Genomic DNA, 55,866 nt, shown 5'->3' with positions numbered 1-55,866 from the left:
ATACTCCATTGCGTACATGACCCTTTTCTGGTGCTGCTGGCTTTTCTGGTCGCCTGCGCCGGCTGTTTTGCCACGCTTGATATGGCCGAACGGATCAGCCATGCGCAAAAACCAGCTTCCCAACGTCTATGGCGCTGGATCGGCGCCGGATGCCTGGCCGGCGGAATCTGGGCCATGCACTTCATTGGCATGCTGGCGTTCCAGGCGCCGATCGACGTGCATTACCATTTGCCCATCACACTGTTGTCCCTGTTGATCGCCCTCTGTGCGTCGTGGCTGGCGATGCACACCCTGAGCCTGCCTACCCTGAATTTCCGGCAATGCTGCAAGGCGTCGATCATCATTGGCCTGGGCATCGCCACCATGCACTACGTGGGCATGGCCGCCATGCGTTCGCAAGCGACGGCCTACTACCAACCTGCACTGTTCATCCTTTCCATCATGATCGCCATCGGCGCCAGTCTGGCGGCACTACTGCTGGCGAGCTATCTGCGCAATGGCGCGGGTATTTTTCACCAACTGCTCAAATGCGGCGCCAGCCTGGTGCTGGGAGCAGGCATCTACAGCCTGCATTTCACCGGCATGGCCGCCTTCAACCTGGTACTGCCAACCGGCACCCTGTTGACCCAGCCCGGTGAAAACAACCATCTGCAACTGGGCCTGACGGTAGCCGTCATGACACTACTCATCATGGGCAGTTGCATCAGCGCGGCGCTGGCGGACAAGAAGCTGCAACGCAAGGACCGTGACCTGCTGCGTGTCAACTCGCTGCTCAGCCAACTGGACCAGGCGCGCATGTCTCTGCAGCAGGTGGCGCACTATGACGCCCTGACCAACCTGGTCAACCGTCGCTGGTTCAACCAGCTGTTCGCCGAGAAGCTCCTGGAGCGCACTCAAGCAAGCGGCATGCTTGCTGTCCTGTTCCTTGATATCGACCATTTCAAGCGCATCAATGACAGCCTCGGCCACGATGCCGGCGATGAACTGCTCAAGGTGCTCGCCCGGCACATCAAAAGCTCGGTGCGCAGTCATGATGATGTGGTGGCACGCTTTGGTGGCGACGAATTCTGCATCCTCATCGACCTGCATGACCGTGAGGAAGCGCGACAGATGGCCCAGCGCATCATGCTGAAATTGAAGGAACCGATCGAGCTGTCCGGGCGGCGCATGGTCATGACCACCAGCATCGGCATCAGCGTGTTTCCCGAGGACGGCAAGACCTGTGAAGAACTGTTGAAAAACGCCGACCTGGCCCTGTATCAATCCAAGGACAGCGGCCGTAACGGATTGAATTTCTTCAGTGCCAACCTGAAAGCGCGCGCCATGCTGGAGCTGCAACTGGAGGAAGAATTGCGCCATGCCCTGCGCGAAGGCACCGGCCTGATGCTCTATTACCAACCGATCTATGACCTGAAAACCGGCCAGGTCAGCAAGCTCGAAGCGTTGATCCGCTGGCAACACCCCGTCCACGGATTCCTCGCGCCGGACCGCTTCATTGGCATAGCCGAGGCCAATGGTCTGATCATCGAGCTGGACAACTGGGTGCTGCGCAAGGCCTGTGAGGACTTGGGCGAGCTGTCGCGCCAGGGTTGCGAGCACTTGAAGATCGCCATCAATTGCTCACCCCTGACCTTGGCGCGCGAAGAACTGAGCGACGAAATCTCACGCGCATTGCGCAGCGCCGGGGTGGAGCCTCATCGCCTGGAACTGGAGGTCACCGAAAATGCGCTAATGGGCAGCATTGCCGATACCCTGGTGTCGCTACGGCAAATACGCGCCCTCGGCGTATCGCTGTCGATCGATGACTTCGGCACCGGTTATTCATCCCTGGCTTACCTCAAGCGCTTGCCGCTGAATACGCTGAAGATCGACCGCTCATTCATCCAGGACATTCCAATAGCCACCCAGGACATGGAAATCGTCCAGGCCATTATCGTCATGGCCCACACCCTGCATCTGGAGGTGGTCACCGAAGGCGTCGAAACCTTCGAGCAGTACCAGTTTCTCGAATGCCATGGCTGCGATTTCGTCCAGGGTTACCTGCTCAGTCGCCCGGTACCGCTGGCCGAACTGCGGCCAGTGCTGAACGAAATAAACCAGCGCAAGCATTCGTACAGTGTCACGCACCTGAGTCTGACTCACGGTACATCTGCACTAATGTAGACGGGTCTTTCTCCAGGAAACCCTGGCTCCCATGCAGGCGCATCAATTGCGCTGCCAGGCCGCTGATCGGCGTCGCCGAACCTTGTTCGCGGGAAAACTTCACCGCGCAGTCCAGATCCTTGAGCAAGGTCCGCACGTGCCATTTGACCGGTTCGAAACGACTCTCGGCCATTTGCGGCGCCAGGAACTGCAAGGGCCTTGAATCGGCAAACCCACCGGCCAGTGCCTCGGCGATCAGGCTGGCATCGACCCCGGAGCGCTCCGCCAAGGCCACCACTTCGGCGATGACCAGCGCATTGCAAGCAACGATCATCTGGTTGCAGGCCTTGGTCACCTGCCCCGCTCCCACGGCGCCCATGTGCGTCACTCGCTGGCCCAGACTCAACAAAACGGGTTTGACGCGTTCAAGGTCCGCCACGGTGCCGCCGACCATGATCGCCAGGCTGCCGGCTTCGGCACCCACCACCCCACCGGACACCGGCGAATCCAGCCAACCCATGCCCGTTTTGCCGAGTTCTGTCGCCATTTCCCGGGTCGCCGTGGGTTCCAGGCTGGAAAAATCCACCAGCAGTTGATCCTTTTTCGCCCCCTCGGCAATGCCCGACTTGCCGAAAACCACTTCGCGAACCACCGAGGTATCCGCTAGGCACAACATGACCACCTCGGCGTGCCGGCACAACTCGGCAGGCGTGGCGACCTGGCGTGCGCCGGCCTCGACCAGCGGCGCGCACTTGGCCGGATTACGGTTCCACACCGTCAGCGGGTAACCCGCGGCGAGCAAGCGCCGGCACATTGGCAAGCCCATCAGGCCGATTCCGGCAAAACCCAGGGACGGTAGCATTGACATCATTTTGCCTCCTTCTGATTAAAGAACACCGAATATTGGCCGATTCATCAAGACTCAGGAAAGGATTCCGCCGAGCGACGCACAAGCGAGACTGCGCCGCCCGGGACAAATACGCGCTGATAAAAGACGCGAGTTCTCATTCCGTGACGGTCGACGACAGTATGTCGCCTGACCAACCAGCCCAGGTACATGGCGAACAATGACTTCTAAAAACAACCCGACCCCTGCGCTTTCCGATCTGACGCTGAGCCCGGCGGCGAACAGCCCCACTCCGTCGAAGCCATTGACGCCGTCGCGCCCGCTGGCGACCCAGCAATACCTGTACTTCACCGAAACCAACACCGATCGCATCCTCGACAACCTCGACGGCCTGCGCGACATGGTGTTCCCCCGCCCACCGCATCTGGAAGGCGACAACGAACAGCACAACGATCAGCAATTCCCGTCGGTGTGCCTGATTGGCTTGGGCCGCTGCGGTTCGAACATCGCGCTGGATGTCGCGGAACTGGTCTACAACGCCCGCAAGTTCTACCTCAACGAATTCAACAACGAAGATCGCCTCTCGCCAGACAAGCGCTATGCGGAAAAAGGCTACAGCCCGGCACAGTGGATTCGTAACAATTTGCGCCTGGGGCCGAACAAGGCCACCAAACCGGTGTTCCTGGTAAAACCGCTGGTGATGCTGGGCGACCTGGACAAGGACATTGCCGGGCGTATCCGCTTCTCGCGCAATGGCGAAAAAAGTGGGTTCCTGCGTGACTACAGCAAAATGAAAATCATGGACCTGTCGGAAGTCCATGCCGGGGGTGCCGGTAACGCACCGATCCTCGGCCAGTACCTGGCCAAGATCATCCTGAACAAGGACACCCAGCGCTTCTCCAGCCCGGACTGGAAGATGATCCACTCGTACCTGATCGACAGCTGCGGCATCAAGGCCAACCAGTCGCGCCTGTATTTTTCGATCTTCAGTGCCGGTGGCGGTACCGGTTCGGGCATGGCCTCGGAGTTCGGCCTGGCCCAGCAACACTCGTACATGAACAAGACGTTCGACACCAAGCCGATGGACGAGCACGACAGCAAAAGTGGCCACGCCTTCGTCTTCGAGCCGATCTTCACCAGCGGCATCTGCGTGCTGCCGAACATTTCCGATCACCGCAGTGAAATGTCCGAAGCGCTGCACATCAACGCCGGTCGCCTGCTGTGCAAATACCTGTCGGAAGAGTGGGACTTCTCCTACAACTTCGCTAACGAAGACAGCAGCGAAGCCAGTGTCATGGGCCGTATCCGCCCATGGAACGCGATGATGCTGATCTCCAACGACATCATGCGCTATGCCGAAGAAAGCGACGACGGCAATATCCAGAACATCGACGTCAACGCGATGGAAAAGCATGCCAACCAGTACATCTCGCAGCAGATCTTCAATATTCTGACCGCGCAGGCTGTCACGACCGACTACGACCAGAACTATTTTCGCCGTGCCGGCATCGACATCGGCGAAACCATTCGCCTGGACGCCAACGACCTGTTCATGAGCCTCGCCGGCCCGGTGGCCATTGCCTATGCCGAATCCGTAGTGCCGGAAACCCCGCCGCCGAGCAGCGACAAATTCAAGGTCTTCGACAAAGAACCGCAACGCCTGAACATCGACGACCTGTTCTTCCGCTCCATCGACCTGCCACATTTAACAAGGTCACCCAGGCCATCGAAGGCATCAGCTTGCTGCCGATCGAGTCCAAGCGCTATCGGGCGTCGCTGGAGCAGTACAAGAATTCGGGGTATGACGCGGCCGCCCTGCACGATCTGCACTTCTTCAAGAACTGCTCGTCGGTGGTGTCGATCGTTTCCCTGCCCAAGGACTACAAGCTGTCCTACATGGACCTGAACCGCTTGAAGACCCACCTCAACAGCCTGTTCCCCAACACCACGCTCAAGCGCTATGCACTGGTGATTGGCGCCTCGGCCAACCTGTCCCTGACCACCCTGATCGCCAAGAGCCCGTGCCTGTCGGACGATTTCCTGACCTTGATCGTGGCGTTTATCAAGCGTTGCTTTGCGCGCCCCCCTTACCGCTTCGATGACACCCTGGACAACTCCGTCCTGGACTTCATCATCAACGAACAATTCGATGAAGACCTGATCGACGACCTGCTCAACGAGTTCGAGAACCCGGCGAAAATTCTCGATACCAATTGGTATGCGATCAAACCGATGTACGAGAAGAAGTATCGCGAGCTGATCAACGACAAGGACAAGTTTGTCTCGATCAACGACATCCGCCTGTCCCGCGATTGCGTAAAGAAAGCGATCAAGTACCTGCGTGAGATCTATCGTCACCGGATTGGCAAGACCAAGGTTATTTCGTTGAATAACCATACGGGCAAGACATTCTAAGACCGGCGCAAAACCGAGTCGCCGCCAATCGCGAGCAAGCTCGGCTCCTACAGGTTCGGTAGTGCACACAAAATTTGTATGCGACACCGAACCTGTAGGAGCCGAGCTTGCTCGCGATGACGGCCTCTCATACAGCACAAATTCAACATCCAGAAACAATTAAGCAGCCCGCGGGATGCTCCCCCAACTGTTCCCGTTACGTTTACGTCACCGTGAAGCGTGGCCTTTCTCTACGGCAACCTGCCATCACGCTACTCGGCTACACACTTACCCCGCCAAGTCGTCGCACCAACATGGCGCAACCATTCAAGCCTGCGCCCTTTCCTGAATCAAAATCCACGGTGAAACCACCACTGCCCACAACGGCGGATTGCGTTCGAATAAATCCAGCGCCCGCGATTCAGACAGCTTGGCGACCTTGTCGGCGGCCAGCCAGGCGGCCACTTTCTCTCCTTCATCCGTCGCCATGGCCTCGGCCGCAGCGATCAGATCCAGGCCCGGGTCGACCCACAATAGGGCACCCTTGGCGAAGAACGACTCCAACTCCTTCCAGGTAATAGATGCGGTTTCTCCAAGCAGCTTGGCATAGAGGGTGCTAGGTTCTTCAGTCATGGGTCCGGTCCGGAAAAGAAATCGACGCAATGATAACGTCGGTGGTCAGGCAGAAAAACCCAGAAGCAATTTGCATTACCGAATGAAAAGCGCAGGAATGCCAAGGAATGCACGGAATTTGGCTATAAGCCCGTCAAAACCCCGCCGCAATTCTGACTTTTTCTTTCAAAAAAGCGACACCTCCAAGTTTTGCCCCCCGGCGCCAGCTTCCCAGGCTGACAATCGGCGCTCTACACTGTACCGGTACAGTTGCCGGGGGGCATTTCCGGGGGATGTCGTAGATATCTGACCCGGTTCGGCCGCCAACGGCGCCAGGACTATAAAAACTACAACAGTAAGAGTGGAGCACTATGACTAAGGCTACTAAGCAGATTTCCAAACTGTTTGCCGCTATGGTTCTGGCCGGGGTTGCCAGCCATTCGTTCGCAGCTGACACCATCAAGATCGGCATCGCCGGCCCTAAGACCGGTCCTGTAGCCCAATACGGCGACATGCAGTTCAGCGGCGCCAAAATGGCCATTGAACAGATCAACGCCAAAGGCGGCGTCGACGGCAAGAAGCTCGAAGCCGTTGAATACGATGACGCCTGTGATCCAAAACAAGCGGTAGCGGTCGCGAACAAGGTCGTTAACGACGGCGTCAAGTTCGTGGTCGGCCACCTGTGCTCCAGCTCCACTCAACCGGCTTCGGACATCTACGAAGACGAAGGCGTGATCATGATCACCCCGGCCGCCACCAGCCCGGACATCACCGCCCGTGGTTACAAAATGGTGTTCCGCACCATCGGTCTGGACAGCGCCCAGGGCCCTGCCGCCGGTAACTACATCGCCGATTACGTAAAACCGAAAATCGTTGCCGTCCTGCACGACAAACAGCAATACGGTGAAGGCATCGCCACCGCCGTCAAGACAACTCTGGAAGGCAAAGGCGTCAAGGTTGCCGTGTTCGAAGGCATCAACGCCGGCGACAAGGACTTCTCGTCGATGATCGCCAAGCTCAAGCAAGCCAACGTCGACTTCGTCTACTACGGCGGCTACCACCCGGAGCTGGGCCTGATCCTGCGTCAAGCGGATGAAAAAGGCCTGAAAGCCAAGTTCATGGGTCCGGAAGGCGTGGGTAACGATTCGATCTCGCAGATCGCTCAGAAGTCCTCCGAAGGCCTGCTGGTGACCTTGCCGAAATCCTTCGACCAGGATCCGGCCAACGTTGCCCTGGCTGACGCGTTCAAAGCCAAGAAAGAAGACCCAAGCGGTCCGTTCGTGTTCCCGGCCTACTCGGCTGTGACCGTTATCGCCGAAGGGATCAAGGCCGCCAAGTCCGAAGACTCCGCCAAAGTGGCTGAAGCCATCCACAAAGGTACCTTCAAGACCCCGACCGGCGACCTGAGCTTCGACGACAAGGGCGACCTGAAAGACTTCAAGTTCGTGGTTTACGAGTGGCACTTCGGCAAACCAAAAACTGAAGCCAAGCCTCAGTAAGGCGTTGCCTGACTGACTGCCAATAAAGCCCACGGCGTGCCGTGGGCTTTGTTTTACGAACGTATCTGGGCCGCGCTGGCGTGATCCGCCAGTCTCCCCACCTGAAAATCTCAAAACCGTCATCAGCGGTTCGCTGGCAAACCCGGATTCGAAGTGGATGCAGATCCACGGGGCCCGGGCGGGAAAATGACTCCACCAGTGAAATGCGTATCAGGTTTTTAGGAGCGCTGTAATGCCTGACATCTATCACTTCTTCCAACAGCTGGTTAATGGCCTGACCATTGGCAGCACGTATGCCCTGATCGCCATCGGCTATACGATGGTCTACGGCATCATTGGAATGATCAACTTCGCCCACGGCGAGGTGTACATGATCGGCTCCTACGTGGCGTTCATCGCCATCGCCGGGCTGGCCATGCTGGGACTCGACAGTGTTCCGCTGTTGATGACCGCCGCTTTCCTGGCGACCATCGTCGTCACCAGTGCCTACGGCTACAGCATCGAACGGATCGCCTACCGCCCCCTGCGCGGCAGCAACCGTCTGATCCCGTTGATTTCCGCCATTGGCATGTCGATCTTCCTGCAGAACACGGTTCTGCTGGCGCAAGACTCCAAGGACAAATCCATCCCCAACCTGATTCCGGGCAACTTTGCCTTCGGACCAGGTGGCGCACATGAAGTGCTGATTTCCTACATGCAAATCGTGGTGTTCGTGGTGACCCTGGTCGCCATGCTCGGCCTGACGCTGTTCATCTCCCGCTCTCGCCTGGGTCGCGCCTGCCGCGCCTGCGCCGAAGACATCAAGATGGCCAACCTGCTGGGTATCAACACCAACAACATCATCGCCCTGACCTTCGTCATCGGTGCAGCGCTGGCGGCCATCGCGGCCGTACTGCTGAGCATGCAATACGGCGTGATCAACCCGAACGCCGGATTCCTGGTCGGCCTCAAGGCCTTCACCGCAGCGGTACTCGGCGGTATCGGCAGCATTCCTGGCGCCATGCTTGGGGGGCTGGTACTGGGCGTTGCGGAAGCCTTCGGCGCCGATATCTTCGGCGACCAGTACAAGGACGTCGTGGCTTTCGGTCTCTTGGTTTTGGTGTTGTTGTTCCGGCCAACCGGCCTGCTGGGCCGTCCGGAGGTTGAGAAGGTATGACTAGGAATCTTAAACAGGCACTGTTCAGTGCCTTGCTGGTATGGGCCGTTGCCTATCCGGTACTCGGTCTGAAGCTGACCATCGTCGGCATCAACCTCGAAGTTCATGGCACCAGCGATGCCACGTTGATCACCATCGCCGTGTGCTCGGTGCTGATGTTCCTGCGCGTTTTGTTCGACCAGCAGATCAGCTCGGCCTGGCGCTCCTCGCCGAGCATGCCGCTGATTCCGGCCAAGGCCAGTAACTTCCTGACCCTGCCGACCACCCAGCGCTGGATCATCATTGCGTTGATCGCCGGCGCCCTGGTCTGGCCGTTCTTCGGTTCTCGCGGCGCAGTGGATATCGCGACGCTGGTGCTGATCTACGTGATGTTGGGCCTGGGCCTGAACATCGTGGTCGGCCTGGCTGGCCTGCTCGACCTCGGTTACGTCGGTTTCTACGCCGTCGGCGCCTACAGCTATGCGCTGCTGTCGCACTACTACGGCTTGAGCTTCTGGATCTGCCTGCCAATCGCCGGCCTGATGGCTGCCACCTTCGGCTTCCTGCTCGGTTTCCCGGTGCTGCGTTTGCGCGGTGACTACCTGGCGATCGTGACCCTGGGCTTCGGTGAAATCATCCGTCTGTTCCTGCGTAACCTGACCGGCCTTACGGGCGGTCCGAACGGCATCAGCAACATCGAGAAACCAACGTTCTTCGGCCTGACCTTCGAACGTAAAGCGGCTGAAGGGATGCAGACCTTCCACGAGTATTTTGGCATCGCCTACAACTCGATCAACAAGGTGATTTTCCTGTACTTGGTCGCTCTGTTGCTGGCCCTCGGTGCGCTATTCGTCATCAACCGTTTGCTGCGCATGCCATTGGGTCGTGCCTGGGAAGCGTTGCGTGAAGACGAAATCGCCTGCCGTGCGCTGGGGCTCAATCCTACGGTGATCAAGCTGTCGGCCTTCACCCTGGGTGCAAGCTTCGCCGGTTTTGCCGGTAGCTTCTTCGCTGCCCGTCAGGGCCTGGTGACGCCGGAGTCCTTCACCTTCATCGAGTCGGCGATCATCCTCGCCATCGTGGTGTTGGGTGGCATGGGCTCGCAACTGGGCGTGATCCTTGCTGCCGTGGTGATGATCCTGCTGCCGGAAATGATGCGTGAGTTCAGTGAGTACCGCATGTTGATGTTCGGTGCCTTGATGGTACTGATGATGATCTGGCGCCCTCAGGGTCTGCTGCCCATGCAACGTCCTCACATGGAGCTGCGCAAATGAGCCGCGAGATCCTTAAAGTAGAAAACCTGAGCATGCGCTTCGGCGGCTTGCTGGCGGTCAACGGCGTTGCCTTGAGCGTGAAAGAGAAACAAGTGGTTGCACTGATCGGCCCCAACGGCGCCGGCAAGACCACCGTGTTCAACTGCCTGACCGGCTTCTACAAGCCGAGCGGCGGCAGCATCCTGCTCGATGGCGAGCCGATCGAGGGCCTGCCGGGCCACAAGATCGCCCTCAAAGGCGTGGTTCGTACCTTCCAGAACGTGCGGTTGTTCAAGGACATGACCGCGGTCGAGAACCTCTTGATCGCCCAGCATCGCCACCTGAACACCAATTTCCTGGCCGGCCTGTTCAAGACTCCGGGCTTTCGCAAAAGCGAGCGCGAGGCCATGGATTTCGCCGAGTTCTGGCTGGAAAAGGTCAACCTCAAGGAGTTCGCCAACCGTCCGGCCGGCACCCTGGCCTACGGTCAGCAACGGCGCCTGGAAATCGCCCGCTGCATGATGACCCGTCCACGGATCCTCATGCTCGACGAACCGGCCGCCGGCCTGAACCCTAAGGAAACCGAAGACCTGAAGGCGCTGATCAGCATGTTGCGTGAAGAGCACAACGTCACCGTGCTGCTGATCGAACACGACATGAAACTGGTCATGAGCATTTCCGACCACATCGTCGTGATCAACCAGGGCACGCCTCTGGCCAACGGCACGCCGGAACAGATCCGCGACAATCCTGAAGTGATCAAAGCCTACCTGGGGGAAGCGTAAATGCTGCAGTTCGAAAACGTTTCCACCTTCTACGGCAAGATCCAGGCCCTGCACAGCGTCAACGTCGAAGTCCGCCAGGGCGAGATCGTGACCCTGATCGGCGCCAACGGTGCCGGCAAATCCACGCTCTTGATGACCCTGTGCGGTTCGCCTCGCGCCCACAGCGGCAGCATCCGCTACATGGGTGAGGAACTGGTCGGGCAGGATTCTTCGCAGATCATGCGCAAGAGCATTGCCGTGGTGCCGGAAGGTCGTCGGGTGTTTTCCCGCCTGACCGTGGAAGAAAACCTCTCCATGGGTGGTTTCTTCACCGCCAAAGGCGACTATCAGGAACAGATGGACAAGGTTCTCGGACTTTTCCCACGCCTGAAAGAGCGCTTCAGCCAGCGTGGCGGCACCATGTCCGGCGGCGAACAGCAAATGCTCGCCATCGGCCGTGCGCTGATGAGCAAACCCAAGCTGCTGCTGCTCGACGAGCCTTCGCTAGGCCTGGCCCCGATCATCATCCAGCAGATCTTCGATATCATCGAACAGCTGCGCAAGGACGGTGTGACGGTGTTCCTGGTTGAACAGAACGCCAACCAGGCCCTGAAAATCGCTGACCGCGCCTACGTGCTGGAAAACGGCCGGGTGGTGATGACAGGTACCGGTGAAGCGCTGCTGACTGATCCGAAAGTGCGTGATGCGTACTTGGGCGGTTAAGTCTTAGCGGTAAACAAGAAACGGCCTTTGCGGGCCGTTTTTTTATGCCCACCAAACTTCAACAACGACATTGCCCCCCTGTAGGAGCGAGCATGCTCGCGATGGAGGCCCGGGCACCGCGGGCTTCAAACAGCCCGCGTTTTCGTGAACGTCCATCGCGAACATGCTCGCTCCTACAGGGGGCGCGTGATGATTTAGAGCCGATCCAGCGCCTCCCCGCTGCGCTTGAACCACCCAATCAAATAGTCTGCCAGCACCTGCGTCCGCTTGGGCAACCCACCCTGATACGGATGTACCAGATACATCGGCATGCTCCGTGTCTGATAATCACGCAGAAGCCAGCGCAAACGCCGGTCAGCCAACTCCGCCGGCAACAGGTAGGACGGCAACCGGGCAATGCCGGCACCGGCCAGTGCGGCTTTTTTCAGCAAGCTGTAATGATTACTGGCAAACGGCCCGGAGACCCGCACACGCAGTAATTCGTGCTGCTGGTGATACAGCCATTCTTCGCGACCGCTGTAATGGCTGTTGAGCAAGCATCGGTGCTCGGCCAATGCCTGGGGGGTCTGTGGCTCACCGTATTGCTCCAGATACGCCGGGCTGGCGCAGGTCACTTCGTGCCAGGCCAACAGTGGGCGCGCCACCAGTCGCTGGTCCATCGCCACATCGGACCGGATCGCCAGATCGAAGCCGTCGCGGGACAGATCACGGTAACTGTTGTTGAGCTCCAGCTCGATCTGCACTTCGGGATACCGGGCGGAGAACTCCAGCAACAAGCCATCGAAGAAGGTTTCCCCTAGCGACACTGGAACCGTCATCCGCACAGGGCCGGCCATGTCGTCCTTCAGGCGTGCCAGGGCCTGACGCGCGCGTTCGACTTGCACCGCCAGCGCCTGGGCCTGGGGCAACAACGCAGCGCCCGCCGCCGTCAGGCTCAAGCGCCGCGTGGTGCGCTGCAGCAGGACCACGGAAAACTGCGCTTCCAACTGGCTGATGCGCTTGGACAACTGGCCCTTGCTGCAACCCAATTGCTGCGCCGCCAGGGTAAAACTCCCCGCTTCGATCAACACCGCGAACGCTGCCAGGTCATCCATCTCGCTCATGGATTGTTTCCATTTGAAAACCAAAGGTTGCCTATTAGTGCGCTTATCCGCAGAAAAAACCACTCTAAACTGAAGCCTCATTCAACCCATACGAGGATCGGCCAGCATGAAAATTCTTTTGATCGGCGCAAGCGGCACCATCGGTTCGGCCGTCGACAAGGAACTGTCCCAGCGCCACGAGATCATCCGCATTGGCCGCAGCAGCGGTGATTTCCAGGTGGATATCAGTGACAGCACGTCGATACGCCAGCTGTTCGAACAGACCGGCAAATTCGATGCACTGGTGTGCGCCGCCGGCAACGTGACCTTCGCGCCATTGGCCGAAATGTCCGAAGAGAGTTTTGCCCTCGGCCTCAAAGACAAACTGATGGGCCAGGTCAACCTGGTGTTGATTGGCCGCGAGTTCGCCAATGACGGTGCATCGTTCACGCTCACCACCGGCGTACTCAGCCATGACCCGATCCGCAGCGGCGCGTCGGCAGCGCTGGTCAACGGTGCGCTGGACAGTTTTGTCCGCGCTGCCGCCATCGAGCTGCCACGCGGCCTGCGAGTGAACTCGATCAGCCCGACCGTCCTCGTCGAAGCCATGGGTAGCTATGCCCCCTATTTCCGTGGCTACAAGCCGGTTCCTGCTGAGGATGTGGCATTGGCCTACGCCAAAAGCGTCGAAGGCTTGCAGACAGGTCAGACCTTTCATGTCGGCTAAACCGACACAAAACCGGTAGGAGCAAAGCTTGCTCGCGATGGCGTCCTTGAAATCGCCATCGCGAGCAAGCTTTGCTCCTACGGGGTAATTAACAAGCATTGTCAGGGTTGTGATGAACGGTCAGTCTGAGTAACGTGGCGGCACTTGTCAGGAGACCCCAAGATGCGTGCTGCCCGTTCCTTAGTCCTCGTTGCCCTTCTTCCGTTGTTCGCCGCCTGTCAGTTGTTCGATGGCTCGCGTGAAAGCGCTTCCCACGTAGGCCAGACCCGCATGCAGGGCCAGATGAGCGCAGCCGACGGCAAGCTGTTGTTCCAGCCATGCGGCGAGCAGAAACGTTATGTGGTCAACGACACGGGCGGTACCAGCGTCCTGCAACAGGCCGCGAGCCTGGCCGATGCCCAGGGCAAACTGTTTGCCGATGTGCGCGGGCGGATCGTTTCCGGTTCCGGCGACGGGCAACTGGACCTCGAACAGCTGTACCGCGTCGAGCGTTCGAGCAATGCCTGTGCCGATCCCGACTTCAAAAAGCTGATCCTGCGCGCCGCCGGCCATGCCCCCGAGTGGAGCGTGAGAGTCACCAGCAAAGGCATGGTCCTCGAACGCGCAGGCCAGGCGCCATTGGCCGTGCCCTACGTCGAAGAGCAATTGGGCGAAGGCCGCTTCAACCTCAGCACCGAAGCCAATAACCAGCACATCGAACTGTGGGTCGCTCCACAACGCTGCATCGACAACAGTACGGGCAGCCTGCAGCACATGAGTGCCGAACTGCGCATCGATGGCAAGGTACAGCGCGGTTGCGGGTATTTCGGCGGATCGCGCGACGACTGATCGTTTAAGCCTCACGGGCCTGCGCCTTTGGGGCTTATAATCGCCGGTTTGAAACGCCCTGGCGCAGTTGTGCGCCCCGCGAACCGGACCATGCCATGTTACGAATCACCGAACTCAAGCTGCCGATCGACCATCCCGATGAGGACCTGCGCCCTGCCATCCTGCAGCGACTGGGCATCACCAGCGACGACTTGCTCGACTTCACCTTGTTCAAGCGCAGCTACGATGCGCGTAAAAAGTCCTCCGAACTGTGCTTCATCTACACCATCGACCTCGAAGTTCGCGATGAGGCGGCGGTGCTGCACAGGTTCGCCGATGACCGTAACGTCAATGTGGCACCGGATGTCAGCTACAAGGCAGTCGGCCAGGCACCGGCCGACCTGAGCGCGCGCCCGATCGTCGTCGGGTTCGGTCCCTGCGGGATTTTCGCCGGGCTGTTGCTGGCACAAATGGGCTTCAAGCCGATCATCCTCGAGCGCGGCACCGAAGTGCGCCAGCGCACCAAGGACACCTGGGGCCTGTGGCGTAAAAGCGTGCTCAACCCCGAGTCCAACGTGCAATTCGGTGAAGGCGGCGCCGGGACGTTCTCCGATGGCAAGCTCTACAGTCAGATCAAGGATCCGAAGTTCATCGGTCGCAAGGTCCTGCACGAATTCGTCAAGGCCGGTGCACCGGAAGAAATTCTCTACGTCAGCAAACCGCACATCGGCACGTTCCGCCTCACCGGCGTTGTGGAAAACATGCGTGAGCAGATTCGCGCCCTCGGCGGCGAAGTGCGCTTCCAGCAGCGGGTTACCGATGTGTTGATCGAGGACGGCCAACTGGTTGGCGTCGAACTCAACGGCGGCGAGCAGATCCACTCGAAACACGTGATCCTGGCCCTCGGCCACAGCGCCCGGGACACCTTCCGCATGCTGCACGGCCGCGGCGTGTTCATGGAAGCCAAGCCGTTCTCGGTAGGTTTCCGCATCGAGCACCCGCAGTCGCTGATCGACCGCGCGCGCCTGGGGAAGTACGCCGGCCACCCGAAACTCGGCGCCGCCGACTACAAACTGGTGCACCACGCCAAGAATGGCCGTTCCGTCTACAGCTTCTGCATGTGCCCGGGCGGCACGGTGGTGGCGGCCACGTCCGAGCCGAACCGTGTGGTCACCAATGGCATGAGCCAGTACTCGCGTAACGAGCGCAACGCCAACTCCGGGATCGTTGTCGGGATTACCCCGGAAGTCGATTACCCGGGCGGCCCGCTGGCCGGTATCGAGTTGCAGGAACGCCTGGAATCCCACGCCTTTGTGCTCGGTGGCAGCAACTACGAGGCACCGGCGCAACTGGTCGGCGATTTTATCGCCGGCAAGCCGTCCACCGAGTTGGGCAGCGTTGAACCGTCCTACAAGCCGGGCGTTGCCCTGGGTGACCTGGCGTTGGCCTTGCCCGCCTTCGCCATCGAAGCGATTCGCGAAGCCTTGCCGGCATTCGAGAAACAGATTCGCGGTTACTCGCTGCACGATGCCGTGTTGACCGGGATCGAGACCCGCACTTCGTCACCGCTGCGCATCACCCGCAACGAGTCGATGCAAAGCCTGAACGTCAAGGGCTTGTTCCCGGCCGGTGAAGGCGCGGGTTATGCGGGCGGGATTTTGTCGGCGGGTGTGGATGGCATTCGCATTGCGGAAGCGGTGGCGCGGGATATCCTGGGCCTGCAAACCTGATACGCGACACCTGAAACTACGCAAAACCTGTGGGAGCGAGCCTGCTCGCGAAGGCGGATTAACACTCAACAGAGATGTTGACTGATCTACCGCTTTCGCGAGCAGGCTCGCTCCCACAGTGATTTCTGCGCCTGATGAATTCAGATATTGGCGCGCAACACGCTCGCCGGCAGCGGCTCGCCGCGCTCGACCGTCGCTGCCACCGCATCGATCAACCCGCTCAACTCATACCCCTCGGCCTTGAGCCACGCCTGATCGTAATACGTCGTGGCATAGCGCTCGCCGCTGTCGCACAGAATCGCCACGATCGACCCCTCCTCCCCCGCTGCCGCCATCTGCTGCGCCGCCATCAAGGCGCCGATCAGGTTGGTCCCGCTCGATCCGCCGACGTGACGCCCCAGCCGTGCGGCCAGGTAATGCATGGCTGCCAGCGACAACGCGTCCGGTACCTTGACCATCGCATCGATGACCTTGGGCAGGAATGACGCTTCCACCCGGGGCCGACCAATGCCTTCGACCCGCGAACCGTGATCCAGGCGCAGACTGGCATCGCCGGTCTGGTAGTAATCGAAAAACACCGAGCGCTCGGCATCGGCACACAACACGCGGGTGGCGTATTGGCGATAACGCACGTAACGCCCCAGGGTCGCCGTCGTGCCCCCGGTACCGGGGCTGGACACCAGCCAGCTCGGCTCCGGGTGCGTTTCGAAGCGCATCTGCTGGAAGATCGATTCGGCGATGTTGTTGTTCGCCCGCCAGTCGGTCGCACGCTCGGCGTAGGTGAACTGGTCGATGAAGTGCCCATCGTGTTCGCGCGCCAGGCGTTCGGACTCGGCGTAAATCTGCGTAGGGTCCGCGACCAGATGCGTATGCCCGCCATAGAAAGCGATTTGCGCGATCTTCTCCCTCGACGTGGTAGCCGGCACTACGGCAATGAACGGCACCCCCAGCAAACGCGCGAAGTACGCCTCTGAAATCGCCGTCGACCCGCTGGACGCCTCGATCACCGGCGCACCGGGCTTGAGCCAGCCATTGCACAGCGCATACAGGAACAGCGACCGTGCCAGGCGATGTTTCAGGCTGCCGGTGGGATGGCTCGACTCATCCTTGAAGTACAACTCGATGCCCGCAAAACCTGGCAGAGACAAGGGGATCAGGTGAGTGTCGGCGCTGCGCTGGAAATCGGCTTCGATGATCCGGATGGCTTCGCGGGACCACTGTCGGTTGTCGCTCATGGTGGTTATCTCGATGGATCAGGCACTAGGCGGCCTTGTCACAAGCCTCAACCTGCAAGCTTAGGAAAAATCCTACATCCAGCACAGATACAGCTGAGTTCCAATACGTCCGGCAACTGCTAGGCTCAGGTCCTTGCCGCAGAATCGCGCTGTTACGACATATAACAAAAAAGAATATAACTTTTGTTTTAACAACTAACGGTACGGGTTAGGGTGTGCCACCTTTTGACTTTATCGATGGAGAGCGACTTTGCCTCTGCGTAGCACGTTCACGCGTTTCTTTCAGCTGGAAGCTGCCAGCGGTCTGTTATTGATCGCCGCGGCTGTCCTCGCGTTGATCATCAACAACTCCCCGCTGTCGTGGCTTTACAACGGCCTGCTGGAAACCCCCGTCGTCGCCCAGGTCGGCGCGCTGAAAATCGCCAAGCCGCTGCTGCTGTGGATCAACGACGGGCTGATGGCGATGTTCTTCCTGTTGATCGGGCTGGAGGTCAAGCGCGAGGTCCTCGACGGGCAACTGTCCAAGCCGTCGCAGATCGTCCTGCCCGGCGCGGCCGCCATTGGCGGCATGGTAGTGCCAGCGCTGATCTACTGGTTCCTCAACCGTGACAACCCACCGGCCCTGAACGGCTGGGCGATCCCGACTGCCACCGACATCGCTTTCGCGCTGGGTGTACTGGCGCTGTTGGGCAAGCGCGTGCCGGTGTCACTGAAGTTGTTCCTGATGACCCTGGCGATCATCGACGACCTCGGCGCCATCGTCATCATCGCGATTTTCTATTCCGGCGCGCTGTCGACCCTGTCCCTGGCACTGGCCGCAGCCTGCATCGCGGCGCTGATCGGGATGAACCGGCTCGGCGTGGTGAAGCTCGGACCGTACATGATCATTGGCCTGATCCTCTGGGTCTGCGTGCTCAAGAGCGGTGTGCATGCCACGCTGGCGGGTGTGACCCTGGCTTTCTGCATCCCGTTGCGCACGAAAAACGCCGAACCGTCGCCCCTGCTGTCACTGGAACACGCGCTGCACCCCTGGGTGGCCTACGGCATCCTGCCGCTGTTCGCCTTCGCCAACGCCGGCCTGTCCCTGAGTGGCGTGACCGCCGAGAGCTTCACCCATGACGTGCCAATGGGCATCGCGATCGGCCTGCTGCTGGGCAAGACCGTCGGCGTGTACGGCCTGACCTGGCTGGCGGTGAAAACCGGCATCGCCGCCCTGCCCCAGGGTGCCAATTGGGGCCAGGTGTTGGGTGTGGCGATTCTCTGCGGCATCGGCTTCACCATGAGCCTGTTCGTCGGTTCGCTGGCCTTTGAGCCGGGCGTGAGTGACTACGCGGGGATGGATCGGATGGGGATTCTGACCGGATCAATACTGGCGGCATTGATTGGCTATGCCGTGACGGCGGCGGCGAGTCGCAAGTCTGTGCTGCAGGCTGCGTAGCCCCGAACGGCGCAACAACTTCCATTGCCGGAAACTTTGTAGGAGCGAGCATGCTCGCGAAAAACGCAAGAACGACACGGGCCATCTGACGCCCCGCGTCATCGTTGACGTCCATCGCGAGCAAGCTCGCTCCTACAATGGCCAGCTTTCGCACAACGCTATCGGATTCTTCCTACGATCTTTAAGGATGCTGCCTGCATAAATCTCCAAGCCTTTCTCGATAACTTTGCGATTCATGACTCGTGCCTTTTGCCTTGTGCAAGCAGGGTCATATTCAGTAATTTTGGAGAGGGTTATGGTGCTTCGTCAGGAACTAATGCCCCCGCATCTTTGCGAAACCAAGGTTGCTCGCCTTGCAGACCTGGCTGCCGAAATTGATGGCGCAGATCAGGATCGAACCAGGAATCAGTTGGCTGAATTCAATCGAGAGGCCAGGACCCATCTGACCTTTCTCGACTTTCAAGGCATTTACGGAGCCCTGGATCATGACACATGGGTTCGCCAGATCCTGGCTGGTCCTTATGAACGACGTCTGAAGGATATCTCCCAATCTGAACTGATCGAAATGGCTCGAAGAGTCATGGATGCCGATAGCCCGGAACACGCCACCGACTTCTGGCTGGAAATGCTGGCGCTCAATATTCCAGATGCTCGCATTTCCGATCTTTTTTTCTGGCCAGGCGAATATTTTGGCGATGGGGACAACTCTCGAGAATTGACACCGGAACAGATAATTGAAACTGCCCTGAAGAATAGCGATTTGAGAGCTTGATGCTGGAAACCGGCCCTAAAAAAACCCCGATCCAGTCACCTGGCCGGGGTTTTCTTTTACCCGTACTCCCGCTTAGTGCGAAACGCGGCTGGTGCCATCAACCGTGGCAATGCGCACGCGCTCGCCGACACGGAACACTTCGTTCTCCTGAACCTGTTGCACGTAGGCGCGCATGCTGCCGTCGTCTTCGCGCACGGTGATTTCCACGCCCTGGGTGCGGGTCAGGCCTTCTTCGGTAGCCGAGCCCAGCAGTCCGCCGGCAACTGCACCGATGACCGCTGCGACGATACTGCCGCGGCCGCCGCCGATGGCACTACCGCCGACACCGCCGACTACTGCACCCGCAGCACCGCCAATCGGCGTTTTGGTACCTTCGATTTTCACCGGTCGCAGGGCTTCGATGGTACCCATGCGAATCGTCTGCACGCGACGCGCTTCGTCACGGGAATAGGAGTCACCGGTCAAGCTCGATTGGCAGCCAGTGAGCAACATCGCCATGGTGGAAAAGCAAGCAACCAGCAGAACAGACTTACGCATAGCATCAACTCCAAAGGACATGTAACCATTAAACTCCGCAGCTTGGCGACTGTCACGGCCTTGCCCGGATAAAATTGCTTCGATTCAGGCTTCGTACAGGCCCGTTCACGAACTCACCACCCAGAAGCGGCCTGTTCGCAAAACTGCGCAACTGACCAGGGATCTGCATGGATTACTTTATCATTGTCGTCACTACCGCCGCTGGACTGTACTTCCATGGATGGCTGTACGTACGGATCAGACGCTGGATGGACCGGGACCTGGCGTTGGCGCTGGCCGGCAAGGACGAGCAGAAAAAAGCGTTCATGCTCGAACAGTTGGCGAGCGCTCAGGCGCAGAAAATCAAGCGACGAGACCTGCCACAGTGGCTTGAGGCCGCAGCGGCAGGGTATCCCGAGCGGTAGACTGCTTAAGGCGCCAGGCGTTCAAGAATCCAGCTGGCGCCCTGCAGGCGATAGTTGAGCCGGTCGTGCAGACGGCTTGGACGGCCCTGCCAGAACTCGATGCGCTCTGGCAGCAGGCGATAACCGCCCCAATGTTCAGGGCAGTGAGGTTGGGCATCGCTGAAACGTTGCTCGGTATCCTTGAGCAGCGACTCCAGTTCACTGCGATCGGCTATTACCCGGCTCTGCGGCGAAGCCCAGGCACCGAGGCGGCTGCCCAGTGGGCGCACCTGATAGTACGCGTCGGACTCCTCGGCAGTAACCTTCACCACCCGACCTTCAATCCGTACCTGACGCTCCAGTGTCGGCCAGAAAAACGTCATGGCCGCGAATGGATTCGCCACCAGCTGCTGGCCTTTGGCGCTGTCGTAGTTGGTGAAGAAGGTGAAGCCCTGCGCATCCAGGCCCTTGAGCAGCAGAATGCGGCAATGCGGCCGACCGTCCTGGTCGACAGTGGCCAAGGTCATGGCATTGGCCTCCACCGGTGCCTGTTCGGTTTTCACCGCGTCGGCAAACCATTGGTGGAACAGCGCAAACGGCTCCGCCGGGGCTTGCGCCTCGGTCAGGCCATCACGGGTGTAATCGCGGCGCATATCAGCCAGGGCCTTGGTCATGGCGCATTCCTTTTGGTTAACGAATCACTTCTTTGTGGTATCGGTGGTGACCTTCGTCGCGTCGGCAGCCGCTTTGGCCGGTGCAGTCTTTTTCGCTGGCGTCGCGGTTTTAGCCGGTGCCTTCTTGGCTGGAGCTTTGGCGGCTTTCTTGGCCGGCGCTTTTTTCGCGACCGATGCAGCCGCTTTCTTCGCGTCGCTTGGTGCTGGAGTCACAGGCTTGGCAACCGGTTTGATGTCCTGGGCCGCGACCGCGCGCACAGGTGCCGGGGCCGGCATGTTGTACTTGCTAAGCAAGGCGACCATGGTGTTTTGCGGTGTTACCAACAGCTCCACCCGACGGTTCAAGGCACGGCCTTCAACGCTGTCGTTGGCGGCACGCGGGGCTTCGCCGCCCATGCCGCGCAGCATCAGGCGATCACGCTGCAGACCGCTGAGACGGAAGATCGCAGCCACCGATTGCGCACGCTCCTGGCTCAACTTGACGTTGGCCGGCGCTGCGCCCGAAGTATCACTGTGGCCGAGTACCAGCACGGCAGTCTTCGGGTCGGCTTCAAGGATTTTCGCGACGCGAGTGAACGGGCCGAGCGTCACCGGCAGCAGCATGGCCGGGCGGTCCGGGTTGAACGAGCCATCTACCGGCGCGATCACCACCAATACGTTTTCACGGCGTTCGAGTTGCAGGTTGCTATCTTTGATCGCTGCGCGCAGACGCGGTTCGTAGTCGTCGAGCCAGGCTTGGGTGACTTTCGGATCCGGCATCGGCACGGCTTTGGCAGTGCTCTGCTCTTTGCCGCCGAACGGCCACCACCACTTGCCACCCGCATCGGCCTCAGCCTTGGCCTTGGCCACTTCGACCGGTTTGGCCTCAGGCTTTACCTCTGGTTTTTTATCGCGCACTTCCTCGGAGCCGAACGGCCAGTACCAAGGGCTGGAACTTTCAGTCTTGGCAACCGGCGCGACAACCGGTTTTACCGGTGCCGGGGCTGGAACCGGTTCCTTGGCGGCGACTTTGTCGGAAGACCCGAACGGCCACCAACTGCCGCCGTCTGTATCATTTTTAGGAGTCTGTGCGCAACCGGTTATAGCGAAGCACAGTGCCAAGGCGAGGGTGGGTTTGGTTGACATTGGATATCCACAAAAATGAAGTAATAAAAAATCTGGCCGGATCGGCCCGCATAAACAGACGCTTGGAAACTGAAAAGGCTGTCGGGTTCCAGCTCCGGAACCCTTGAGCGTGATTTACAGACAAGTGGCCAGTACCCGCACAAGCTTTTGTGCGCGCGGATCCATCAAGACGTACGGCCCCAGGGTATTTGTCACAAATCCGAACGCCACATCATGCTCGGGGTCAGCGAAACCAACGGAACCGCCAGCGCCGGGATGCCCGAACGCTCGCGCGCCCAGACCGAAGGTCGCATTGGGCACATCCGGTTGATCGAGCATGCAGCCCAGGCCGAAGCGGGTTCGAGTCAACAGCGTCTTGTCCTCGCCAAGGCTGTGTTCGCGGGTCAGTTCGTCGAGCAACTCGCCTTCCAGCAGGCTGCCATCGAGCAACCCTGCGTAAAACCCGGCCAGGCTACGGGCATTGCCGTGGCCATTGGCCGCCGGCTGCTGCATGCGCCGCCATTCCGGCTTGTTGGTGCTGGTCAGCACCGAGGGTGGATTGGTGAAAGCGCGGGTGGTCATGGCCGTTGGCTCACGCATGGTCACTTGCAGCAGACGCTGGGCCGCCGCATCGCCGACATTGCCCTTGCCGCGGGCAATGTGCGCCACGCGATGGAACTCTTCATCAGCCAGGCCGACGTGAAAATCCAGGCCCAAAGGCTTGGCAACCCGCGCCACGATGGATTCACCGGGTCCACGGCCGTCAGCACGGCACAGCAACTCGCCGACCAGCCAGCCATAAGTGATTGCCGCATAACCGTGGCCTTCACCTGGCGTCCACCACGGTGTTTCGGCGGCCAGGGCCTCGACCATGGTTTGCCAGTCGTAAAGCGCTTCGGGAGCCAGCAACTCGCGCAACGCCGGCAGCCCGGCCTGATGGCAAAGCAGCTGGCGCAGGGTGACCGATTCTTTGCCAGCGGCGGCGAATTCAGGCCAGTAGCGGGCCACCGGGGCATCCAGTTGCAACTTGCCTTCGGCCACCAGTTGCAGGGCGGTGACGGCGGTAAAGGTCTTGGTGCAAGAGAACAGGTTGGCGATGGTGTCGCTGTGCCAGGCTTCGGCCCCGTCCTTGTCGGCGGTGCCGGACCACAGGTCGAGGACGGTTTCGCCGCCGATCTGGATGCACAACGCGGCGCCACGCTCCTGAGGATCGTCGAACAGCGCCGCGAACGCTTCACGCACTGCCTCGAACTTAAGCTCGTAATGACCCTGAATCTGCACCCGCTCCTCCCGGAAACGTTCTGTAAAGTGGCCAGCATTGTTCCAGCCCTTGGGGGTTTTGGGAACAGGGGCGGGCTGGGCGGTCAATCACTCGTGGAAGTGATCTGAAATTTTGGATGTCTGTTCAGACGCCTTCGCGAGCAGGCTCGCTCCCACAGGGATCGGACTCAATGTCCTTCGCCGGAATGCCCACCCGCGCCCTTCCCCATGCCTTTGCCGGCCTCGGCCTTTCGCCCGCCCTCGGCGTCGTGGCTCGCTTTGTCGACCTCGGCTGCGGCCTTCTCGGCCTCTTTCCCCAACTGATCGAGCGCCCCCAGATTGCTCTTGCGCACGCTGTCGACAAAGCCCTGGAACGGCAGATCGGTAATCCCCACCAGACCAAAGTGACCATTTTCGCCATCCAGCAGGCGCCCGGTCACGGGTTGGTCGAGGTATTGGAACCAGTGCACCCCGACAATCGAAGGTTCGCCCAGCGCCTGTTTCAGGAAGTTCACGTAGGCCGGGCCACGGTCTTCTTCCTTCGCCAGTTGGGTCACGCCGCCCCAGAAGGGGCCGCGATCGGTCGAGCCGAAGTTGAATTCGGTGATCAGCACCGGTTTGTCGAGGCTGCGCAGTTTGGCGAAGTCGTAACCGTCCTGCGGTTGCAAGGTGTACATGTTGAAGCTCAGGACGTCGCAATACTGCGCACAGGACTCAACGGCTTCGGGGGTGCTGATGGCAAACCGGCCACCGAGCAACAGCTGGTTCGGCGCGTGCCACTTGAGCGAGTCGGAAATAGTCTTGAAGTAAGTGTCGGCGAAGACCTTCTGGAAATATTTGAAGTCAGCCTCGATTTCCGGGTGTTCGGCGCTCGGCAGAGGCGGCACGAAGCCCGGGTCTTCCATCAGCTCCCAGGCTGGCAGATCGATTCCCCAGGCTTTCGACAAGCCCGCCTGGTTGCGGTATTTGTCGCGCAATTGCTTGAGGAACGCGCGCTTGGCCGGCACGTCGGTGGTCATTTTCAAGGTGCCGTACGCGAGCGCGTAACGGGCTTTCGGGTCATCGCCGGGACCGGCCCAGGCCAGTTCGTTGTCGGCGAAGTAGCCGATCAGCCATGGATCGTCGCGGTGGTCGCGGGCGGCGATAGCCACCGCGCGTTCGGTCGCCATGGCGAAACGCGGGTCGAACGGGTCGGGCATCCCGCCCCACCAGTCGCTGCCGGTGCTGATGCTGGCGTAATCGCCGACGATCGACAGCGGCAAGGTGTATGGCATGCGTTCAGCGTCACCCAGTGTCGGTGCGCTCCAGTTGCCGAGGGTGTTGAAGCCCCAGGCTTGCAGGCGATCGAGGGTATGGCGGGTCCAGCGTTGCTCATCAAACGTCGTTTTGCACGGCTCGGCAGGTGTTGGCTCGGCAGGTTTTGGCTCAGCCGCGCTCGCCACTGTCGCATCGACGACGCCGGACTTGGCGGCTTCAGCAACGCCAGCCTTGGTGTCGCTGCCCAGCGCACAAGGGTCGCCATAAAGGCGCTGCAGATTGGCACCGTAAAAGTCATACCACTGCCCAAAATTGAAGCCCCGGCCCTGATCGACACCATTACCACCGCGGTTGTCGCCTTCACCGAAGTGATTGGCCAGCGGTTCGTCAGCCTTGGGCAGGGATTCGAACATCCATTCACGACCGGCGATATAGGTCTGGTTGACGTCCGCCGTAACGGTATTGACCCCCAGCGAGTAGAACGGATGCCCTTGCGGCGTCACCAGGTACCAGCGGCCGTCGCGTTTCTCACTGCGGAAAAAGCCGCTGGCCTTGAACGTCGGCCCGTTGGTCCACCCGCCGAACTTGTCCAGGGAGGACTTTTCGCGCTCACTCAGCCAGGTTTTCAGCTGCTGTTGTTCCTTGGCGGCGGCGCTTTTCAGTTGTTCGTCGCTGCTGACCTTTTCTGGCCATTTGGCCCGGGTCGATTGACCATAAGCGTCCACCAGCCCGCCATAGACGGTTTGGGTCACCCCTTCGCCGTCCTGCACACCAAAGCGCTCAAGCAGAATGCTCTGGGCGACTTTCGGTTGATCCATGGACAAGCTGACCGACACCACCTGGCTACGGTTCAGCTCACCGGCACTGCTGGCCAGCAAAACGCGCTGACCGTCGATCGTCATCGGCATTGGCGGACCCGCCTTCATGCCTTGGCTCAGCGACGAAGTCGGCTGCAATGGCACCAACAGGGTCTGCGCCGGGCCGGCGGGAAGATCGACGCGACTGACCAATGTCTTGCCGTCGTTGCTCTGGATCGTCACGTACAAGGTCACGGCCCAGTTCATCGCGCTCTGGATCCGCAGGCTCATGACCCCCGACTGCGACCAGTCCCACGCCCCGGTCTGCGGGGACAGGCGCAGGGTTGGCCGGGTAACCGGGTTGAACGTCACCCGGCGCAGCACTTCGCCTTCGGGCGTCTGTTCGGCGTTGGACTGCGGCAGGCTGGCGTCCTGGGTCGCCACCTGGACCACGTCGGCGGGGCGCACAAAGTTGAACAGCGTCTGTTGGCCTGCGGGTGCGGCCAGCAAGGGCGTTGCGAACAACAGAGCAAGAACGGCAGGTAGCGAACTGCGAATCATGAGAACGGAATTCTCCCTAACGACCCGGATGGGCCAATGGAAAAGCGATGGTAGAGAGATAGACAACGCGGTGGGCAAAACTGCCCACCGGTTTATCAGGAAATTTCACGACGGAAGGGAGGCAACGCATTGAGGATCGCCTTGCCATAGCGCTGGGTGACCAGGCGCCGATCGAGCAAGGTGATGGTGCCGCGGTCCTCTTCGGTGCGCAGCAGGCGACCGCAGGCCTGGACCAGTTTCAGCGAGGCATCCGGAACCGAAATTTCCATGAATGGATTGCCACCACGGGCCTCGATCCATTCGGCCAATGCCGCTTCGACCGGGTCATCAGGTACCGAGAACGGAATCTTGGCGATCACCACGTGCTCGCAGTACGCGCCGGGCAAGTCGACCCCTTCGGCAAAACTCGCCAGGCCGAACAGCACGCTGGAATCACCGCCATCGACCCGCGCCTTGTGTTTGTTCAGGGTTTCCTGTTTCGACAGGTTGCCTTGAATGAACACTTGCTTGCGCCAGTCACGGTCCAGGCCGTCGAACACGTCCTGCATCTGCTTGCGCGAGGAAAACAGCACCAGCGTGCCCCTTGAGCCTTCGACCAGCTCCGGCAGATCGCGGATGATCGCGGCGGTATGGGCCGCCGCATCCCGCGGATCAGCGTTCAGGTTCGGCACCCGCAACACACCGGCGTCGGCGTGATGGAAAGGGCTCGGCACCACGGCGGTCACGGCTTTTTTCGGCAGGCCGGCGCGCATGCGGAAGCGGTCGAAGGTACCCAGGGCCGTCAATGTTGCCGAAGTCACCAGCGCGCCATAGGCCACGTTCCACAGGTTGCGCCGGAGCATTTCCGCCGCCAGGATGGGACTGGCGTTGACCTCGATATCGAACAGCGAGCCACTTTCCGCCAGGGTCAGCCAGCGCGCCATGGGCGGGTTGTCTTCCGGGTCTTCAGCGGTGAAAGCGACCCACAATTCCCAGTTGCCGGAAGAACGCGACAACAGGCTGCCGAACAGCGGATACCACTCTTCGGCCTGGTTACTGGCGATCCCGATATTGACCTCGCCGTCCATGCCTTCCTTGAGCAATTCAGTGAGACGGGTAAACAGGTCAGTCAGGCGCGCAAAGGCTTTCTTCAGTTCGATGCCCATTTCGCGCATGTGCTCGGGAATCACCCCTCCGACAAATCGGTGACGCGGCCGCTCGCGGCCCTCGACGTCTTCGCCGGGTTTGAAATCGGCGGCCTGCTCGCAGGCAGTGAACATGAACTGCTGCTGGGTCTTGATCTCCCGCGCCAGCTCCGGCACCTGTTCGATCAGCTTGCCCAGATCGCCAGGCAGCGGGTGTTGGGCCAGCAGTTTGGTGAGGTTCTTGGCGGTGGTTTCCAGCCAGTCGGCGGTGGAGCGCAGGCGCGTGTAATGGGCGAAGTGACCGATGGCCTTGTCCGGCAGGTGATGGCCTTCGTCGAACACGTAGATCGTGTCGCGCGGATCGGGCAGCACGGCACCGCCACCCAGTGCCAGGTCGGCCAGGACCATGTCGTGGTTGGTAACGATCACATCGACCTTGCCCATGCCTTCGCGGGCCTTGTAGAAGGCGCACTGGCCGAAGTTCGGGCAATGGCGGTTGGTGCACTGGCTGTGATCGGTGGTCAGGCGCGCCCAGTCGGCGTCCTCCAGGGCGGTGGACCAGCTGTCGCGGTCACCGTCCCACTTATTGCCGGCGAGTTTCTCGATCATGCTGGTAAACAGCTTCTGACTGGCCTCGTCGACCTCGATCTTGAAGCCTTCTTCTTCGAACAACTGCGCGGTGGCGGTTTGTGCGTGACCTTCCTGGAGCAACATGTCGAGCTTGGACAAGCACATGTAGCGCCCACGCCCTTTGGCCAGCGCGAAGCTGAAATTCAGCCCGCTGTTGCGCATCAGGTCGGGCAGATCCTTGTAGACGATCTGCTCTTGCAAGGCGACGGTGGCTGTGGCGATCACCAGGCGTTTGCCAGCCGCCTTGGCCGTGGGGATGGCCGCCAGGCTGTAGGCCACGGTCTTGCCGGTACCGGTGCCGGCTTCCACCGCGACAATCGCGGGGTCGCCACTGCGCCGGCCTTCGTCGTCGGTGTCGATGTCACCGAGGACCTTGGCGATTTCGGCGATCATCAGGCGTTGGCCGTAGCGCGGCTTGAGGCTCTTGGCTTCAAGAAAACGCGAATAGGCGCCCTGGATCGTGGTTTTGAGTTCGGTGCTGATCATGGATTGTCGGGCGCAAAAAACGCTGGATAAATTTTCAGTGGTTCGGTTCGGTCGCTATCATACCCCGCTAATTAATCCCGCGCAGAACGGAGTATCCCCATGACCGCTTTTAGCCTCGTTTATAGCCTGCATGTCCTCGCCGCACTGGTGTGGGTCGGCGGCATGTTTTTCGCCTGGATGGTCTTGCGCCCCGCGGCTTTGAAGGCACTGGAAGGCCCTGCCCGGCTGAAGCTCTGGCTAGAAGTGTTTCAGGGTTTTTTTCGTTGGGTCTGGGTCGCGGTGGTGCTGTTGCCGATCAGCGGTGTCGGCATGATTCATTTGCAATACACCGGTTTTGAAACCGCGCCGCGCTACGTGCAAGTGATGATGGGGTTGTACGTGGTGATGACCGCGTTGTTTATCCGGATCCAGGCGTTGATGTTGCCGGAGTTGCGCACCGCGGTGACGGCTCAGGATTGGCCGGCGGGGGCTGCGGTGCTGGGGAGGATTCGCCGGTTGGTGGGGATCAATTTGATTGTTGGCCTGGTGTTGGTGGCGATTGCGGCGGTTCGGCCGGTTTTGTGATCGTTCCTACGCTGATTGTGCTCGTTCCCACGCTCTGCGTGGGAATGCCTCTAGGGACGCTCTGCGTCCAGTGACGCGGAGCGTCACGGGCTGCATTCCCACGCGGAGCGTGGGAACGATCAGTCAGGGGGGGTTATAACCGCTGAACAGTCACCGAACCCGCAACCCCCGCAGTCCCCGGTTGCCCGTCAACGCCAGGCTTGCCGCTCTTGCCGCCATCGGCTTTGTAGACAAGGCATCCCTTGGCTTTACCGCCTGCCCCTGGCTTGCCACCAGGCCCGGCCACGCCACCGGCACCGCCAGCCACTTGAACCTTGATCTGTTCTGCCGGGTAATCGCGCGGCACTGCCAGCCTGACCGCCGCGCCAGGCGCACCTGCCTGGCCATCACTGCCATCGCTGCCATCGGCACCGCGACCCGCCTGGCCCCAGGTGCAACCCGGTGCCTGGCCGTTGGCCCCGTCGAGGCCGACAAATCCCGGTGCACCCGCGCCACCGCGAGCATCCACCAGTAGTTGCGGCGCCTTCAGTGCCTTGATCTGCAAGTTCAGATTGCGCCCGGAGCGGGCAGCCTTCTGGTAAGTCCCCGGTGCGCCGCGCGCGGTGATCTGGCTGCCCTCGGACAACTCGGCGCGATTGACCTTCAGCTCCAGTGCCTGTTCGCCGGGGACAATGGTTATTCGCGCATCGCGGCCCAGGTGCAGTTCACCGACGGTGACTTCGGTCACGTTCGAGGGAATCAGCAAGGTGCCGTAGTCGGCGACTTCCAGGCGTTCCAGTTGCAAGGTGCTGGCGGTGTTGGGCAGGCGCATCAGCGAGTTGGTTTCGACATTTACCACCTGGGCGCAAGCCAATGGGCTGATGAGGGCGGCGAGCAGACAGAGTTTACGCATGGGAAGCCTTAGGTGCGGTGGGAGCCGGGATGGTTTGCAGGTGGAAAACGCCGAAAATGAGGACTTTCAAGCGATCGAACCAAGGGTGGGCTCGGCCCCTGAGACTGCGGTAGCAGAACACCGCCTCCAGCAGATGAAGGCCCGCCAGCAGGCAGCCGGCCAGGTTGACCAGCAGGTGCAGCGGATAGGTGAACGGCATCAGCAGATTGACCAGCACTACTAGCCAGAACACCAGGGTCAACAGTTTCCCCAGCCCCCATATCACCTTCATACGCGCCCCGATCAGAATTATTGTTTGCACGCACAGTAACGGCTTCCACGCGGGATAAGCCAGAGGGCAACCGGAAATTCTTCATAAAGTTCGGCAAATGTCCGACGGAACGACGTAAATCATCGCCCGACGGCTCTAGTGCGCGGCTCAGCGATTGATGTGCAATTCCACGCGGCGGTTTTTCGCGCGACCTTCTTCGGTTTCATTATCGGCAACCGGCTCGCTTTCACCCCTGCCTTCGCTGGTGACTTTATTCGGCGTAACGCCCTGGCTCAGCAAATATCCGGCGACGCTGCTTGCACGTCTTTGCGACAGTTCGTGGTTGTAGTCATCCGATCCGACGCTATCGGTGTGACCGATCACCTTGATGCTCACGACGCTGGCGTCCTGCAGTTTGCCCATGACCGAATCCAGCTTGCTTTGCATGCTGGGGGTCAAGTCAGAGCTATTGAAGGCAAACAGCACATCATCGGCATCACTCAGGGTAATGACTTCGGCTTGCACAGGTTCAGCTTTCACGCTGGCCGGGTATTGCGGCAGCGGGCAGCCATGATGTTCCACAGGCGTATTGGCGGGCGTGTCAGGGCAGCGATCGCGTCGGTCGAATACGCCATCGTCATCTTCGTCACCATCCTGGGCATAACAGATCAAACCACCGGACAAGATACCGAGCGCCGCTCCACCGGCCGCCCAACCGCTACTTCCAATAGCCCCCAGGCCTCCGCCGACCAGTCCGCCAATGACGCTGCAGATCGGCCAGGTACGTTGATTGAGGGGGGCGGTGCCATCGCTGTGAGTAGCGCAACCGGTCAACAGGCTGCCAAGCAGCAGAACCGGCAAGACGGTCCGTGTGAGATTGCTCATTTGTGAAAGCTCCTGTGTCACCGGCCGATGCCGGTTACACAGGAGTAAAGACCCGCATCCACGACTGCACAAGCCGTGGATGCGAGGGGTCTAGCGGTTGATTTTGATTTCCGTGCGACGGTTCATCGAGCGGCCGTCAGCGGTTTTGTTGTCGGCAACCGGCTGGCTTTCACCGGCCCCGCTGACCGAGACAAAGCTGCTGCGAGGTACACCTTCCTGGATGAGGTATTCAACCACCGAGTGAGCGCGCTTGTCCGACAGTTTCTGGTTGTAGGCATCACTGCCGACGCTGTCGGTGTGACCGGTCACGGTCAGTCGGGCGCTGGCAGCTTCCTGTTTCAGGCGACTGGCAATGGTGTTGAGCTTGTCTTTATCGGCGGCTGTCAGCTTGGCCGAGTCGAACTGGAAGTTGACATCGCGAATGACAATGACTTCTTCCTTGACCACTACGACCTCTTCAACCACTGGAGCAGGTGCTGGTGGTGGGCAACCATCGGCATCGACCCGCACGCCTTTTGGCGTGCCCGGGCACTTGTCGCGGCTGTCGAGCACACCATCGCCGTCTTCGTCACCATCACCGTGAACCCAGCAATAGGCTGCCGCCGTAGCACCGACTACCAACGCGCCATAACCGGCCCATGATGAACTCTCGGTCGCGCCGAGACCCGCACCTACGACACCACCGACCGCCGCACAGGTCGGCCAGTCGGTTTTCTGCAAACCTGCGCAACCAGTCAACACACTGGTTAGCAGAACCAGGGGTAATGCTGTCCGAACTATGCTCATCTAATTTTCTCCTGAAGGATCGGCTTAGAACCGATTCAGGGAGTAAAGACCGGAGTTTTAATCTCCGCCAGCAATAGGCCATGGCAGTTTAGTCTCGTGTTCACGGGAGATCGTCACTTTTGAAGCAAACCGGCTCTAGGCTCGAACCGGCGGGCAGGCTAGTCTTGGCACATCTGATTGAGGATCTTCGATGATTGCAGGTATTTCTTCGCGCACACCGCAGCAGGCACTGGCCGCTTTGCTGGACCGTTACGCCCCCGCGCGCCTGTTGTTGATTGGCGCCAGCGAATTCCCCGCGCTTGAGGCCTTCAAGCTTGCGCATCCGGACAGCAGCGTGGCGCATACGGCGCCCGGGCCGTTGCCCGCAGAGCTGGCGGCGCGCCGTTTTGACCTGGCGCTGGTGGTCGACTGCCTCGAACACTTGCCCAAGCGTGATGGCCTGAACCTGCTCGGTGGCATTCGCAACCTCAACGCCAGCCGCATCGCGGTGCTGGCCGATTTGCCGGCGAGCGGATGGCAGGAAACGGATTTTTTCTCCCTGGCGCTGCAAGCCAGCGAACGCTTCCAGCGTGACGACCAGGTGCTGACCCTGTTCACCTATGATCTGCTTGACTACAAACAAGTACCCGACTGGCTCAACTCGCGGTTCTGGGCCAATCCGGAAAATTTCGGGAAATACTGGTGGTAACGCAATGAGTACATCCATTTGCCCTTGCGGCAGCGGCACCCTGCTCGATGCCTGCTGCGGCCATTACCATGCCGGACATCCGGCACCCTGCGCCGAAGCCCTGATGCGCTCGCGCTACAGCGCCTACGTGCTGGGCCTGATCGATTATCTGGTAGCAACCACCCTGCCCGCCCAGCAGACCGGGCTCGATCGTCAATCGATCACTGACTGGAGCGCCCAGAGCACTTGGCTGGGCCTTGAAGTTGAGAGTTCCGAAGTGCTCGGCGGCCAGCCGGAGCATGCCTTCGTCACTTTCACCGCACGCTGGCACGACGGCAGCGGCGAACACAGCCATCGCGAACGCTCGTCGTTTGTGCAGAATGCCGGGCGCTGGTACTTCATCGACCCTACGGTGCAACTGGATATCGGGCGCAACGACGCCTGCCCTTGCGCCAGCGGGCATAAGTTCAAAAAGTGCTGTTCGGGGTACTTCGGTAGTTGATAAGGTCAGAAGTGCGACCCGATCTGTAGGAGCGAGCTTGCTCGCGAAAAACCTGAGAGCAACGCGTGGTGTCAGGCTAACCGCGTCATCGTTGACCTCCATCGCGAGCATGCTCGCTCCTACAGGTTCAAGGGAGAAAACCGACCATGATCACCCAGCGACTCGCACGCATACTGCTCACGCTGGCTCTTTGTCTGGGGCTCGGCGGCTGCGCATCCTGGTTCAGTACCGATGAGCCAGACCCCGAGGTGCATCTGGTCAAGGTCGAAGTCGTGCGGGCCAAGCTGATGGAGCAACGGTTTGTCCTGCATTTTCGCATCGACAACCGCAACGACAGCGAGTTGACCGTGCGTGGCCTGGAGTATCGCATCCACTTGGGCGACATCCTGTTGGCCGAAGGCGAGCATGAGCACTGGATCACCGTTAACCCCCGGAGCAGCCGTTTTTACAAGGTGCCGATCCGCACCAACCTGTGGCCTAAGGTCAAGGACCTGGTCAAACAGCTGAAAAACCCCGAGCAGGCCGTTCCCTATCGTCTGGAAGGTGAGATGGAAACCGGTTTATTCATCGCCCATTACGTGCACCTGGCGCGTAATGGCGTGATAATCCCCGCCGATCTAATTCCGGAGTAACCCCGATGACTCAGCAACCCCATGTCCATGGCCCAGACTGCAACCACGATCATGACCATCACCAGCATGATCACGACCATGGCCATGTTCACGGCCCGAACTGCGGCCACGCCCACCAGGAACCGGTGCGCAACGCCCTGAAAGACGTTGGCCGCAACGATCCTTGCCCATGCGGCAATGGCAAGAAATTCAAGAAGTGCCACGGCGCTTGATCGGCTGAACCCATTGCTCTGTAGGAGCTGCGGTGCGGCGATCCCGGCAAGCCGGCTCCTACAGGGTTTCGCCCGCTTCCAGAATATGTGCGGTGCTGATGACCGTGGCGTACTCGCCATGCAAGTTCCCCAGCGACATCGCATGGACCTCTTCGGCTGAGTGGGCAATGCCGAAAAAGTCGGCCTTGTCGAAGGTAAAGCAGCCATCCTCCACGACCCAGGCCTCAAACCCCAGGTTGCCTGCCGTGCGCGCCGTGGACTCCACCGAGTTGTGAGTCGCCACGCCAACGATGACCAATTGCTCGATCCCTGCCTCGCGCAAAACGGCTTCCAGACCCGTCGAACAAAACGCATCCGGCACCTGTTTTTGAATGTGTCGTTCGCCAGTTGCTGGCAGAAATCGCTCCTGAAATTCCACCCCGGATTGCTCAGGCCAGAACACTGATTCCTCTGAACGGGACAAATGCTGCACGTGGATCACCGGCCGGGCGCTGCGGCGCCAGTGGCCCAGCAGTTCCAGCATGCGCTCTTCGGCCTGGGGATTGTTCCGGCGACCGAGTTTCGGGTGCAGGATGCCTTTCTGTTGATCGATGATGATCAGCGCCGCGTTCGTCTTGAGCTCCATGCAGACTTTTCTCATACCGGGTTGAATGGCGTTGCCCAGGTTGGCAAATCTTGCGGATGATTTCAGAAGGATCGCTCCCATGTTGCATGGGAGCGATCATCAGCGCGGGCTCAATGACCGAACACGCCCACCTTCTTGGCTTTCTTTTCCGTGCGCTTTTCAATGGCGGTTTTCAGCGGTTTTTTCTTCGCTGCTTTCTTCGAATCCATACCTTTGGACATGATGCGTACTCCACTGACTGGGGATGTTAGATCAGGTATACACCTATCGCTGCCGGCGTGTTCTTTTATAATCATCGGCTTTGCATACCGACAGTCCCAGACCATGCCCAACACCCAGTACACCCGGCTCGACGAGCCGTTATGGCCAATGATGAACAAGTTTTATCGCGCCCACCAATCGTCGATGAAGGCGGTCCGCGACGCACAATTGTGGGTTGCGCGGCGCGACGAGATCGTCGCAGCGTTATGTTTGCGGCCGGTGTCCGGCGGGCATTGGTTGACCGGATTGTTTGTCGACCCGGCCTGTCGCGGCCAGGGTATCGCCGCCGCGTTGATCGCCGCCGCCGTCAGCCACATTGAAAGCCCGGTATGGCTGTTCTGTCATCCGGACTTGCGGGATTTTTATCATCGTCGTGGCTTTGCCTTCGATCCGCCAATGCCTTACGCCATGGTCGAGCGCCTGAGTCGCTACGCCCGCAGCAAGCCGATGATTGCCATGGGCCTGGAACCGTAAACAGGTCAGTCGTCTGCGTTGGGATCAAGATCCGGGAACATCACCTCGGTAAACCCGAACTTGCTGAAATCGCTGATGCGCGACGGGTACAACCGACCGATCAGGTGATCGCACTCATGCTGCACCACCCGCGCGTGAAACCCCGAGGCGATACGCACGATCGGCTCGCCCTTGGGGTCGAACCCTTCGTAACGAATGTGTTGATATCGATCCACCGCGCCGCGCAGGCCAGGCACCGACAGGCACCCTTCGAAACCCTCTTCCAAAGTCGGGCTCAGCGGCGTGATCAGTGGATTGATCAGAATGGTCTGCGGCACCGCTTCGGCGTCCGGGTAACGTTCGCTGTGCTCGAACCCGAAGATCACCAGCTGCAGATCGACGCCGATCTGTGGCGCGGCCAGGCCGACCCCGCCGACGCTTTCCATGGTCTGGAACATGTCGTCGATCAGTTGCCACAACTCGGGGCTGTCGAACATCTCGGCCGGCACCTGCGGGGCAATGCGCAACAAGCGCTCATCGCCCATTTTCAGAATTTCACGAATCATGGTCAGGTTTCGTCAATGGTAGGTTTGGGTTGGGAATGATCGCGGCCCAGTCCCGACACGTGGTGTTTTTCCTCATGGACGGGACCATTCTCGCCGGGAACCTTTTCGCCAGGGTCCTTGCCCTCGCGCGACATGTGCTCGATTACCGCATTCATCTCTGCGCCCAGCAGCAACACGGCGGCGGAGATGTAGAAGTACAGCAATAGCACAATGATCGCGCCGATACTGCCATACATGGCGTTGTAGTTGGCGAACTCCTTGACGTACAGACCGAAGCCCAGCGACGCAATGATCCACACCACCACCGCCAGGACCGAACCAGGTGTGATGAAGCGAAACTCTTGCTTGACGTCAGGCATGACGTAATAGATCAGCGCCACGGCGACCATCAACAGGATCACGATCACCGGCCAGCGAGCGATGGTCCAGAGGGTGACGATGAAGTATTCGAGACCGACTTGCGCCGCGATCCAGTTCATCACTTGCGGGCCGAGCACCATCAGCGCGGCAGCGATCAACAGCATGCCGGCGATACCTACGGTGTAGATGATCGACAATGGGAAACGCTTCCACGCCGGACGGCCTTCGACCACATCATAAGCAGCGTTCATCGCGCTCATCATCAGCCGCACACCGGCCGAGGCGGTCCACAGGGCAATCACGATACCCACTGACAACAGGCCACCCTTGGATTGCTGGAGCTGGTCGATCACCGGGTTGACCTGCTCCAGCGCCTGGGGCGGCAACACCAGTTCCGACTGCAGGCGCAACCAGGAAAAGAAGTCAGGCAGGTGCAGGAAACCGATCAAGGCGATCAGGAACAGAATGAAGGGGAACAGCGAAAACAGCATCTGATAAGCCAGCGCCGAGGCATAGGTCGACATCTCGTCGTCGACGAACTCAGTGACCGTGCGCATTATTACACGGTGGATAGGCAGACCTCTCATGTCCGGGAAAATCATTAGCGTCTCCATTCGCCGCATTCAAGATAGGGTTGAAGTCGTGGCGACTCAGGGGCTGTTTTCTACATCAAAGTAGTGTACTTGGCGACTTTGAAACGATTTCCGTGCTCAAGTTCAGGCTGACACAAAAACGGCCATCCGAGGATGGCCGTCGCTTTCGCCAATCAAAGGCCAAATCAGGCCTTGTCGACGCCTTTTTTGATAGCGTCCTTGGCTTTGCCCACTGCTTGCTGCGTTTCGCCTTTCTTTTCCTGCACCACGCCTTCGGCGCGCATTTTGTCGTTGCCGGTTGCCTTGCCAACGCCTTGTTTGACGTTACCAGCGGCTTCGTTGGCCATGCCTTTAACTTTATCGCCTGTGCTGCTCATGGTGTTTCTCCCGAACATATTGATGAATAAAGTAGTTACAGAAGGTTGACCAGAGGCGTTTGCACGGAGTTTCATTTATTTTTACCGCGACATTTCATCGATCCGGGCAGGTTGGGCTTTATGTTTACCGGCCAACCCCCGAGAATGCGCAACGTATTCAGGCCCTGGCGCTGAAGATCCAATTTTGTAGGAATGTTATGAAACTCGATAAAAAGCAGGCCATTGCCCGCAGAAATCAGGAACTCGGCGGTGCTGTGCTTGGCGTCAACAACTGCCACTTCACCGAACTGAACCGCAACCGCAACATCTGGTGGTTCGACATCCCGGTGTCGCGCCTGGCCGTTGGTCAGTACGAGTGGATTCACTTGCTGATGCACACCCCGGACACCGACGAACTGCTGCACCTGAAAGTGCCGACGGTGTTCCTGCGCGAGAAGCTCGAAGGCCTGGTGGTACGCAACGAAGGCAAGCGCAAGGCAGCCCTGAGCCTGGAACTGAGCGCCGACAAGGATTCGTACCTGCAGGACATGCGCCCGGCGGGCACCAACGTCAATTTCGCGCCGTTCCGTCAATAACACCCGCTCTCTGCACTGATCGTTCCCACGCTCTGCGTGGGAATGCCGCCCCGGACGCTCCGCGTCCGATGCTGGGACGCAGAGCGTCCCGGGATGCGTTACCACGCAGAGCGTGGGAACGATCAAGCACATACAAAAAGCCCCGCGTCTGCGGGGCTTTTTGTTTTATGCGGCGTTCTTCGCCTTGATCTTCTTCAGCTCTTCATCACGCAGCTCACGACGCAGGATCTTGCCGACGTTGGTCGTCGGCAGCGCATCACGGAACTCCACAGCGCGCGGGACCTTATAGCCGGTGACGTTGGCGCGCATGTGCTCCATCACCTGCTCCTTGGTCAAGGTCACGCCCGGTTTGGCGACGATGAAAATCTTGATCGCCTCCCCCGATTTCTCGTCCGGCACACCGATGGCCGCGCATTGCAGCACACCCGGCAGGGTCGCCAGCACGTCTTCCAGCTCGTTCGGGTACACGTTGAAACCGGAGACCAGGATCATGTCTTTCTTGCGATCGACAATGCGCATGTAGCCATCCGCCTGGATCAGCGCGATGTCACCGGTCTTCAACCAGCCTTCGCTGTCGAGGATTTCATCGGTGGCGTCCTGACGCTGCCAGTAGCCCTTCATGACTTGCGGACCTTTCACACAGAGTTCGCCGATTTCGCCCAATGGCTGCTCGACACCGGCATCGTCGACGATTTTGCACAGGGTCGACGGCACCGGAATGCCGATGGTGCCGATCTGGATGTGCTGGATCGGGTTGACCGTGGCCACCGGGCTGGTTTCGGTCATGCCGTAACCTTCGCAGATGGCGCAACCGGTGACTGCTTTCCAGCGTTCCGCCGCCGCCAGTTGCAGGGCCATGCCGCCGGACAGGGTGACTTTCAATGCCGAGAAATCCAGCTTGCGGAAGCCTTCGTTGTTGCACAGGGCCACGAACAAGGTGTTGAGGCCGACGAAACCGCTGAACTTCCACTTCGACAGTTCCTTGACCATCGCCGGCAGGTCGCGCGGGTTGCTGATCAGGATGTTGTGGTTGCCGATCAGCATCATCGCCATGCAATGAAAGGTGAAGGCGTAGATGTGGTACAGCGGCAGCGGCGTGATCAGGATTTCGCAACCCTCATTGAGGTTGGAGCCCATCAGCGCCTTGCACTGCAGCATGTTCGCCACCAGGTTGCGGTGGGTCAGCATCGCGCCCTTGGCCACGCCGGTGGTGCCGCCGGTGTATTGCAGCACCGCGACATCGCTGCTGGCCGGGCTGGCTTCGGTCACGGGCTGACCATGGCCCTTGCTCAACACGTCGTTGAACTTGACGGCTTTTGGCAAGTGATAAGCCGGCACCATCTTCTTCACGTACTTGATCACGCTGTTGATCAGCAGGCGTTTGAGCGGTGGCAACAGGTCCGCCACTTCCGTGACGATGACGTGCTTGACCCCGGTTTTCGGCACCACGGCTTCCGCCAGGTGCGCCATGTTGGCCAGGCAAACCAGGGCTTTTGCACCGGAGTCGTTGAACTGGTGTTCCATTTCCCGCGCGGTGTACAGTGGGTTGGTGTTGACCACGATCAACCCGGCGCGGATGGCACCGAAGACGGCAACCGGGTACTGCAACACGTTAGGCAGTTGCACGGCGATTCGATCGCCCGGCTGCAAATCGGTATGCTGTTGCAGGTACGCGGCAAAGGCACCGGACAATTCGTACAGCTCACCGTAGGTGATGGTCCTACCCAGGTTGCTGAATGCCGGTTTGTTGGCGAAGCGTTGGCAGGATTGCTTCAACACTGCCTGAATATTCGGGTACTCGTCTGGATTGATGTCGGCAGCAATTCCAGCTGGGTACTTATCCTTCCAAAAGTCTTCGATCATGGAAGCCCACTCCTCAGCAACGCGAATTCAGCACCGCATTTGATGCGATTATTATTGGTGTTTTTCTACCGGTGAGTCTGGCTTTTTACTAGGCCGAGAAGTCACAAAGCGCGCCGAGAGTAGCAGCTTTGAATAGGGTCGACTAGAGCCAAAAACGGCCCCTACGGTCACTTCTGTGACTCAAGAATAGCAACCAGTCATTTTAGAGCAAAAAGCCTATAAGTCGCTGAAAGCCCCGTAAATCGGGACTTCAAACCGTAGGAGCGAGCAGGCTCGCGAAGAACGTCCGGGCAACGCGTTCATCCAGTCAAGGCGCGTTATCGTTGACGTCCATCGCGAGCATGCTCGCTCCTACAGGGGGGCCGCCATCTAGCGGTTATGCAATATCCCGCAACTCCCGCCGCAGAATCTTGCCCACCGGCGTCATCGGCAACGACTCACGCAAGACGATGTGCTTGGGCACTTTGTACGCCGTGAAATTTTCCTTGCAGTAGGCCTTCAGCTCTTCAAGGCTGACCCCCGCCTCACGGGCCACCACGAACAACTTCACCGCCTCGCCCGAACGCTCGTCCGGCACACCGATCACCGCGCAGTTGGCGACTTTCGGGTGAGCCATGACCACGTCTTCGATTTCGTTCGGGTACACGTTGAAACCCGAGACGATGATCATGTCCTTCTTGCGATCGACGATGCGCACAAAGCCGTCCGGGTCGATCACCGCAATGTCCCCGGACTTGAACCAGCCCTCGGCATCCAGCACTTCGTTGGTCGCCTCGGGTTTCTGCCAGTAGCCCTTCATGATCTGCGGGCCCTTGATGCACAGTTCGCCACGCTCGCCCAACGGCTGCTCGACACCGTCGTCGTTGATGACCTTCAACGTGGTGCCCGGCACCGGCAGGCCGACCGTGCCGATGCGCGACTGGTCGCCATACGGGTTGGTGCAGGCCACCGGCGAGGTTTCGGTCAGGCCGTAACCTTCGGTGATGCGGCAACCGGTCAACTGCTCCCAGCGCTCGGCCGTGGCCTTGACCAGCGCGGTGCCGCCGGAGTTGGTGAGTTTGAGGCTGGAGAAGTCCAGGGTCCTGAAGTCCGGGTGGTCCATCAGCGCGACGAACAGCGTGTTGAGCCCCAGCAATGCCGAGAACCGCCAGTTTTTCAGCTCCTTGATGAAAGCGCCGATGTCACGCGGATTGGTGATCAGCACGTTGTGGTTGCCGGTCACCATCATGCACATGCAATTGGCCGTGAACGCATAGATGTGGTACAGCGGCAGCGGTGCAATCATCACCTCCTGGCCTTCGCGCAGCAGCGACTGGCCGTCGGCCGCGTACTGGCTAAGGCAGGCGCGCGCCTGTTGCATGTTCGCCACCAGGTTACCGTGGGTCAACATCGCCCCCTTGGCCAGGCCGGTGGTACCGCCGGTGTATTGCAGCACGGCGATGTCGTTGAGGCCGGCTTTCAGCGCCTTGATGCCCTGGCCGCGACCCTGGCGCAGCGCACTCTTGAAGGAAATCGCCTGGGGCAAGGCGTAGGCCGGAACCATTTTCTTGACCTTGCTCACCAGCGTATTGACCAGCCAGCCCTTGGCGGCGGGCATCAGGTCGCCCATCTTCGCTTCGATCAGGTACTGGATGTCGGTGTCCGGGAGCACTTCCTGGACTTTGGCTCCGAACACGTTCAGGTACACCAGTGCCCGGGCACCGGAGTCCTTGAACTGATGACGCATCTCCCGCGCGGTGTACAGCGGGTTGGTGTTGACCACGATCAGCCCGGCGCGCAAGGCGCCGAACACGGCGATCGGATACTGCAGGACGTTGGGCATCTGCACCGCGATGCGATCCCCCGGCACCAGGTCGGTGTGGGCTTGCAGGTAACCGGCGAACGCTGCGCTGTAGCGTTCAAGTTCGGCGTAAGTCAGGGTGACGCCCATGTTGCTGAATGCCGGGCGATCAGCGAACTTCTTGCAGGAACGTTCGAACACCTCGATGACCGACTTGTATTCAGCGACATCAATGTCCAGGGGTACGCCGGCCGGGCGTTTGTCATTCCAGAAATCAGGTTGCATTGTTCTTGTCCTCTTTACCTGAGCCGATCCGGGGCCGCTGATCTGTCATTTCTCAAAAACAGAACGCGGGGCTTCACGGACACTAGCAGCTATGGCGAATCAGGCAAATATGGGCAAAGGCGTCATTGACCGTGTGAATCTTCCCGCCGTGGCGTGGGCTGATGCCAGCGACGCAATGCGCTATACAATGCAACCACCTCGCGCCCCATGCATGGAAAGGAATCGCCATGATCCACGACACGTTCTGGCTGACCACCAGTGACCGCAGCCGCCTCTTCGTCAACCAGTGGCTGCCTGCCGGCAGGCTCAAGGCCGTGATCCTGCTGGCTCACGGCATGGCAGAACACAGCGGCCGCTACGCGCGCCTGGCAGAAAAACTCTGCGAGCAGGGCTACGGCGTCTACGCGCCGGACCTGCGTGGACATGGCAAAACTGCCGAAAACGGGACGCTCGGCCATTTCAACGACAGCGACGGCTGGACTAAAGTGGTGGGCGACCTGGCGTGCCTCAACCAGCAAATCGGCCAGCAGCGCCCCGGGGTGCCCATCGTGCTGCTGGGACACAGCATGGGCAGCTACATCGCCCAGGCCTATCTGTTGCATCACAGCGCCAGCCTGCACGGGGCCATTCTCAGCGGTTCGAACTTCCAGCCCGTGGCCCTTTATCGCGCGGCTCGACAAATCGCTCGTGTCGAACGCCTGCGCCAGGGCCCCAAGGGGCGTAGCGCCCTGATCGAATGGCTGTCGTTCGGCTCGTTCAACAAAAAATTCAAACCGGCGCGCACCCGCTTCGACTGGCTCAGCCGTGACCCGGTGGAAGTCGACCTGTACGCCAACGATCCGCTGTGCGGCTTTCGCTGTACCAACCAGCTGTGGATCGATTTGCTCGGCGGGTTGCAGCAAATCAGCAAAGCGTCCAATCTCGCCCAGATCGATCCGGGCCTGCCACTGCTGGTGATCGGCGGCGAATGTGATCCGGTGAGTGAAGGCAAGCGTCTGAAGGATCTGGCCAACGCGCTGCGCGAGGCTGGCAGCCAGAGCCTGCAACTGACCGTTTACCCGCAGGCACGGCACGAACTGTTCAACGACATCAACCGCGATGAAGTGACGACCGACGTGTTGGCCTGGATCAACCAGACGTTGAGCAATCCGCGACCACACCGAACCGAATAGTTTTTTGTGAATTTTTTAATTCGTCACAGGAATCAAGACACATGACCCAGGTTACCAACACTCCTTACGAAGCCCTCGAAATCGGCCAGACCGCCAGCTTCAGCAAAACCGTTGAAGAGCGCGACATCCAGCTGTTCGCCGCGATGTCCGGCGACCACAACCCGGTGCACCTGGACGCCGAATACGCCGCCAGCACCATGTTCAAGGAGCGTATCGCCCACGGCATGTTCAGCGGCGCGCTGATCAGTGCCGCGGTCGCCTGCGAGCTGCCAGGGCCGGGCACTATCTACATCGGCCAGCAAATGAGCTTTCAGAAGCCGGTGAAGATTGGCGACACCCTGACGGTGCGCCTGGAAATTCTCGAGAAACTGCCGAAGTTTCGTGTGCGCATTGCCACTCGCGTGTTCAACCAGCGCGATGAACTGGTGGTGGATGGCGAGGCGGAGATTTTGGCGCCGCGCAAGCAACAGTCTGTGACCTTGACCGAGTTGCCGCCGATCAGCATTGGTTGACCCACAGGCAATTAACGCATCCAGAAAGAGCTTTTCTGTGGCGAGGGGATTTATCCCCGTTCGGCTGCGAAGCAGTCGTAAATCCAGACAACTCTCTCTGCCTGACCGGACGCAGGGGGCTGCTTCGCAGCCCAACGGGGATGAATCCCCTCGCCACAACGATCAGTGTGTACCCTCCTGCACCTGCACGCTCGCGGTCATCCCCGCACTTAAGTTGAGCCCTTCAGGCACCTTGTCCAGTTTGATCCGCACGGGTATCCGTTGCGCCAGCCGAACCCAGTTGAACGTCGGCTCCACCTCCGCCAACAACTGGCCATCCGGTGTGGTATTGCGGTCGGTAATCCCCCGGCTGATGCTTTCCACCCGCCCCTGCAAGGCATCCCCGGCGCTCATCAACCAGACTTTCACCGGGTCGCCGACGCGAATCCGCGGCAGTTTGGTTTCTTCGAAATACGCCTGCACATAGAAGGTCGAGTCATCGATCAAGGCCATCACCGATTGCCCGGCATTCACATAGTTGCCCTGGGCCAGGCGCAGGTTGGTGATGTGCCCGTTGCGCGGGGCATGGACCTGGCTGCGGTCCAGGTTGATTTGCGCCGCCTTGGCCTCGGCCTGGGCTTCGCGCAGCTCGCCCCGGGCGATACCGGCGTTGATCTGCGCGTTTTCCCGCAGCTCTGCACTGATCGCCTGCGGCCCGAGGCTGGCGCGTCGGCTGGCTTCGCGCTCGCGTAGATTGAGTTGCTGCTGGCGGGTCTGCACCACGGCCTGGGCCTTTTCCAACGCGGCTTCGAAACGGTCGCGGTCAATGCTCAACAACAGATCGCCGGCCTTGACCTGCTGGTTGTCGTAGGTCTTGAGCTCTCGAACCCAACCTGACACATCCGGGGAAATCACCACCACGTCGGCGCGGATGCGTGCGTCGCGGGTCCAGGGTGTCAGCATGTAGTACTGCCACAAATGCATACCGGCAAAAATCGCCACCGCCACCAGGCACAGGGTGACCACGACACGTACAGAGGTACGCATATTCAACTCCTTACAAAGGTCCGAGGACGACGGTGATCACGGTCAATACGCAGACGTACAAGGCGCAATCGAATAACGCTTCATGCCAGATCCAGCGGCTCACTGGCATCAGGCGCAACAAAAGGCGCAAGGCGCCGGTCACCAGCAGTGCCAGCACCACATAAATCAGAAACGGGCTGAGCAGCACGCCGCCCACCGACCACTCACGCAAGCCCATCGATTTCCTCCTGCTGACGGCACCAGGCGCGCCAGCTGTTTTGCAATTGCAGCACCGCGCCCTGGGCCAGTTTCACCGCGTCGCTGGGGGGCACGGCGTACAAGGTTTGCAGCAACGCTTCGCTCGGCTCGGCCAATGCCTCGGCGCGACTGCCGGCCGGACCTTGGCGCAGGACGCTTTCCAGGTCGTCGAGATAACGCTGTTGCGGCGCCGTGACCGGCACCTGTGCCACCGCCAGACTCAAGCGCAGGTGCAGCAATTCGTCGCCGATGTCCAGGCCGAGCAAACCGTCGTCCCAGCGACTGCGCGCCGGTTCCGGCAGTTCCGGATAGTGCCGCGCCAGTTGCAGCAAGCGGTCGGCCATGCGCCCGCCGAACCAGCTTTCGGCGCCGGCCAGGTTGCGCCGGGTCAGGCGCACCAGATCGTCAAGGGTTGCCGCCAGCAGACGTCGGCCATGCCAGGTCGGGTTGCGCAGGATCAACAAATGGAACGCCAGCACCGCGGCACCGACACCGATCACCATGGCCTGCGCGCTGTTGAAGAACGTCGCGACGTCGAACTGCATCTGGTTCAACGGTGCGACCAACACAATGAAATGCAGGCAAAACGACGTGGCCGTAGCGCCGATCTGCGCCTTGGCCATGCCCAGAGCACCGAAAAACAGCGGCACACCCATGCCCAGGCAGAGCATCGCGAAACTGCTCCATTGCGGCAGCAAAATCTGCCCGACGATAAACGCCGCCGGAAGGGCCAGAAAAATACCCCGCATAAAACTCATGCCGATCTGCGCACCGTTCTCACGACTGGCAAACAGGCTGCACACCACGCAGGTCAACACCAGTGCACCGGCTGCGGCGGGCCAGGCGGTTGCCAGCCAAAAGCACGACACCACCAGGAAAGCCAGCGCGCTACGGGCGCCGAAGACCAGGGCCAAAGACAGATCGCGGTGCGGTGTCAGGGTTCTCGGCGGGTCGAGTGTTTCACTGCCCTGCTCCACCGCTTCCAACGCCGCGTTCGCCGCCATGGCGGTATCCATCAACAAGGTGAAACGGACCAGGCAGTAACTCTGCGCAGAACTGATGCCCGGATCATGGGAAGCATCAAGCAAGCGCGGGCGCAAGGCTTGCAGGGCCGCTGTATCGGCACTGTTCAGCGCCTCCTGAACCTCGTTCATCCACGGCTGTAATTGCGCTGATTCCAGCGGTTCCAACTGCTTCCACTGCCGACGCACCGAACGGGCAATACGCAACAGCATCAACAGCTTCTGGCTCAAGCCGCTGATGGCCCGCGCGCGCTGCCGGCCACGGCTGCCTTCGAACCAGGCGTGTTCACGCTGGGCGTCCACCGCGACGATTCTTCCGAGGATTTCCAGCAGCCCTTTACGCGCCTGACCATCACCGGCCAGGGTCGCCCGCGCGGCATTGATGCCGCTTTGCCAGGCAGCCCGGGCCTGATCCGCCAATTGTCGTTCGACCCGCAGCGGCCAGAGCAAGGCACTACTGGCAGTGGCGCAGATGATCCCCAGGCAGATTTCCGTGCAACGCGCCACCGCCTGATCGAACACCGTCAGCGGATGGTTGATGGCCGGCAAGGCAATGATTGCCACCGTGTAACCGGCCAGCACAAATGAATAGGACCAGGCGCTGCGCAACAGCGTTGAACTGGCGGTACACAGCCCTAGCCATAATGCCAGGGCCAACAGGAACAGCCAGGGTGTCTGGGCGAAGACGCCCATGAACACCACCGACATGATGGTCCCGACCAATGTCCCCAGCAGCCGCGCCAGGCCCTTCTGCAAGACCATCCCGGACAATGGCTGGGCCACGATGAAGGCCGTCATCAACGCCCAGGCCGGTTGCTCCAGGCCCCAGCGCAACGCCAGCCACAGCGCCACGCCCCCGCCGATCAAGGTCTTGATCGCGAATTGCACGGCGCGAAGGTCAGGCGCGAACAAAGCCTGCAGGGTGATTGGCACGAAATGGGCTCATGAAAGGACGATTTAACGATAGACAGCTTCTCCCACGGACCACCAAAAAACGCGGACCCCGTAGGAGCTGCCGTAGGCTGCGATCTTTTAGCGGCTTTGAACTCGCTGAAGAGCAAGATCAAAAGATCGCAGCCTTCGGCAGCTCCTACAAGGGCCGGGTGCAGCTTTAAACACCGGGATCGAGTAGGAGGCGGTTTCACAACCGCCGTCCTCTCACGCCACCGTACGTACGGTTCCGTATACGGCGGCTCAAGTTATGCGGCTAAGCCGATTTATCGTATCCAGTATCGAGACCAGCCCTAGCTGATCCCACAGCTTCTTCGGTAACGCCTGATTCATATGTGACGCCCCCGAGTTCCACCATGGTCCGCGACCATTGAAGGCTGATTTGCAGGCGCGCGCTTCGCTAAGCCCCAAGCGCATCAAGTTGCGCGCCCTCGTAGAGGGCTGCTTCCATTGGCGCCAGATGACGCAGCGAAGTTTATGCCGCACCCACCCGTCCAGCTCCTCAAGGGGGCGCTTGCTCTGACTGAGCTTGAAGTAGCCCGCCCAACCGCGCAGTACGGGGTTAATCCGCTCGATGACGTTCGCCATCTTGTGGCCCCGTGCGCCGCGCAGCAGGTTTCTGAGTCGGTCGCGTAAGCGACCCAGACTCATCGTCGCTACTCTTAACCTCGGTTGTTGATGCCAGCTCATCCCGTAGCCCAAGTAATCACACATCCACGACCCGGCTACTCGGCTCTTTTCCCGATTCAGCGTCAGTTTCAGACGCTGATTCAGGAAACGCTCAACACCAGCCATCACTCGCGCGCCAGCACGAGGACTGCGCACATAAATGTTCGCATCGTCGGCATAGCGCACGAAGCGATGGCCCCGCCGTGTCAGCTCTTGGTCGAGTTCGTTGAGCAGGATGTTCGACAGCAACGGCGAGAGCGGGCCGCCTTGCGGCGTCCCTTCCTGCCGTCGGCTGGCGATCCCGCCCGACATCACGCCGGCCTCTAGATAACGACGGATCAGCCTGAGCACCCGCTTGTCTTCAACCTGACGCTGCACATGGGCCATCAATACATCGTGGTTGACCCGATCGAAGAACTTCTCCAGATCGAGTTCCACACACCAGCGGTGGCCCGCCGCCACATGGGCACGGGCTGTTTCGATGGCTTGGTGGGCGCTTCTGCCCGGACGGAAGCCGTAGCTATAGTCCGAGAACAGCGGGTCAAAGATCGGCGTGAGCTGTTGCAGCAGTGCCTGTTGGATCAGGCGATCCACGACGCTGGGGATACCCAGCTGTCTTGTCCCGCCTTTGGGTTTGGGGATTTCGACGGCGCGTACACCTTGCGGGTGATACTCACCGGCCAGCAACCTGGCCTTGAGGGTTGGCCAATACTGTTCCACGTAGCCCGCCAATTCGTCGACCGTCATGCCATCGGCACCCGGCGCCCCCTCGTTGCTGACCACGCGGTGATACGCACGCTTGAGGTTGGCCGATGCAAGCACCCGCGCCATCAGCGTGTCCGGCTCCGCGTTCGTCCACATCACAGACGTCGCCGATGCCTGCGCACTGCCAGCCGTCGCCCGCGGATTCTGTCCGGAACTAGGGGTCACAGTTCTCCCTCGGAGAAATTTCTGCTTTTCGACATTCGACGAGACTCTGACGCCTACTGGCGGCATAACCTGTTCGGCCCTTGGTGGCAGGGTTATTTGCCACTTACTACGGCCTCGGCTGACTTCTGCACGTTCATCCCGTCGCCTCTCGACGCTCGGTAGCACAGTGGCAAACGTGCAGATCTCCCAGGGTAATTCGCGCGACCTTCCTGCTTATGCCTGTCGGATCTACGTCACAGCGTTCCGTGCAAGTATTGGGCTTTGGCAATTATGGCTACCTTACCCCGCTGCACCGCCTAATCCGCTTCCTGTTCGTCAGGCCAGCATTTTGCCCCGGGCTTCCTTCAGATTCGCAGTCGCCTGCGACACCCTTGCCTTCGGCTAACACTTCCCCTTGCCGGGTGTGTAGAGGACTTTCACCTCCAAGTCACCAGCGTGACCACCACAGCCAAACTGGTTGCGCTTGCGCGCAACGCGCCATGCCTGGCGCACCACAAAAAAACGCCAGACTGGCTGGCGTTTTTGACAGGCATTGTCGCTTAAGAGCGTGCACGCGCCTGGTTACGCAGGGCTTTCACCTGATCATGGTTACGTTGCACGCCGTGATACTGACGTTCAACGATGTCACGAATGCCCACCAGGTTGTGTTTGTTGATTTTTTCCATGGCTTCCCGATAAGCCTTCAGCGCATGGTCTTCACCACGCTCGGCTTCGTTCAGTACAGCCTCTTCGTCCTTGCCGGTGAACATCGACTTCACGTCGACCCAGCGGCGATGCATATCACCGCTGACACTGGTGGAGGTTTCCGGATCGCCACCCATGGAACGCACCGCCGCTTGCAATTCGGCAGCCGCCCTGGCGCAGTCTGCGGAACGTTGCACAAACACGGATTTAAGTTCAGGGTGCTTGATGTCTTCAGCGCAAGTCTTGAACCCTTCCTGACCGTCCTTGCTGGTTTCAATCAGGTCGTTGAGTACAGAGATGGCTTCTTTATTCATGTCGGTCATTTTCAATTCCTCACGGGTTGATGAAAGATACAATAGGTATTGCACCCTGCATGCCAGCTCCGAATTGATAATTTATCCGTTAAATTTCAATAACTTACAGTTTGATTAGAAATCCATGTCCGCTTTTTTTGCATGATCTGTCATTTGGCCTGCATGCAGAATGCCTGTATTTTCCAGACTGTTTGAATCAAGACGACTGATTGATGAACCCTGAAAAGCTCGAACTCCTGATCACCCGTGAAATGCCCTTCGGCAAATACAAAGGGCGCATCATTGCCGACCTGCCTGGCCCTTATCTCAATTGGTTCGCCCGTGAAGGGTTTCCCCATGGCGAACTGGGCGGCTTGCTGGCCCTGATGCAGGAAATCGATCACAACGGCTTGTCCGAGTTACTCGAACCCTTGCGCGCCAAACATGGCAAACCCGCGCCCCGTCATTGAAATCGCCCACTCATCGAGTAACCCATGCCCGATAACAACCGCCGCGCCCGTGATGAAGCTTTCTGGCGAACCTTTGCCGACCGCTACGATGTGGAACATGGCCCGATCAACCTGGAAAACGGTTACTTCGGGCGTATGTCGCGCACGGTGGTCGAGGAATATCAACGCAACATCGCGCTGATCAACCGCAGCAACTCGGTCTATGTGCGCCAGCGTTTCGAACAGGGCGAGAGCCAGAAGATCAGCGCGCAGGTGGCCGGGTTGATTGGCGTTGCTGCAGAAAGCGTCGCCCTCACCCGCAACGCAAAGGACGGTTTGCAATCATTGATCCGCAACTACAATCGCTTGCAGCCAGGCGACCAGGTACTGTTCAGCGATCTGGAGTACGACACAGTCAAGGGCGCCATGCGCTGGCTGGCGCGCAACCGCGGCGTCGAAGTGATTGAGATCGAACACCAGAATCCCGCCAGTTTCGACAGCCTGCTGACCACCTACCGCGAGGCCTTCACGCGTTACCCGCGACTCAAGCTGATGGTCCTGACCCACGTCACCCACCGCACCGGCCTGGTGATGCCAGTGCAGGCGATTGCAGCCGCCGCCAGGGAACACGGCATCGACGTGATCCTCGACGGCGCCCATGCGCTGGGCCAGTTCGAATTCGACCTCAATGAGCTGGGCATCGAATTCGCCGCCTACAACCTGCACAAGTGGATCGGTGCGCCGCTGACCCTGGGCTTCATCCATATCGCCCCTGAGCGCCTGGCCGACATCGACCCGGACATGGGGGAGATGTACTACCCGGCCACCGATATCCGCGCCCGTACGTCGTACAGCACGCCGAACATTCCGGCATTGCTGACCCTGCCGCTGGTGATCGAGGAGCATCATGCGATGGGCGGTTCCGCCGCCAAGGGTGCGCGACTCAACTACTTGCGCAATCTGTGGGTCAGGCCGGCACGCGAGCTGCCGGGCATCGAAGTCATGACGCCGGATGACCCAAGGTTATATTGCGGAATCACCTCGATGCGCTTTGCCGCTCATGCCGACCAACAGCCGATGGTCGAGCGGTTGCTGCGCGACTACAACCTGTTCACCGTGGTGCGCAGTGGCGCGGCGTGTGGTCCGTGTATCCGCATCACGCCGGGGCTGACCAGCACCGCGGCCGACATGATGTTGTTGACCACGGCGTTGACCGAACTGCGCTGACGCCCTGTTTCATGTAGGAGCGAGCCGGCTCGCGAAGAACTGGAGAGCACCGGGGGAAATCAGAAAGCCCGCGTTATCGTTAACGTCCATCGCGAGCAGGCTCGCTCCCACACGTTTTTTTTGCGGGCAAAAAAAACGGTGCACCGACCAAGCGCACCGTAAAGCCGTAGAACACACAACGAAGTGTCAGGTAAAGCTGATCAGTCCAGCAGCGCCAAGGCCTCGGCGGTGCATTCCTGAATGCGGGCCCAGTCGCCGTTCTTGATCCACTCCGGATCAAGCATCCAGCTACCGCCCACGCACATGACGTTTTTCAACGCCATGTAGCTCTTGATGTTGGCCGGGCTGACGCCGCCGGTCGGGCAGAATTTCACTTCGCCGAACGGACCGCCCAGGGCTTTGATTGCCGCGACGCCGCCACTGACTTCCGCCGGGAACAGCTTGAAGCGGCGATAGCCCAGACCATAGCCTTCCATGATGCCCGAGGCGTTGCTGATGCCCGGCAACAGCGGAATCGGGCTGTCGACGCTGGCTTCGAGCAGGTCACGGGTGATGCCCGGCGTGACGATGAACTGCGAACCCGCCGCTTGCGCCGCGGCCAGCATGTGGCGATCAAGCACGGTGCCGGCACCGGTCACCAGTTCCGGACGCTGCTCACGCAGGACCTGGATGGCCTTGAGGCCGAACTGCGAACGCAAGGTCACTTCCAGGGCGGTCAGGCCACCGGCCGCGAGGGCATCGGCCAGCGGCAGGATGTCCTGCTCGCGGGCAATGGTAATCACCGGCAGGATCCGCGCCTTGGCGCAGAGGCTGTCGATCAGGGCAACTTTGTCCGCCATGGAAACGGTCGGGGATGGGTTTGTCATAGCGGCTGATCCTTGGCTCATGGGCACCAGTAAATCTCTAACGTGGGTTGCAGAAAGGCACGAATCGGCAGTGCGGCGACATCGTCACCGGCCAGTGCGTTATCGAGGGTGGTCAGCTTGGACTGACCGGAAATCGACAGAATCTTGTGTTTGGCCGAAGCCAGCAGCGCACGGCTCATGGTCAGGCGTTGATGCGGCACGGTCGGCGCCAGCATCGGGTAGCAGCGACGGGTCCCGTCAGCCTGCAAGGCTTCGTCCAGGTTGGGGCTGCCGGGGAACAGTGAGGCGGTGTGGCCGTCATCCCCCATGCCCAGCACCAGCACGTCGATCACCGGCAGTTCGGAGAGCAAACGGTCGGCGTGCTCGGCGGCTTGTTCAAGGTTAGCGCTGGCGCTGTACAAGCTCAGGAACTGAGCCTTGGCCGCTGGCCCTTGCAACAGATATTTTTTCAGCAGACCGGCATTGCTGTCGGCATGCTCGACCGGCACCCAACGCTCGTCGGCGAGGCTGACCACCACGTTCGACCAGTCCAGCGTCTGCTTGGCCAGGTGCTGGAAGAACGCCACCGGGCTACGGCCACCGGAGACCACCAGGGTCGCCGTGCCTTGGGCGTCAATGGCATCGCTCAGTTGCTTGGCCACGTTCAGGGCCAGGCTTTCAGCCAGCAGGACCGGGCTCTTGAACGCATGAGCGCTGACGCCCTGCGGCAGTTTCAAATTAGATATCGCCATACCACGACCTCCCGTCCCGCGTGATCAGAGCAATGGAACTCATCGGCCCCCAGGACCCGGCCGCATACGGCTTGGGCGCATCACCGGATTTTTTCCACCCGGCGATCAACTGGTCACACCACTTCCACGCGGCTTCGATTTCATCTTTACGGACAAACAGGTTCTGATTGCCCCGCATCACTTCCAGTAACAACCGCTCGTAGGCATCGGGAATCCGTGCGCTGCGCCAGGTGTCGGAAAAATTCAGCTGCAACGGACCGCTGCGCAACTGCATGCCCTTGTCCAGGCCTTGTTCTTTGGTCATCACGCGCAAGGAAATGCCTTCGTCCGGTTGCAGGCGGATAATCAGCTTGTTGCTGATCTGGAGGCGCTGCTCGGGAGCGAAAATGTAGTGCGACGGTTCCTTGAAGTGGATGACGATCTGCGACAGTTTCTGCGGCATGCGCTTGCCGGTGCGCAGGTAAAACGGCACGCCCGCCCAGCGCCAGTTGCGAATGTCGGCACGCAGGGCGACGAAGGTTTCGGTGTCGCTCTGGGTGTTGGAATTGGGTTCTTCCAGGTACCCGGGCACCGGTTTGCCTTCGCTGTACCCGGCGATGTACTGGCCACGCACCACTTGAGTGGTCAAGCCTTCCGGGCTGATCGGTGCCAGCGCCTTGAGCACTTTGACTTTCTCGTCACGGATGCTGTCGGCGGACAGGTCGGCCGGCGGGTCCATGGCGATCAGGCAGAGCAGTTGCAGCAGGTGATTCTGGATCATGTCCCGCAGCTGGCCGGCCTTGTCGAAGTAGCCCCAGCGGCCTTCGATGCCGACCTTCTCGGCCACGGTGATTTCCACGTGGGAGATGTAATTCTGGTTCCACTGGGTTTCGAACAGGCTGTTGGCGAAACGCAGGGCGATCAGGTTCTGGACGGTTTCCTTGCCCAGATAGTGGTCGATGCGATAGGTGCGGTTCTCCGGGAAGAACTGCGCCACGGCGTCATTGACCTTGCGCGAGGATTCCAGGTCCGAACCGATGGGCTTTTCCAGCACCACGCGGGTGTTTTCAGCCAGGCCGACCTTGGCCAGGTTCTCGCAGATCGCACCGTAGACCGCTGCCGGCGTCGCGAAATAGGCAATAACCCGTTGCGCGCTGCCGGCCACTTCAGCCAGGGCGACGTAATCTTCGGACTTGAGGAAGTCGACGTGCAGGTAGCTCAGGCGTGCGAGGAAACGCTCGACCACGGCTTCGTCCAGCTCTTTGGCACTGACGTAGCGACGCAGCTCGGAAGTAATGAACGCCAGGTGCTCCTGCTCACTGCCAGGCTCCCGGGCCAGCGCGATGATCCGCGTATCCTCGTGCAAGAGGCCTGCGCCATCGAGCTGATAAAGGGCAGGAAACAGCTTGCGCAGGGCCAGATCGCCCAAAGCGCCGAACAAGGCAAAGGTGCACGGTTCAACCGTAATCGAAGGCATGATGTTTGTTCTTTTATCAAGTTAAGCTACAAATACCTTTTTTCAAGGCATCACTCAAGGGAAAATGTAGTAATAACCACAACATTTTCGCAAAATACAGATTGCGAGTGGTGGTCGGTCGGAGCCATCAGTAGGATAGGCCACCGTTACGGGCCTCACCAAAGGCCCTTTTTGCATTAGCCGCGCGCTTGTTGGCGCAGGTGTAAAGGATACTTATATGGACCGCGTGCGAAATTTACTGGAGCAGATCCAGAATCGCCTTGAAGAGCTGAACAAGGCCGAGCGCAAAGTGGCCGAGGTGATCCTGCTCAATCCACAGCAGGCCACCCGATTCAGCATCGCCGCCCTCGCCCAGGCCGCCTCGGTCAGTGAGCCGACGGTCAACCGTTTCTGCCGTTCGTTCGGTGTCAGCGGTTATCCCGAGCTCAAGTTGCAACTGGCCCAGAGCCTGGCCAGTGGCGCCGCCTACGTCAGCCGTGCGGTGGAAGCCGATGACAATCCGGAAGCCTACACGCGGAAAATCTTCGGCAGCGCCATCGCGTCCCTGGACAGCGCTTGCCAGGCGCTGGACCCGAACCTGATCAGCCGCGCCGTCGATCTGTTGATCCAGGCCCGGCAGATCCACTTCTTCGGCCTCGGCGCCTCGGCCCCGGTGGCGCTGGATGCGCAGCACAAGTTCTTCCGCTTCAACCTGGCCGTGACCGCCCATGCCGATGTGCTGATGCAGCGCATGATTGCCTCGGTGGCGCACACCGGCGAGTTGTTCGTGATCATCTCCTACACCGGCCGTACCCGCGAACTGGTGGAAGTGGCGCGCATCGCCCGGGAGAACGGTGCTTCGGTGCTGGGTTTAACAGCCGAGGGATCGCCCCTGGCCAAGGCCAGTACCTTGAGCCTGAACATTCCGCTGCCGGAAGACACCGACATCTACATGCCGATGACTTCGCGGATCATCCAGCTGACCGTGCTCGACGTACTCGCCACCGGCATGACCTTGCGCCGAGGGGTGGACTTCCAGCCGCATTTGCGCAAGATCAAAGAGAGCTTGAATGCCAGTCGGTATCCGGTGGGTGACGAGTTCAACTGACCCGAAATCTTCACTGCCTGATCGGGCCTCATCGCGGGCAAGCCTTGCTCCTACAGGTTTTCGTTTGCCCGCGAAATCCGCGTAATCCTGTAGGAGCAAGGCTTGCCCGCGATGGCGTCAGCCGCAACACCCCAAAATCACGCTCCAACCCGCGCCTGCAAACTCAAATACGCCCGCTCCCCCGGTGCCAGACTCAGGCTATCGGTGCCGCCGCTTGCTGCCTCTACGCAAACGAATTCGGATATCTCATTCCAGCTCACCCCTAGCAACGGGCGTGAACCGGGATGCCACACCACCGTGTCTGCCGTATCCCCGGTATCAATGCACAACGCCCGATCCCAGGCGTGGTCATTGAGCAGCAGTTCGCCCTCATGCTGAAACACCCACTGACAGCCACCCTCGACGCGCAACTCGCCTTCCTGCTGGCAGATCTGCCGGTTCAACTGGTCGTAACCGTGCGCGCCATCGAGCCCAGACAGCGCTACCTCACCGACATCACCAATACGCCAGTAAGCGTGCAACGCCTGACTCAATTGGCATGGAAGGCTGTCGTGATGCTCGGTGCTCAAACGCAAATCCATGCGTTCACCGAGGTGCGCGTGCAGGTCTACCTGCCAGTCGCATAGCTCAAGCTGCCAGTGCAGGCGCACGCCATCGTCATCGCTGCTGCTGTCGATCAGTTTCCAGTCGAGCAAGCGCGCCCAACCATGGGAAGGCCAGGCGTTTTCGCTCGGATGACGGCCATACCATGGCCAGCACACCGGCACGCCACCGCGAATGGCCCCGACCTGCGGCCACTTCGCCGCGCACCACAGCCAGGGTTTCTGGCCCTTGGGCTGAAAGTGCAGCAACTGCGCGCCCTGACGACTGAACACCGCCTGACACAGCGGATGATCAATCACCAACACGTCGCGCTTCTGATAGCGCTCCCACGCAAACACCGGCCGTTCACGCAAGGATTTGAAGAAGCGTTGTAGCGGATGCTCAAGCATGTGCCACGGTCCTGAAAATCATGGGTTTACTCAGCGAATCAATGTAGTGACGGTTTACTGTGGCGAGGGGATTTATCCCCGCTGGGCTGCGGAGCGGCCCTAAAAAATGGGACTGCTGCGCAGTCCAACGGGGATAAATCCCCTCGCCACACAAAAAAAAGCGGACAGCCATGGCCGTCCGCAAAATGCGCACATAGAGAGGAGCTTATCGCAGTCGCGTTAGAACACCGACTGAATTTTCAGGCCGGCGACCAAAGCGTCATCGACTTCATCCACACCACCTGGGTGAGTGATGTATTGCAGGTTGGGACGCACGGTCAGCCAGTTGGTAACGTGGAAACCGTAGTTGAGCTCGTAGTTGTATTCGGTGTCACGCAGCGGCGAGAACAGCGGATCGTTGTAGTCGCTGACGCCATTGGAGGCGTTGACCAACTCGGCGTTTTTCTTCACGTCATCGTTGA

Annotated in this window: 54 protein-coding genes and 1 pseudogene (2 of these 55 cut by a window edge); 25 read left to right on the top strand and 30 right to left on the bottom strand. The window is 59.9% G+C overall.

Annotated features, from left to right (window positions below; genetic code table 11):
• A protein-coding gene (locus tag ACA058_RS06445) for a putative bifunctional diguanylate cyclase/phosphodiesterase (protein ID WP_497638343.1) crosses the window boundary here: on the top strand, positions 1-2,163 show its 3' portion. The gene continues 54 nt to the left of window position 1, outside the view; 2,163 of the gene's 2,217 nt are visible here — the last part of the coding sequence; the start codon falls outside the window, past its left edge; it ends in the stop codon at positions 2,161-2,163.
• Here ACA058_RS06445 and ACA058_RS06440 read toward each other — a convergent pair.
• The gene (locus ACA058_RS06440) at positions 2,120-3,013 is read right to left on the bottom strand and encodes an NAD(P)-dependent oxidoreductase (RefSeq protein ID WP_497638342.1); all 894 of its coding nucleotides are present in this window, start codon (positions 3,011-3,013) and stop codon (positions 2,120-2,122) included. The genes ACA058_RS06445 and ACA058_RS06440 overlap by 44 nt on opposite strands.
• Positions 3,014-3,209: 196 nt before the next feature.
• Here ACA058_RS06440 and ACA058_RS06435 point away from each other — a divergent pair.
• Positions 3,210-5,404 (top strand): annotated as a pseudogene (locus ACA058_RS06435) (hypothetical protein).
• Positions 5,405-5,710: 306 nt separating this feature from the next.
• Here the strand turns inward: ACA058_RS06435 and ACA058_RS06430 are convergent.
• Positions 5,711-6,016 carry a DUF2288 domain-containing protein gene (locus tag ACA058_RS06430; protein WP_497638341.1) on the bottom strand — a complete coding sequence of 102 codons (306 nt, stop codon included), beginning with the start codon at positions 6,014-6,016 and terminating at the stop codon, positions 5,711-5,713.
• 350 nt (positions 6,017-6,366) lie between these two features.
• Between ACA058_RS06430 and ACA058_RS06425 the strand changes: the two genes are divergently transcribed.
• The 5 genes from ACA058_RS06425 (at position 6,367) to ACA058_RS06405 (ending at position 11,369) form a co-directional block, all read left to right on the top strand.
• On the top strand, positions 6,367-7,494 hold the full coding sequence (locus tag ACA058_RS06425) for a branched-chain amino acid ABC transporter substrate-binding protein (protein WP_497638340.1): 1,128 nt from the start codon (positions 6,367-6,369) through the stop codon (positions 7,492-7,494).
• A 232-nt stretch (positions 7,495-7,726) separates the two neighbouring features.
• Positions 7,727-8,650: a high-affinity branched-chain amino acid ABC transporter permease LivH gene (gene livH / locus ACA058_RS06420; protein WP_007947264.1), complete on the top strand. Its 924-nt coding sequence runs from the start codon at positions 7,727-7,729 to the stop codon at positions 8,648-8,650.
• Positions 8,647-9,903 (top strand): high-affinity branched-chain amino acid ABC transporter permease LivM, encoded by a 1,257-nt coding sequence (locus ACA058_RS06415; RefSeq protein ID WP_020798124.1) that lies wholly within the window; start codon positions 8,647-8,649, stop codon positions 9,901-9,903. The genes livH and ACA058_RS06415 overlap by 4 nt, the downstream gene beginning before the upstream one ends.
• A complete protein-coding gene (gene livG, locus ACA058_RS06410) occupies positions 9,900-10,667 on the top strand; it encodes a high-affinity branched-chain amino acid ABC transporter ATP-binding protein LivG (RefSeq protein ID WP_497638339.1) in 768 nt (255 codons plus the stop codon). Before ACA058_RS06415 ends, livG begins: the two co-directional genes overlap by 4 nt.
• A complete protein-coding gene (locus ACA058_RS06405) occupies positions 10,668-11,369 on the top strand; it encodes an ABC transporter ATP-binding protein (RefSeq protein WP_020798122.1) in 702 nt (233 codons plus the stop codon).
• 194 nt (positions 11,370-11,563) lie between these two features.
• Here ACA058_RS06405 and ACA058_RS06400 read toward each other — a convergent pair whose 3' ends face one another.
• The gene (locus ACA058_RS06400; RefSeq protein ID WP_497638338.1) at positions 11,564-12,472 is read right to left on the bottom strand and encodes a LysR family transcriptional regulator; all 909 of its coding nucleotides are present in this window, start codon (positions 12,470-12,472) and stop codon (positions 11,564-11,566) included.
• Positions 12,473-12,578: 106 nt separating this feature from the next.
• Between ACA058_RS06400 and ACA058_RS06395 the strand changes: the two genes are divergently transcribed.
• The 3 genes from ACA058_RS06395 to ACA058_RS06385 all read left to right on the top strand — a co-directional run bounded on the left by ACA058_RS06395 (position 12,579) and on the right by ACA058_RS06385 (position 15,715).
• Positions 12,579-13,178 carry a short chain dehydrogenase gene (locus ACA058_RS06395; RefSeq protein ID WP_497638337.1) on the top strand — a complete coding sequence of 200 codons (600 nt, stop codon included), beginning with the start codon at positions 12,579-12,581 and terminating at the stop codon, positions 13,176-13,178.
• Between the two features lie 162 nt (positions 13,179-13,340).
• Positions 13,341-14,006, top strand: a complete 666-nt coding sequence (locus ACA058_RS06390) for a COG3650 family protein (RefSeq protein ID WP_497638336.1) — start codon at positions 13,341-13,343, stop codon at positions 14,004-14,006.
• 95 nt (positions 14,007-14,101) lie between these two features.
• Positions 14,102-15,715 (top strand): NAD(P)/FAD-dependent oxidoreductase, encoded by a 1,614-nt coding sequence (locus tag ACA058_RS06385; RefSeq protein ID WP_497638335.1) that lies wholly within the window; start codon positions 14,102-14,104, stop codon positions 15,713-15,715.
• A gap of 140 nt (positions 15,716-15,855) precedes the next feature.
• Here the strand turns inward: ACA058_RS06385 and ACA058_RS06380 are convergent, their stop codons facing one another.
• On the bottom strand, positions 15,856-16,950 hold the full coding sequence (locus ACA058_RS06380) for a PLP-dependent cysteine synthase family protein (protein ID WP_497638334.1): 1,095 nt from the start codon (positions 16,948-16,950) through the stop codon (positions 15,856-15,858).
• A gap of 250 nt (positions 16,951-17,200) precedes the next feature.
• On the opposite strand from ACA058_RS06380, the gene nhaA reads away from it, so the two are divergent.
• Together nhaA and ACA058_RS06370 are read left to right on the top strand one after the other, a co-directional pair.
• Positions 17,201-18,388: a Na+/H+ antiporter NhaA gene (nhaA, locus tag ACA058_RS06375; RefSeq protein WP_497638333.1), complete on the top strand. Its 1,188-nt coding sequence runs from the start codon at positions 17,201-17,203 to the stop codon at positions 18,386-18,388.
• Between the two features lie 295 nt (positions 18,389-18,683).
• A complete protein-coding gene (locus ACA058_RS06370; protein WP_497638332.1) occupies positions 18,684-19,160 on the top strand; it encodes a hypothetical protein in 477 nt (158 codons plus the stop codon).
• Positions 19,161-19,232: 72 nt separating this feature from the next.
• On the opposite strand, the gene ACA058_RS06365 is transcribed toward ACA058_RS06370, so the two are convergent.
• The gene (locus ACA058_RS06365; RefSeq protein WP_497638331.1) at positions 19,233-19,697 is read right to left on the bottom strand and encodes an outer membrane lipoprotein; all 465 of its coding nucleotides are present in this window, start codon (positions 19,695-19,697) and stop codon (positions 19,233-19,235) included.
• Between the two features lie 167 nt (positions 19,698-19,864).
• Here ACA058_RS06365 and ACA058_RS06360 point away from each other — a divergent pair, with 167 nt between their 5' ends.
• Positions 19,865-20,101 (top strand): hypothetical protein, encoded by a 237-nt coding sequence (locus ACA058_RS06360; protein WP_497638330.1) that lies wholly within the window; start codon positions 19,865-19,867, stop codon positions 20,099-20,101.
• A gap of 5 nt (positions 20,102-20,106) precedes the next feature.
• Here the strand turns inward: ACA058_RS06360 and pdxH are convergent, their stop codons facing one another.
• From pdxH to dinG, 5 genes are all read right to left on the bottom strand, one after another.
• Positions 20,107-20,754, bottom strand: a complete 648-nt coding sequence (gene pdxH, locus ACA058_RS06355; RefSeq protein WP_497638329.1) for a pyridoxamine 5'-phosphate oxidase — start codon at positions 20,752-20,754, stop codon at positions 20,107-20,109.
• A 24-nt stretch (positions 20,755-20,778) separates the two neighbouring features.
• Positions 20,779-21,879: an OmpA family protein gene (locus ACA058_RS06350; RefSeq protein ID WP_497638328.1), complete on the bottom strand. Its 1,101-nt coding sequence runs from the start codon at positions 21,877-21,879 to the stop codon at positions 20,779-20,781.
• A 114-nt stretch (positions 21,880-21,993) separates the two neighbouring features.
• Positions 21,994-23,139 (bottom strand): serine hydrolase domain-containing protein, encoded by a 1,146-nt coding sequence (locus ACA058_RS06345; RefSeq protein WP_497638327.1) that lies wholly within the window; start codon positions 23,137-23,139, stop codon positions 21,994-21,996.
• A gap of 167 nt (positions 23,140-23,306) precedes the next feature.
• Positions 23,307-25,733, bottom strand: coding sequence for a beta-galactosidase (locus ACA058_RS06340; RefSeq protein WP_497638326.1), 2,427 nt, complete (start codon positions 25,731-25,733; stop codon positions 23,307-23,309).
• 95 nt (positions 25,734-25,828) lie between these two features.
• Positions 25,829-27,973 carry an ATP-dependent DNA helicase DinG gene (gene dinG / locus ACA058_RS06335; protein WP_497638325.1) on the bottom strand — a complete coding sequence of 715 codons (2,145 nt, stop codon included), beginning with the start codon at positions 27,971-27,973 and terminating at the stop codon, positions 25,829-25,831.
• 99 nt (positions 27,974-28,072) lie between these two features.
• On the opposite strand from dinG, the gene ACA058_RS06330 reads away from it, so the two are divergent.
• A complete protein-coding gene (locus ACA058_RS06330; protein ID WP_497638324.1) occupies positions 28,073-28,537 on the top strand; it encodes a CopD family protein in 465 nt (154 codons plus the stop codon).
• 133 nt (positions 28,538-28,670) lie between these two features.
• Here ACA058_RS06330 and ACA058_RS06325 read toward each other — a convergent pair whose 3' ends face one another.
• The 4 genes from ACA058_RS06325 to ACA058_RS06310 form a co-directional block, all read right to left on the bottom strand.
• Complete coding sequence (locus tag ACA058_RS06325; protein ID WP_497638323.1) at positions 28,671-29,429, bottom strand: collagen-like triple helix repeat-containing protein; 759 nt, start codon at positions 29,427-29,429, stop codon at positions 28,671-28,673.
• On the bottom strand, positions 29,422-29,700 hold the full coding sequence (locus tag ACA058_RS06320; protein WP_497638322.1) for a DUF1145 domain-containing protein: 279 nt from the start codon (positions 29,698-29,700) through the stop codon (positions 29,422-29,424). Before ACA058_RS06320 ends, ACA058_RS06325 begins: the two co-directional genes overlap by 8 nt.
• Before the next feature lie 147 nt (positions 29,701-29,847).
• Positions 29,848-30,564 (bottom strand): PA1041 family peptidoglycan-binding anchor lipoprotein, encoded by a 717-nt coding sequence (locus ACA058_RS06315; RefSeq protein ID WP_497638321.1) that lies wholly within the window; start codon positions 30,562-30,564, stop codon positions 29,848-29,850.
• A gap of 90 nt (positions 30,565-30,654) precedes the next feature.
• Positions 30,655-31,350 (bottom strand): PA1041 family peptidoglycan-binding anchor lipoprotein, encoded by a 696-nt coding sequence (locus ACA058_RS06310; RefSeq protein ID WP_497638320.1) that lies wholly within the window; start codon positions 31,348-31,350, stop codon positions 30,655-30,657.
• Between the two features lie 190 nt (positions 31,351-31,540).
• Between ACA058_RS06310 and ACA058_RS06305 the strand changes: the two genes are divergently transcribed.
• From ACA058_RS06305 to ACA058_RS06290, 4 genes are all read left to right on the top strand, one after another.
• Complete coding sequence (locus tag ACA058_RS06305; protein WP_497638319.1) at positions 31,541-32,038, top strand: DUF6231 family protein; 498 nt, start codon at positions 31,541-31,543, stop codon at positions 32,036-32,038.
• A 4-nt stretch (positions 32,039-32,042) separates the two neighbouring features.
• Positions 32,043-32,519: a YchJ family protein gene (locus ACA058_RS06300; protein WP_497638318.1), complete on the top strand. Its 477-nt coding sequence runs from the start codon at positions 32,043-32,045 to the stop codon at positions 32,517-32,519.
• 146 nt (positions 32,520-32,665) lie between these two features.
• The gene (locus ACA058_RS06295) at positions 32,666-33,151 is read left to right on the top strand and encodes an LEA/WHy family protein (RefSeq protein WP_497638317.1); all 486 of its coding nucleotides are present in this window, start codon (positions 32,666-32,668) and stop codon (positions 33,149-33,151) included.
• Between the two features lie 5 nt (positions 33,152-33,156).
• Complete coding sequence (locus ACA058_RS06290; RefSeq protein WP_008056806.1) at positions 33,157-33,363, top strand: SEC-C metal-binding domain-containing protein; 207 nt, start codon at positions 33,157-33,159, stop codon at positions 33,361-33,363.
• Positions 33,364-33,421: 58 nt separating this feature from the next.
• Here the strand turns inward: ACA058_RS06290 and ACA058_RS06285 are convergent, their stop codons facing one another.
• Positions 33,422-33,988 (bottom strand): cysteine hydrolase family protein, encoded by a 567-nt coding sequence (locus ACA058_RS06285; RefSeq protein WP_497638316.1) that lies wholly within the window; start codon positions 33,986-33,988, stop codon positions 33,422-33,424.
• A gap of 324 nt (positions 33,989-34,312) precedes the next feature.
• Here ACA058_RS06285 and ACA058_RS06280 point away from each other — a divergent pair, with 324 nt between their 5' ends.
• Complete coding sequence (locus tag ACA058_RS06280) at positions 34,313-34,723, top strand: GNAT family N-acetyltransferase (RefSeq protein ID WP_497638315.1); 411 nt, start codon at positions 34,313-34,315, stop codon at positions 34,721-34,723.
• Between the two features lie 5 nt (positions 34,724-34,728).
• Here ACA058_RS06280 and def read toward each other — a convergent pair whose 3' ends face one another.
• The 3 genes from def to ACA058_RS06265 all read right to left on the bottom strand — a co-directional run bounded on the left by def (position 34,729) and on the right by ACA058_RS06265 (position 36,598).
• The gene (def, locus tag ACA058_RS06275; RefSeq protein WP_497638314.1) at positions 34,729-35,268 is read right to left on the bottom strand and encodes a peptide deformylase; all 540 of its coding nucleotides are present in this window, start codon (positions 35,266-35,268) and stop codon (positions 34,729-34,731) included.
• Between the two features lie 2 nt (positions 35,269-35,270).
• Complete coding sequence (locus ACA058_RS06270; RefSeq protein ID WP_497638313.1) at positions 35,271-36,230, bottom strand: YihY/virulence factor BrkB family protein; 960 nt, start codon at positions 36,228-36,230, stop codon at positions 35,271-35,273.
• A gap of 176 nt (positions 36,231-36,406) precedes the next feature.
• On the bottom strand, positions 36,407-36,598 hold the full coding sequence (locus ACA058_RS06265) for a CsbD family protein (protein WP_497639874.1): 192 nt from the start codon (positions 36,596-36,598) through the stop codon (positions 36,407-36,409).
• Between the two features lie 197 nt (positions 36,599-36,795).
• On the opposite strand from ACA058_RS06265, the gene ACA058_RS06260 reads away from it, so the two are divergent.
• Positions 36,796-37,173, top strand: coding sequence for a hypothetical protein (locus tag ACA058_RS06260; RefSeq protein WP_497638312.1), 378 nt, complete (start codon positions 36,796-36,798; stop codon positions 37,171-37,173).
• A 165-nt stretch (positions 37,174-37,338) separates the two neighbouring features.
• Here ACA058_RS06260 and fadD1 read toward each other — a convergent pair whose 3' ends face one another.
• Both fadD1 and fadD2 read right to left on the bottom strand, forming a co-directional pair.
• A complete protein-coding gene (fadD1, locus tag ACA058_RS06255) occupies positions 37,339-39,036 on the bottom strand; it encodes a long-chain-fatty-acid--CoA ligase FadD1 (protein WP_497638311.1) in 1,698 nt (565 codons plus the stop codon).
• Positions 39,037-39,412: 376 nt separating this feature from the next.
• Complete coding sequence (fadD2, locus tag ACA058_RS06250) at positions 39,413-41,101, bottom strand: long-chain-fatty-acid--CoA ligase FadD2 (protein WP_497638310.1); 1,689 nt, start codon at positions 41,099-41,101, stop codon at positions 39,413-39,415.
• A 227-nt stretch (positions 41,102-41,328) separates the two neighbouring features.
• On the opposite strand from fadD2, the gene ACA058_RS06245 reads away from it, so the two are divergent.
• Complete coding sequence (locus ACA058_RS06245; RefSeq protein ID WP_497638309.1) at positions 41,329-42,273, top strand: alpha/beta hydrolase; 945 nt, start codon at positions 41,329-41,331, stop codon at positions 42,271-42,273.
• Between the two features lie 41 nt (positions 42,274-42,314).
• A complete protein-coding gene (locus ACA058_RS06240; protein ID WP_046816629.1) occupies positions 42,315-42,785 on the top strand; it encodes a MaoC family dehydratase in 471 nt (156 codons plus the stop codon).
• 162 nt (positions 42,786-42,947) lie between these two features.
• Here the strand turns inward: ACA058_RS06240 and ACA058_RS06235 are convergent, their stop codons facing one another.
• The 5 genes from ACA058_RS06235 to ACA058_RS06215 form a co-directional block, all read right to left on the bottom strand.
• Entirely contained in the window at positions 42,948-43,811 is an 864-nt protein-coding gene (locus ACA058_RS06235) for an efflux RND transporter periplasmic adaptor subunit (RefSeq protein ID WP_497638308.1), read from the bottom strand.
• Positions 43,812-43,821: 10 nt separating this feature from the next.
• The gene (locus ACA058_RS06230; RefSeq protein ID WP_497638307.1) at positions 43,822-44,028 is read right to left on the bottom strand and encodes a DUF1656 domain-containing protein; all 207 of its coding nucleotides are present in this window, start codon (positions 44,026-44,028) and stop codon (positions 43,822-43,824) included.
• Positions 44,015-46,003, bottom strand: coding sequence for an FUSC family protein (locus tag ACA058_RS06225; RefSeq protein ID WP_497638306.1), 1,989 nt, complete (start codon positions 46,001-46,003; stop codon positions 44,015-44,017). Before ACA058_RS06225 ends, ACA058_RS06230 begins: the two co-directional genes overlap by 14 nt.
• A 261-nt stretch (positions 46,004-46,264) precedes the next feature.
• Entirely contained in the window at positions 46,265-47,686 is a 1,422-nt protein-coding gene (gene ltrA / locus ACA058_RS06220; RefSeq protein ID WP_497635123.1) for a group II intron reverse transcriptase/maturase, read from the bottom strand.
• 473 nt (positions 47,687-48,159) lie between these two features.
• On the bottom strand, positions 48,160-48,627 hold the full coding sequence (locus ACA058_RS06215) for a ferritin-like domain-containing protein (RefSeq protein WP_497638305.1): 468 nt from the start codon (positions 48,625-48,627) through the stop codon (positions 48,160-48,162).
• Positions 48,628-48,830: 203 nt separating this feature from the next.
• Between ACA058_RS06215 and ACA058_RS06210 the strand changes: the two genes are divergently transcribed.
• Positions 48,831-49,067: a DUF3820 family protein gene (locus tag ACA058_RS06210; protein ID WP_003213031.1), complete on the top strand. Its 237-nt coding sequence runs from the start codon at positions 48,831-48,833 to the stop codon at positions 49,065-49,067.
• Positions 49,068-49,091: 24 nt separating this feature from the next.
• Entirely contained in the window at positions 49,092-50,273 is a 1,182-nt protein-coding gene (locus ACA058_RS06205) for an aminotransferase class V-fold PLP-dependent enzyme (RefSeq protein ID WP_497638304.1), read from the top strand.
• 200 nt (positions 50,274-50,473) lie between these two features.
• Here ACA058_RS06205 and ACA058_RS06200 read toward each other — a convergent pair whose 3' ends face one another.
• The 3 genes from ACA058_RS06200 to zwf are packed head-to-tail and all read right to left on the bottom strand — an operon-like array spanning position 50,474 to position 53,326.
• Entirely contained in the window at positions 50,474-51,139 is a 666-nt protein-coding gene (locus ACA058_RS06200; protein WP_497638303.1) for a bifunctional 4-hydroxy-2-oxoglutarate aldolase/2-dehydro-3-deoxy-phosphogluconate aldolase, read from the bottom strand.
• Between the two features lie 17 nt (positions 51,140-51,156).
• Complete coding sequence (gene pgl / locus ACA058_RS06195; RefSeq protein ID WP_497638302.1) at positions 51,157-51,870, bottom strand: 6-phosphogluconolactonase; 714 nt, start codon at positions 51,868-51,870, stop codon at positions 51,157-51,159.
• Entirely contained in the window at positions 51,857-53,326 is a 1,470-nt protein-coding gene (gene zwf, locus ACA058_RS06190; protein WP_497638301.1) for a glucose-6-phosphate dehydrogenase, read from the bottom strand. Before zwf ends, pgl begins: the two co-directional genes overlap by 14 nt.
• A 226-nt stretch (positions 53,327-53,552) precedes the next feature.
• Here zwf and ACA058_RS06185 point away from each other — a divergent pair, with 226 nt between their 5' ends.
• Positions 53,553-54,413: a MurR/RpiR family transcriptional regulator gene (locus ACA058_RS06185; protein WP_497639873.1), complete on the top strand. Its 861-nt coding sequence runs from the start codon at positions 53,553-53,555 to the stop codon at positions 54,411-54,413.
• 137 nt (positions 54,414-54,550) lie between these two features.
• Here the strand turns inward: ACA058_RS06185 and ACA058_RS06180 are convergent, their stop codons facing one another.
• The gene (locus ACA058_RS06180) at positions 54,551-55,405 is read right to left on the bottom strand and encodes a D-hexose-6-phosphate mutarotase (protein WP_497638300.1); all 855 of its coding nucleotides are present in this window, start codon (positions 55,403-55,405) and stop codon (positions 54,551-54,553) included.
• Between the two features lie 219 nt (positions 55,406-55,624).
• On the bottom strand, positions 55,625-55,866 hold the 3' portion of the coding sequence (locus ACA058_RS06175; RefSeq protein WP_497638299.1) for a carbohydrate porin. It continues 1,105 nt past the right edge of the window; the window shows 242 of its 1,347 coding nt (coding positions 1,106-1,347); the start codon falls outside the window, past its right edge; the stop codon is at positions 55,625-55,627.

The sequence above is a fragment of the Pseudomonas sp. LBUM1649 genome (genome assembly GCF_059716155.1).
This window is presented reverse-complemented; position numbering and strand designations above follow the sequence as displayed.

Excerpts from the sequence above, each read along its gene's own strand:
- ACA058_RS06330 (WP_497638324.1), top strand. The coding sequence starts at position 28,073 with ATGACCGCTTTTAGCCTCGTTTATAGCCTGCATGTCCTCGCCGCACTG.
- ACA058_RS06305 (WP_497638319.1), top strand. The coding sequence starts at position 31,541 with ATGATTGCAGGTATTTCTTCGCGCACACCGCAGCAGGCACTGGCCGCT.
- ACA058_RS06310 (WP_497638320.1), bottom strand. The coding sequence starts at position 31,350 with ATGAGCATAGTTCGGACAGCATTACCCCTGGTTCTGCTAACCAGTGTG.
- ACA058_RS06315 (WP_497638321.1), bottom strand. The coding sequence starts at position 30,564 with ATGAGCAATCTCACACGGACCGTCTTGCCGGTTCTGCTGCTTGGCAGC.
- ACA058_RS06400 (WP_497638338.1), bottom strand. The coding sequence starts at position 12,472 with ATGAGCGAGATGGATGACCTGGCAGCGTTCGCGGTGTTGATCGAAGCG.
- ACA058_RS06295 (WP_497638317.1), top strand. The coding sequence starts at position 32,666 with ATGATCACCCAGCGACTCGCACGCATACTGCTCACGCTGGCTCTTTGT.
- ACA058_RS06370 (WP_497638332.1), top strand. The coding sequence starts at position 18,684 with ATGGTGCTTCGTCAGGAACTAATGCCCCCGCATCTTTGCGAAACCAAG.
- ACA058_RS06205 (WP_497638304.1), top strand. The coding sequence starts at position 49,092 with ATGCCCGATAACAACCGCCGCGCCCGTGATGAAGCTTTCTGGCGAACC.
- ACA058_RS06320 (WP_497638322.1), bottom strand. The coding sequence starts at position 29,700 with ATGAAGGTGATATGGGGGCTGGGGAAACTGTTGACCCTGGTGTTCTGG.
- ACA058_RS06415 (WP_020798124.1), top strand. The coding sequence starts at position 8,647 with ATGACTAGGAATCTTAAACAGGCACTGTTCAGTGCCTTGCTGGTATGG.
- ltrA (WP_497635123.1), bottom strand. The coding sequence starts at position 47,686 with ATGCCGCCAGTAGGCGTCAGAGTCTCGTCGAATGTCGAAAAGCAGAAA.
- ACA058_RS06325 (WP_497638323.1), bottom strand. The coding sequence starts at position 29,429 with ATGCGTAAACTCTGTCTGCTCGCCGCCCTCATCAGCCCATTGGCTTGC.
- ACA058_RS06340 (WP_497638326.1), bottom strand. The coding sequence starts at position 25,733 with ATGATTCGCAGTTCGCTACCTGCCGTTCTTGCTCTGTTGTTCGCAACG.
- livG (WP_497638339.1), top strand. The coding sequence starts at position 9,900 with ATGAGCCGCGAGATCCTTAAAGTAGAAAACCTGAGCATGCGCTTCGGC.
- ACA058_RS06285 (WP_497638316.1), bottom strand. The coding sequence starts at position 33,988 with ATGGAGCTCAAGACGAACGCGGCGCTGATCATCATCGATCAACAGAAA.
- livH (WP_007947264.1), top strand. The coding sequence starts at position 7,727 with ATGCCTGACATCTATCACTTCTTCCAACAGCTGGTTAATGGCCTGACC.
- ACA058_RS06350 (WP_497638328.1), bottom strand. The coding sequence starts at position 21,879 with ATGTCAACCAAACCCACCCTCGCCTTGGCACTGTGCTTCGCTATAACC.
- ACA058_RS06425 (WP_497638340.1), top strand. The coding sequence starts at position 6,367 with ATGACTAAGGCTACTAAGCAGATTTCCAAACTGTTTGCCGCTATGGTT.
- ACA058_RS06365 (WP_497638331.1), bottom strand. The coding sequence starts at position 19,697 with ATGCGTAAGTCTGTTCTGCTGGTTGCTTGCTTTTCCACCATGGCGATG.
- ACA058_RS06360 (WP_497638330.1), top strand. The coding sequence starts at position 19,865 with ATGGATTACTTTATCATTGTCGTCACTACCGCCGCTGGACTGTACTTC.
- ACA058_RS06260 (WP_497638312.1), top strand. The coding sequence starts at position 36,796 with ATGAAACTCGATAAAAAGCAGGCCATTGCCCGCAGAAATCAGGAACTC.
- ACA058_RS06290 (WP_008056806.1), top strand. The coding sequence starts at position 33,157 with ATGACTCAGCAACCCCATGTCCATGGCCCAGACTGCAACCACGATCAT.
- dinG (WP_497638325.1), bottom strand. The coding sequence starts at position 27,973 with ATGATCAGCACCGAACTCAAAACCACGATCCAGGGCGCCTATTCGCGT.
- ACA058_RS06240 (WP_046816629.1), top strand. The coding sequence starts at position 42,315 with ATGACCCAGGTTACCAACACTCCTTACGAAGCCCTCGAAATCGGCCAG.
- ACA058_RS06235 (WP_497638308.1), bottom strand. The coding sequence starts at position 43,811 with ATGCGTACCTCTGTACGTGTCGTGGTCACCCTGTGCCTGGTGGCGGTG.
- ACA058_RS06210 (WP_003213031.1), top strand. The coding sequence starts at position 48,831 with ATGAACCCTGAAAAGCTCGAACTCCTGATCACCCGTGAAATGCCCTTC.
- ACA058_RS06390 (WP_497638336.1), top strand. The coding sequence starts at position 13,341 with ATGCGTGCTGCCCGTTCCTTAGTCCTCGTTGCCCTTCTTCCGTTGTTC.
- ACA058_RS06265 (WP_497639874.1), bottom strand. The coding sequence starts at position 36,598 with ATGAGCAGCACAGGCGATAAAGTTAAAGGCATGGCCAACGAAGCCGCT.
- ACA058_RS06405 (WP_020798122.1), top strand. The coding sequence starts at position 10,668 with ATGCTGCAGTTCGAAAACGTTTCCACCTTCTACGGCAAGATCCAGGCC.
- ACA058_RS06270 (WP_497638313.1), bottom strand. The coding sequence starts at position 36,230 with ATGATTTTCCCGGACATGAGAGGTCTGCCTATCCACCGTGTAATAATG.
- fadD1 (WP_497638311.1), bottom strand. The coding sequence starts at position 39,036 with ATGATCGAAGACTTTTGGAAGGATAAGTACCCAGCTGGAATTGCTGCC.
- ACA058_RS06380 (WP_497638334.1), bottom strand. The coding sequence starts at position 16,950 with ATGAGCGACAACCGACAGTGGTCCCGCGAAGCCATCCGGATCATCGAA.
- ACA058_RS06430 (WP_497638341.1), bottom strand. The coding sequence starts at position 6,016 with ATGACTGAAGAACCTAGCACCCTCTATGCCAAGCTGCTTGGAGAAACC.
- ACA058_RS06385 (WP_497638335.1), top strand. The coding sequence starts at position 14,102 with ATGTTACGAATCACCGAACTCAAGCTGCCGATCGACCATCCCGATGAG.
- ACA058_RS06230 (WP_497638307.1), bottom strand. The coding sequence starts at position 44,028 with ATGGGCTTGCGTGAGTGGTCGGTGGGCGGCGTGCTGCTCAGCCCGTTT.
- ACA058_RS06245 (WP_497638309.1), top strand. The coding sequence starts at position 41,329 with ATGATCCACGACACGTTCTGGCTGACCACCAGTGACCGCAGCCGCCTC.
- zwf (WP_497638301.1), bottom strand. The coding sequence starts at position 53,326 with ATGCCTTCGATTACGGTTGAACCGTGCACCTTTGCCTTGTTCGGCGCT.
- def (WP_497638314.1), bottom strand. The coding sequence starts at position 35,268 with ATGATTCGTGAAATTCTGAAAATGGGCGATGAGCGCTTGTTGCGCATT.
- fadD2 (WP_497638310.1), bottom strand. The coding sequence starts at position 41,101 with ATGCAACCTGATTTCTGGAATGACAAACGCCCGGCCGGCGTACCCCTG.
- ACA058_RS06300 (WP_497638318.1), top strand. The coding sequence starts at position 32,043 with ATGAGTACATCCATTTGCCCTTGCGGCAGCGGCACCCTGCTCGATGCC.
- ACA058_RS06180 (WP_497638300.1), bottom strand. The coding sequence starts at position 55,405 with ATGCTTGAGCATCCGCTACAACGCTTCTTCAAATCCTTGCGTGAACGG.
- ACA058_RS06280 (WP_497638315.1), top strand. The coding sequence starts at position 34,313 with ATGCCCAACACCCAGTACACCCGGCTCGACGAGCCGTTATGGCCAATG.
- pgl (WP_497638302.1), bottom strand. The coding sequence starts at position 51,870 with ATGGCGATATCTAATTTGAAACTGCCGCAGGGCGTCAGCGCTCATGCG.
- ACA058_RS06215 (WP_497638305.1), bottom strand. The coding sequence starts at position 48,627 with ATGACCGACATGAATAAAGAAGCCATCTCTGTACTCAACGACCTGATT.
- ACA058_RS06440 (WP_497638342.1), bottom strand. The coding sequence starts at position 3,013 with ATGATGTCAATGCTACCGTCCCTGGGTTTTGCCGGAATCGGCCTGATG.
- pdxH (WP_497638329.1), bottom strand. The coding sequence starts at position 20,754 with ATGACCAAGGCCCTGGCTGATATGCGCCGCGATTACACCCGTGATGGC.
- ACA058_RS06200 (WP_497638303.1), bottom strand. The coding sequence starts at position 51,139 with ATGACAAACCCATCCCCGACCGTTTCCATGGCGGACAAAGTTGCCCTG.
- ACA058_RS06395 (WP_497638337.1), top strand. The coding sequence starts at position 12,579 with ATGAAAATTCTTTTGATCGGCGCAAGCGGCACCATCGGTTCGGCCGTC.